This window comes from Nostoc sp. NOS(2021), from assembly GCF_017115025.1.
GTDB lineage: Bacteria > Cyanobacteriota > Cyanobacteriia > Cyanobacteriales > Nostocaceae > Nostoc.
Genome location: NZ_JABXKM010000293.1, coordinates 1 through 57671 on the forward strand (window position 1 = coordinate 1; position 57671 = coordinate 57671).

Genomic DNA, 57671 nt, shown 5'->3' on the forward strand with positions numbered 1-57671 from the left:
GGACTGGGAGAATAAACAATGCCCAATGCCCAATGCCCCCTGCCCAATGCCCATTTACCGTTTGTCAATGGGGGTATAAGTAACTTCGTGCAGACCGTTGTAAACCTGGGTAGGACGGAAAATCCGGTTTTCTGCTAGTTGTTCTTTCCAGTGGGCTAACCAACCGGCAACACGGGCGATCGCAAATATTGGCGTAAACAAGTCTGTAGGAATCCCCATCTTCCTATACACCAAACCAGAGTAAAAGTCAATATTAGGATAAATCCCTTTACTACCAAGTTTTTCCTCTACTACTCGTTCCATCTCTTGAGCAATGTCATAGAACTTGTCATGCCCAAACTTTTCAAACAGCTGTTCTGCTAGACCTTGTAAAATTGTGGCTCGTGGGTCTTTCACTTTATAAACACGATGTCCAAAGCCCATAATCTTCGCTTTGCGTTGCAGACAATCCTCTATGTAGGGACGGACATTTTCCACAGAGCCAATTTTTTCCAACATCTGAATTACTTCTTCATTCGCTCCACCATGCAGGGGACCTCCCAAAGTTCCCACGGCACTAGCAACCACAGCGTAAGGATCAGTCAGGGTGGAAGCTGTCACCCTAGCACTGAAGGTAGAAGCATTCATTGTATGCTCCACTTGAAGTATCAAGCAGATATCAAAAACTCGCGCCATCAGAGGATCGGGTTCTTTTTCATCGAGCATGTATAGAAAGTTGGCGGAATAGTCTAAGTCATCACGGGGACGTACCGGATCATTGCCTTTTCGCATCAGTTGGAACGCCGCCACCATCGTGGGAATGGTTGCTATCAGGCGCACCACCGAATCTCGAATGTAGACAGGATTATGTAAATCGCGGAGCGAATAAAACAAGCCTAAAGCAGCAGCAGAGGCTTGCAAGGCATCCATTGGGTGACCGCTTTCTGGAAAGCATTTCATCATGTCCCGAATGCGGTATTTTATTCGCCTGTGGTAACGAACTTCATGCTCAAATGCTTTCAGTTCTTCCTTGGTTGGAAGTTCGCCCCAGATTAAGAGATAAGCAGTTTCCAAGAATGTACTTTTTTCTGCTAGTTCTTCAATCCGGATGCCACGATATTCTAGTATTCCCTTTTGCCCATCAACATAGCTGATACTTGATTGGGCGGCGGGAATGCCTTCTAAACCAGGCTTGTATTCGCACACCATCATGGCAACACCATTCGCTTTTTGAAATATCTGATCAAGCTAACTTACCAGAAATTATTGTCACCATAACAGTAGCCATTCTAACAACAATTGGAAATGTTGAAAAACTGTTATAGCAGGTACTTGGGTGGTGTCAACCAAAACATCTGACTACGACCCAGAGGAGAACCTGTTTCTGGTAGTTTTATCCCAATCATACCTGCTTTTTTCAAGACTAAGCTGGCTTTGACTTCCCCCCAGAGGAGATTTTCTGCCCAATTGGTCAAACCAGGTTCATGTCCAACCAGCGCCAGTTGGGTATTTTGGGAATAATTTCTTGGCTTTAACCAGTCTTTGAGCCAACTAGAAATTTCACCATCGGGGGCGAGGTGGCTAGATTCCTCTAACTGGGAGCTTAGTTTTTCTTCTATAAGGATTTCAGCCGTTTGGCGGGCACGCACTAAGGGACTGGTGAGAATAAAATCAAAGTTTAAACCTAATTTAACAAGTTTCTGGGCAACTTTCTCAGTTTTTTGCCGTCCTTCTTTGGTAAGGTTGCGCTCCTCATCCTTGATGCCTAATCCCTTGTCTTCGGCGATGCCATGACGAATTAAATATAGTTCCATACTTTTAGTTTTATTAGCGTAGTGGGGCGTAGCCCGTGCTTAGTTAGGAGTTACGCTTGGTGTGAATTAACCTATCCTAATCTTAATCATTTAAATCTTGGCGATCGCTCCACATACCAATAAAGTTATCATTTATCAAGTCAATATCTGGCGACTGGGAGGCAGGTTCAATTACTGCATATCTTTGTCGCAAAAAAGCAATAAAGTCGATTACTTGACGCTGTGCTTCAGCAGGAAGGGATAAAAACTCATTTAACAATTCTTGCTGTGTCATTTTATATCCACCCTTCAAAGCATAACTACTGTTATAACCCTATTTACCACTGAGCAATTTGTCGTATTCTGGATGTGATCCAATCCAAAACCAGACAAAATTACCATCTTCTTCTATAGCAAGCGCCCGATAATGTATACCAATACGCACTGACCAAAACTGACCGACTTTTTTGAAATGCAATGATGGATACTTAGGATTTTCCCGAAGCAACTCATAACATCGGTCAGCAAGCTGTTGGATATCAATTGGTAACTGGCGATAGTAATACCAAAAATCAGGGGTTGCTCGATGTTTCACAGGTCAGTACAACGCCCTTCTCGCAGATGTTTGAGTGCTTTCTGTGCTAATGCATCTAACCGACCTTCAGCTACATCTTTTTCAATCTGTTTATCCCAAGCTGCTGCATCGAATTCTGCAAACCAGGTACGAAATGCGGCGAGATCCTCTGGTGAAAGTTGACTAACAGCGAATTCGACGTTTATAACCTGTTCGTCGTTTACGTTTAATTCCTTCTTTAGTTTCTCATTTCTTAAATCTCCATTTAATTCTAGTGCTAAAAGAAGGCTTGTCTTATTCTTTAAATCTGTCATTAATTCTTGTTGTTTATCCAAGGTTGCTGCATCGAATTCGGCAAACCAGGCACGAAAAGCAGCTAGATTCTCTGATGAAAGTTGACTAATATCAAGTTTGACTTTCCATTCCGCTAATAATTCACGAACCAAATTGTCAAAATTATGTACAACTGGCAAAGTTAGGTTTTCAATGTATCCGTGAGCAAGACGGTTCCGAACTTTAAAACAAGCTTGAGCAAGGTCAAATTGAGAGATTGATAACTCTCCCAAAGAGTACAGATGTCTTAGTAATCCTATGACTGGGAAACGTTCAATAGGAATTGACACATCGATTGCTCTCTTTCTTAACGCCCCCTCAAAAGTACTCCACAGCAAAAGAAAGGCTGCTTTAAAGGCTTGTATTTCATCATTCTCAATCAGCCTATGAGCTTCGTGAAAACGATCAGTTAGCTCTTGCCATGAAGGAAGTTGTTCGGATGTTCCATGTAACGAGTTGGCTTCTATGTCTTCAAGTGTTAGCAATAAAAAACGCCAGCCAGGATGTTTACTCACTTCCTCTGCTAAAGCCTGTAAACGATCAACTGACACTCGTTTGATGCTGGTTTTTACTTCAATTACCAAACCTGAGCCATCTTTAATAGCAATCATATCTGGCTGGTAGTTACCCAAGTCGAATGGTAATTCATCTGTTTTGGGTTCACTGAAAACACGAAATCCTTGACTTTCGTACTTCTCTGCCAAAGATTTTAACTTTTCATCATATAGAGTTTTAGCATTGTTAATCATAAGTATTTTTCCAGTGGTTGAGATTCACTTACTTTTACATAAACACACTCTTTACCAGTGATGACAGCACGCTGTAATAAGGAAGGTAGACTTTTAATCTCAATCGGGTCAGACATAAACCGACGATGACTATCTACATCTGATACTAAACTATCATCTTCAAAAACTAAGTCTACAAGTGCATCCTGAATTGGCTTGATAATGTTATCGATGTCAGCCGGAAACTCATCACAAAGATAAACTAGCGTCAGTTGTAGCTCGCTATCTTTAATTGGATTATTCTCTTTCCAAACCTTTTGGGCTTCAACGCGCACAAAATTCTTCCATGCCTGAAGATTTTCTTTTTTCTTTGTCTGTAACGAAACAGGCCGTCTGGGAATGAGAAATTCAAAAGATATTACTCGCATTCCAAGTACATATCTTGATAATTAGTTAACAAACTTACAGCAATTTTCACAACTGACTCCTGATAATATTGGGCATATCTACACTTATACAAAAATTCTACATAGTTATTCGTCAGCGTTAGGATAAAAGTCTAAGTCTAAAATCTAATCGACAGAAAACGGACAGCCGATCGCAAAGTCATCCTCTGATAAACCAGTCTCCACCATTGCCTCTCGCCGCGATCGCTGATAAGTAATATTAATCCACTCGGCATCATTTAAAAAACGGCGCAAGCTGGGACTTTCTTGTAGCAATTCATCTATATTCAGTCGCTCACGGGTAATGGTCACTTGCCAACTGCGGCTGCGGCGTTCGGGTTGATACTTCCACTTCAGCAAATCCGACAACACCAACCGCAACGCACTCTGCAAGGCACGCTGTTGACTCTTACCCAAGTCCACCACTTCCTCAACTAAGTGTTCTAAATCCAGCGTGTCCCAGTGGTGCGTAGGCGTAGCCCGTCGTAGACATCGTAAAAGCTCTGCTGTCTGCTCTACCCAAGCATGAAAATCTTGCTCATACAGAGTTTGTAACATTTGGAGTTCTATAGACTTCATGGCGCTTCTTCTTCGCAAATAAAATAGGTACGCGCAAGTTAATTTTATTTGTGCCTATCTACTTAACATTAGGTACGAACTACATCCTCAATCAGTTCAGCCTCTGTGAGAAGACAAAGATTCCCGACTTTTCTAAAAAGTCGGGAATCTGTTGATCACGAATGACTTAGGGATGCTATCTGACCAAACACTTTGACTGCTGCATGAGTTAGGAGTTATCCTCATCTCCTTAATCTCCCTCTATTCTGACTGAATCGGATGATCTCTAGGGTTGACTAACCTCAGCAGCTTTTGCTTAATTTGAGCGTCGAATACTTCCCATTTCATTTTTGCATAGGCGGAATTTTCGTTGCTGCCAGATAAGAAGCCCATCGGAATTTCAAAGCCGCCTGCGCTTGTCCTTCCACCACCGAAAAAGCGCCCTGCACTATCTTGTCCAAAGGCTTCTTTGATAAATTCATCGGGGTCAAGGGTGAGTTTGCTGGTTCTCAGGGAACCAATGACTATTTCCAGTTCTTCGTCTTCGTCATGAACAATGCCATAAACTACGGCGGTGTGAACGTTTTCTTCGGTGACGAGAAAATCAGCCGCTTGGGGGATGGCGTCACGGTCTTCGTAGCGTAAGTAACCGACACCAGCAATGGAAAAGTTATTTTGCACGATGCGGTTTTTGAGCGATCGCTCGATCACATCCATTACCCGCTTGGAACGGTTCGCCTGTAAAATGGCGTTTAGCAGTTGGGCATCATAAAATCGGCTTAAATATGCCGCTGCCATAAAGTCTTCTTCTTGGGCTTGCATGAGCCGATTTGTATCCGATCGCAAGCCATGCATCAAGGCAGTAGCGCATTTGACGTGTTGATTTATGCTGCTATCTAATGCCAATAATCCCGTTTGGAGGTATTGAGTAAAAATTGTTGCCGTCGCTCTTACATAAGGACGGATATCCTCAAATTCTGATTGGAGATCACCTTGTATACTGTGATGGTCGATGAGTACCACTAGGGGAATTCTAGCCTGCTGCACTGATGATAGTAGCTGCGAAGTCGTTCCCTGGTTATCAATGAGTACAAAACCTTGATAAGATGACAAATCTTTGGTTTTCAAGGTTTGCGGCGTCCAGCGTTGGATAGGTAAGTTAGTTAGCCTCACCAAGGCAATATTCTCTTGATGGCTCAATGCGCCAGCATAAATGATTTCACATTTGATATCATATTGCTGGGCAATCAACTGGTAAGCCCAGGCACAGGAAAGGGCATCAGGGTCAGGAAAATCTTGTAGAATTACCAGCTGGCGATCGTGTCGGTGTGCCAAAAGGGTTTTTTGCAGTTCTTCTGACTTTTGTTGTGCCAGAGAATTACCACGGTGACTGAGATATATAGCTCCGTCACCTACCGATGGCGGTAATGACGGACTCTTAAATGCAACTTCCACTGGCGCTTTCTCGATTTCAGGTTCCTCTGGGTTTCGCTCTGTGGTCAATGACAAACTCTCAAACTGAGTAACGGGAGAATTCAAGTACATAGGGAACTTTTTTAAAGTGTAAGGCTCCTTTAATTCAGAAATACTACGAGCAGCAATTCACTGAATTTAGCCACATTATTATGATCTTCGCAAAAATATCAAAACATTGCACTATACATCTAAGTATATTTTTTGTCAGTAACAGCGCTTAACATCAACTAAATTCCACTAGAGGGCGTATAACTCCTGGAAACGAGGAAGTTTAGTATATGGGCTGTAAGTAAGTCGGCATAAATCTCTTTTAGGAGCTTTTTTTGTCTTACGTAAATTGAATCAGCAGCATTTTTATCTTACTTAGGGTATACCTTCTATCTTAGACTTTCGGGTTATTCCTTGATATTTGAAATATTCTTATGCTTAATACTCTCATTATTGGGGATTATTGAGCAATTAACAATTATTTTTAATGAAGAACGTGTGTTTCCTGTCCCCTTTGAAAATTCTGATTATTCTCAGTAGCGTTGGCTGCTGTCTTTCTTACCTGGATTTATCCAGACTACTGTGTTGGTTTCTGCCGAAAAATGTGCATCACAAAGACTGGACAAACCTGCTCCTACAGACAATTTGTTACAGCAAATGTGTCCAACACATCTTTAGCCATACTTTAAAAGTAAGCACAAACGCAAACCTGTGACTATTTCTTTATGCTTTTAGGATTAGGTTACGTCATGTCAAAGACCTATAACATACTTTTGCCATTCTGTGTGCAGTCCACTCTTAAGATGTTTGCTAACCTCGAAATAGAGACTGCTATAAGGTTGGCGGGGGGGATGACGTAAAGGCATATGGGCTTCGTGAGGAGTCCGACTGCCTTTTTTGACATTGCAACGGACACAAGCGGTAACAATGTTCTCCCAGGTATCGCCGCCGCCGCGCGATCGCGGTATTACATGGTCTAGGGTCAACTCATCCCCTGTGTAACCACAGTATTGACAGGCATGACCGTCACGGTGCAATATATTTCGGCGAGTCAGAGGAATTTCTTTATAAGGAACGCGTACATAATGACGCAACCGGATCACGGTCGGCAGCGGGAAATCCGAGTAAAGGAATTTACCGTTGTGTTCCACGCGTTCTGCTTTGCCCTTGATTAACAGAACCGCAGCGCGACGCCAGCTCGTTATATTGAGAGGTTCGTAAGAGGCGTTTAAGACTAAAACCTTCCCCATTTATCTGCGCTCAGGGTATTAGCTTTACATAAATGTTAACACAAATACACCCTGCTAGGGAGATGAGAATAAATTATACTTTCGGGATAATTTGGAAATTAAGTTATGAGTTGAGAGTTAGAAGTTAGGAGTGAGGAGTTAGGAGTTTGGAAGTAAAACTTCTAACCTGACGCAAAAAAACTTACCGTAGGCTAACGCAATCGCGCAGCGTCTCGTAGAGAAGAATGCAGCGAAAAGTCGAGGCAGTCGCTGGGGTTGTGTTAGGCGCATGTTTCGATATGATTTATAACGAAATACATGGCTTTAGCCTAACGCACCATACCATATATAGCGGTGCGTTAGGCTAAAGCCGTAACACACCCTACTTAAGAGGTTGTTTGAAAAGTGTTTCACTGTGACTTTAAGCACTTTTAGATCCCCCCTAACCCCCCTTAAAAAGCTACGGTGTACACACAAGTCGAAAAAAGCTCGATTTTCTATTGTTCCCTCGTTCCCATGCAGAGCATGGGAATGGCTGATTAGGGGCTGCTGCCTCCAGTTAAATATTGAGTCAGAGACTCAATGAATGCATTCCCATACGGAGTATGGGAACGAGTCAAACCTCATCAAGCTAGGTTTTTAGGACTTGTGTGTACACCGTAGCCTTAAAAAGGGGGAACCGGAGTCAAAGTCCCCCACTTTATCGGGGAGCCACTGCGTTGGGCGGGTTTCCCGACTTGAAGCACGTGGCGTGGATTTAGGGGGATCTAGAACGTTTTGCTACCGACAAGAGGACTTTTCAAACATCCTCTAAGATTTACTCCTAATTCATAACTCTTAACTTTTACTCTAGTACCGCAACATCTTGTATCAATTCCAATATGAAGGTTAAACTTCCTATTTAATCTGATCTCGCTTTTAGGAGCGTGTATAGATAGATAATTTGGAAGTTTAGCTGTGGTGGGAGTCAGTACAAATGTTAAGTCGCAAGCAAATCCCTGGTGTAGTTCCTAATCAGCAGTGCGATACCTACGCGTGGTTTTCGCAACGAGCCTGGGTAGAAATTGATTTAGGGGCGTTGTCGTACAATGTACAGCAATTGGTGCAGTTTTTATCGCCGCGTACCCAGTTGATGGCAGTAGTAAAAGCTGATGCTTATGGACATGGAGCGGTAACAGTCGCCCAAACTGTAATCCAATCAGGAGCTAGTTGGCTGGGAGTCGCTACAGTTCCAGAAGCTATTCAATTGCGAGAAGGCGGGATTCAAGCGCCCATTTTGATTTTAGGGGCAACTCATACACCAGAGCAGATTTATGCGATCGCACACTGGAAACTTCAGCCCACACTCTGTAGCCCTAAACAAGCTTTGGTATTTTCCGACACTTTAGAATCCATGAACTATGGTTCCCCCATACCCGTACACATCAAATTAGACACGGGAATGTCTAGGTTGGGAACTAATTGGCAGCAAGCTGGCGAATTTGTGCAATTAGTGCAACGCTTACCACATCTTGACATTGCCAGTATTTATTCTCATTTGGCAACAGCAGATAGTCCTGATCCGACGACAATGAAAGAACAGCATAAACGATTTGAGTCAGCGATCGCTCAAATCAAAGCAATGGGAATCCAACCGCCCTGCTTGCACTTGGCAAACTCAGCAGCTGCACTCACAGATAGGGCATTGCACTACGACATTGTACGAGTAGGTTTAGCCGTTTACGGACTCTACCCAGCAACCCATTTACAAAATGCGATCGACCTCAAGCCCGTTTTGCAACTTAAAGCACGAGTCACCCAAGTTAAAACAATTGCCGCAGGAACAGCTGTTAGTTACGGCCATCAATTTATTGCCCCGCGTGAACTTCGCCTCGCCGTCGTGGGAATTGGCTATGCTGACGGTGTTCCTCGCAGTCTTTCCAACAAAATGCAGGCATTAATTCGCGGTCAGCGGGTGTCGCAAATCGGGACAATTACAATGGATCAGTTGATGCTAGATGTGAGTGCTATACCCAATATCCAAGAAGGAGAAGTAGTCACCTTGCTAGGGGAACAGGGAAAAGAACAAATTTCAGCAGACGATTGGGCAGAACAACTAAATACTATTTCTTGGGAAATTCTCTGCGGGTTCAAGCATCGTCTGCCTCGTGTTGCAGTCATGTAATGGGGCATGGGGCATGGGGCATTGGTTATTAATTCTTCTCCCTCATCTCCCCCTGTCTTTTTATTTTCTACCAGACGCTGCGCGTAGCTTGCTTCCCTGTAAGGGTACAATTTTGAATTTTGAATTGATTTCTCCCCCTTCCCATAAATAATTTCTTATGGTATGATAATAAACTGATGCGTGATGCGGATGTGGCGGAATTGGCAGACGCGCTAGATTTAGGTTCTAGTTCCGAAAGGAGTGAAGGTTCAAGTCCTTTCATCCGCACTTCTAATAAATTAAATTGCCTTATTTAGGCTGGTACTGATACTTGAGTTAAAACTTCAGGGATAGTTACCAGCCTATTTAAATATTGCCTAAATAAAAGTATGTTCAGCCAGCATAGTTTCAAATATAACAGGATGTTTGAAAAGTTGTTTGTGATGTATCAAAGACTTGCAGATCCTCCTAAATCCCCCTTAAAAAGGGGGACTTTGAGAAAGCTTTCCCCCCTTTTTAAGGGGGGTTGGGGGGATCAAAAGCTTGTGGGGCAACTATAGAAGACTTGTGTACACCACCGTAGCTTTTTAAGGGTGGTTAGGGGGGATCTTTGTACAACTTGATACTTTATAAACATTCTCTAAAAAAGGTGGATTTAATAACCTACAATTTTCGTAGGTAGGTGCGTTACGTGTCTAACCCACCATTCCGAGTGCTTTCGGTACGTTACGCTGTCGCTACAAAAGATAAGTTTTGCATTCTGTTTAATCTACGTTTTTAAGTGTAAATATTAAAAAATAAATTTATTATTGCCAATAAATCAGTATTATTGCTGTGGTCAAGTTGAAGTTACTCGACGCAAGGTGGCTTCATACTGTCCTTACCTGGTTCAAAAATAAATTTTACTTAAGTGTAAATACAGAAGTTCAAATATATTACTGTCAATAAAATCAGTATTATTCCTGTGGTCAGATCGGGGTTACTCAATGGAAAGTGGCTTCATCTACTCTTGGCATTTTTATGTCTTATTCTCGAAAGATGTTTATAAATCTCAGTAACAGTAAGTAAATTAATCACAATTTACGAATTTACTAAGATTTGCTCATCTGAAAATAACGCTACTGTCGTTGAGTTTCACCACAAAGCTAGATGCAAACTGATGTACTTTAAAATACAAAAGTTTGATGCTTTTTACTTGATTTCAATTGTGGAATAACTGTATTGAATTTAGCTGAAGTAAAAGCAAAATGAGCACAACTCCTATAGGTAGCTACAGGTTGTTCCAGAAACTACATCCGCTATCTCTGTTGGCACAATTAACCAGTCGGCACGCCACAGGTTGCTTAAGGGTATTTACTGGGATAGTTTCTTGGTCAATCTATCTAGAGGACGGTAAACTTACTTATGCCTCCTATTCAGATAAACTATTTGAGCGCCTTGACAGTCATTTGCGCCGCTTGAGTCAGCAAATTCCTGCTCTCAACAGCGCCACTCGCGTGCAGATGCGGCTGATGTTTGAAACGAATAATGAACATCAATCAATAGCAAATGCGGATTACCAAGCTATTTGTTGGTTAGTAAATCAGGACTATATCACCTCTGTGCAAGCAGCAAGCCTGATAGACGAATTGGCAAAAGAAGTGCTGGAATCATTTCTATGTTTAAAAGAAGGTAGCTATGAATTCAGTCCAGAAAACTCTTTGGGTGAACTACCAAAGTTCTGTCGCCTAGATTTGCGGTTACTTGTTGAACACTGTCAAAAGCAGTTACGAAATCGGCAAAATATCCAGTCATCAATTCCGGCTGGTAGGGGTTCCCAAATTTTGTCTACAACACAACCGTCTCAAGTTCAGCCACAACTGCAAATAAAACTTGGGCAAAAATTGCCGAAACCAATCAATTTTGATATTCCTGAGAATAATAAAACTACTCAGCCACCTGTTGGCAAAAAACTATATACAATTGCCTGTATAGATGATAGCCAAACAGTTTTGAATTCCATCAAACACTTTTTGGATGAAAACACATTTTCAGTTGTGACGATCAACGATCCGGTAAAAGCTTTAATGCAAATTCTTCGGAGTAAGCCCGATCTGATTTTGCTAGATGTTGAAATGCCAAGTTTAGATGGTTATGAGCTATGTTCCTTATTACGGAAACATTCAGCTTTTAAAAATACACCGATCATTATGGTAACAGGTAGAACAGGATTTATCGACAGGGCAAAGGCTAAGATGGTCAGGTCATCAGGATATTTGACAAAGCCTTTTACACAATCAGAATTACTAAAAATGGTTTTTAAACATCTTGGTTAATTTAAACAAGAGAAATAAAAATAACAAAGTTAATATGTTTAATTTATTTTTTTAGGAGATTTAATAGTGAGCCTGACTTTGCTTGGCACAATTATGATTGTAGAAGATTCTCCCAGTGAATTGGAATTAATGAGCCATTATCTTAAAGAGAGTGGTTACAACGTAATTAAAACTTCTGGTGGAAAAGAAGCTTTAGAAAAAGCTGTGTTAGAAAAACCAGATGCGATCGTTACTGATGTAGTAATGCCAGAAATGAGTGGATTTGAATTGTGTCGTTCTCTGAGAAGAAATCCGATAACGGCAAAAGTGCCGATTGTGATTTGTAGTTCAAAAAATCAAGAAATTGACCGTTTGTGGGCGATGAGACAAGGCGCAGATGCCTATATAACTAAACCTTACACCCGTGAACATCTCTTACGTACTATTAAATCAGTGGTAATTTGAATCAATGACTAATACAAACATTACTCTTTCTTCAAAACCAACCCAAAATAACTTAGCAGATGGTTATCTTAAGTTTCAATTAAATCAACAAACTACTGCTGTTTTATCAATGAGGCATACGCAAGAAGCAATTATTGTGCCTGTTGAATCTATCACCTCGATGCCCAATATGCCCCCCTGCATATTAGGCTTAATGAATTGGCGGAGTCGGATAATTTGGGTAGTTGATTTGCCAAGAATGCTCAATTTAGAATCTCTAGATTATCGACTGCGACAGTACAATGCGATCATTATTCGAGTGGAATCATTGGTGTTAGGCTTAGTTGTGCAAGAAATCAAAGGTACAACCAAGTTTGTAGCTGATGCTATTCATTCTCCTATAGGACAAGTAGCATCCAGTTTAGTTCCTTATTTATGTGGGTGCGTTGTGCAACAGCAAGAAATATTACTGGTATTAGATGCCCAGGCGATTGTGCAGTCTTCTATTCTCCGCAGTGATTAGGGTGTACTACTAAAAAAAAGATTTTTAGTATTCTTATTCACATACTTAGGAGAACTACTTTTATGTTTAATAAAACCAACACGAATCAAGGTAGTGGCGCTCAAAATCGAGCATCACTGGTTTCATCCCAAAAAGCGATTGGGACTGTCGTAAAGCTACCAAATAAGGCGACTACTGGAACTGCTAATAATTTTTCTTTGAATCAGGCTATTGCCTATTTTACCAGGCTGGGATTGGTTAAGAAAGCGACTATTTTGGCGATCGCAATCGGTACAATACCAGTATTGGGCATAGGCGCGATCGCTTTTAGTTTTGCCAACAAATCAATTACTAAGCAAATTACCCAGTCTCAACAAGCCGAAGCCACTGGCTTAAGTGATAAAGTTAACCGTTTCATGTTGGAACGTTACGGTGATATTCAGGTAATATCAAGTTTGCCATTTTTGACAAACTCCCAAGCTAGTGTCAGTATAACTACCCAAGAAAAGCAAGTAGTTTTAGATCGGGTTGTTGAAGCTTATAAAGCTTATGACAGTGTTGCTGTTTTTGATCGCCAAGGTAACTTGATTGTGCAATCCACAGGCGAACCCCTAGACAATCAAAAAGACCGTAAGTATTTTCAAGAAGTTTTGCAAAAAGATACTCCTGTGATCAGTAAACCGGAAGCAGCAAAAAATACAGGTGTAGTGAGTATTTATATAGCTGCACCCGTTCAAGAGACAAGGACGGGCCAAACTATTGGTGTGGTACAAGCACGTATGCCCGTAAAATCTTTAGAGGAAGTAATCAAAAACTACGTAGCCAATGGACAACAATACCATTTGCTCGATGGTGCGGGAACAGTTTTCTTAAGTCCACAAAAGGGATTATTGGGGAAATCGGCAAAGGGAGAGTATTCTAGTTTACCTAAACTGCTGGCAGCCAAGAAGGTAGATAGTTTTATAGAAGTACCCAAAACTGACAAAAAAGAAGAACTAGTCAGCTACGTACCAGCCAGTAAGCTAGATGGCTTGCCTGATTTAAACTGGCAGGTACTTTTATCCACAGACACCGCAATTGTATTTGAGCCGCAAAGACAATTATTGTGGACTATAGCCATCGGTACAGCACTGACAGCATTTATTGTGGGTGCGATCGCATCTCGGTTAGCTAAACTGACTACACAGCCAATTCTGAATGCAAGTGCCGCATTAGCCAAGCTAGGTCAAGGTAAATTCAATACCCGTCTGGAAATCGAAACAGAAGACGAATTAGGGTTATTGAGTGCAAATATCAACCACATGGCCGAACAATTGCAGGTCTTAGTTAAGGAACAAGAACTGGACGTTGAAGGGGCAAAATTACTAGCAGATATTACCCTACGGATTCGGAGAATTCTCAAAACTGAAGATATTTATCACGCAGCAGTCAGGGAAGTTCACCGAGCGCTAAAAACAGACCGGGTAATCATTTATAGTCTGAATCCAGATACTTGGGATGGTGTTGTCGTTGCTGAATCGGTAACTGATAATTGGCCAAAAATGCTCGGTGTGCAAATTAACGACCCCTATTTTCGGGAACATTATATAGAAACTTATCACGATGGACAGGTGCAAGCGATCGGCGGAGTCCTTGCAGAACGCATCACCAATATTTATCAAGAGCAAAGCCTGAAAAATGCGGACGGTTACATCCAACTGTTAGAAAAATTTGCTGTCAAAGCTAATTTGATCGTACCGATTTTTGCCCAAGAGCAACTTTTAGGCTTATTAATTGCTCATCATTGCGAAACTCCTCGTGTTTGGCAACAGCCAGAAATTGACTTGTTTGAACAGATAGCAACTCAAATTGGCTATGCCTTAGAACAAGCCAAGTTATTAGAAGAGATAGAACAAGCCAGAAATGTTGCCGTAATCGGGTCAGATGACGAACGGCAACAAAAAGAAACACTGCAACAGCAACTTTTAGAACTGCTCAGTGATGTAGAAGGTGCAGCCAGAGGCGACTTGACAGTGCGTGCAGACGTGACCGCTGGGGAAATAGGCACTGTTGCCGACTTTTTCAACTCCATTGTGGAAAGCCTCCGAGATATTGTTACCCAAGTTAAACAAGCTGCTACCCAGGTGAATACTGCCATTGGCTCTAATGAAGGAGCGATCCGCGACTTAGCAGAGGAAGCACTCACACAAGCTGCCGAAATCAACCGCACCCTCGATGCTGTTGACCAAATGACCCAATCCATGCAAGCTGTAGCCGAAAGCGCCGAAAAAGCTGCCTTCATTGCCAACCATGCTGCTCACACCGCTACTAAGAGTGGACACGCGATGGATTTGACAGTCCAAAATATCCTGTCTTTGCGGGAAACCGTTGGTGAAACTGCTAAAAAAGTGAAACGCCTTGGAGAGTCTTCTCAACAAATTTCCCGCGTGGTGTCCTTGATTAACCAAATCGCTATTCAAACCAACTTACTCGCCATTAACGCCGGCATTGAAGCAGCGCGTGCAGGTGAAGAAGGTCAAGGTTTTGCCGTAGTTGCTGAAGAAGTCGGCGAATTAGCAATACGAAGTGCCGCCGCAACCCAAGAAATTGAACACATTGTTGAAAATATCCAACGAGAAACCAGTGAAGTGGTGCAGGCGATGGAAATAGGAACCACCCAAGTTGTGGAAGGTACTCGCATTGTGGAGGAGGCTAAACAAAGTCTGAGTCAAATTTTGGATGTATCGCGTCAAATTGACTCCTTAGTACAGTCGATTTCCACTGCAACTGCATCTCAGGTAGAAACATCGCAAAGTGTCAGCCAATTGATGAAAGATATCGCTGCTGTATCACAACGCACCAGCGATTCTTCTCGCCAAGTTTCCGAATCTCTGCAACAAACTGTGGAGATTTCCCAACAGTTGCAAGAGACTGTCGAGACTTTCAAAGTTAGTTAGTGGTCATCTGTCAGCTGTTTGTTTTTCACCACTTACTACTGACAAATGACAAATGACAAACGACAAATGACTATTAACAAAAACCATGCTACAAGACAAAGAATTAGAAATCCAGATGCAGTTTCTGGAAGAAGCAACTGATTACTTAAATACTCTAGAAGGAGTATTGCTGGAAATCGATACTACTAACCGCATCGATTTGGATAAAATCAATGCTGCACTCCGGGCCACTCATTCTATTAAAGGTGGCGCGGGGATGATGGGATTTAGATCGCTAAGTGATTTAGCTCACCGTCTGGAAGATTCCTTTAAAGTTTTAAAAACTAAAAAAAATTCTCTAGAAATTGATACTCAGTTGCAAAGTTTATTGCTATCTGGAGTTGACTGGCTGCGTCAGATTGTCGAATTGCTTGCAGAAGGAAATGTTGTCGAAGATCAGTGGTTAGAAACCTTTTGTTACCCAATTTTTGATGAGTTGCACGATCGCTTGGGTGACCCCAGCCCTGAAGATGCCTCAAGTATGCTATCCCCAGAAGATGGACAAGACGTTATCCCCTTACTATTTGGCACAGAAGTAGAAGAGTGTTTGCAGCGTCTAGAATCTATATTGGCAGATAGCGAACAGCCCGGATTGCATGAAGAAGTTGTGATCATGGCAGCTGAATTGGGCGGTTTAGGGGAAATGCTTCAGTTGGCAGCTTTTACCAAGCTTTGTGAGTCAGTGACGCAGCAATTGGAAACAGTTAGCAGCGATCGCATTCCCGAAATTGCCCAGTTAGCATTGCAAGCATGGCGGCGATCGCAAGCTTTGGTGCTGACAAATCAACTAGATAACTTGCCTACAGAAATTGACTTGGGTAGTTATACGCAATCGCAGCCACTATTACAAGCAGAAGTAATACCACAGGTTCTGGACACAGATACAGAAGTAGAAGTAGTGTCAATATCTGTTTCGCAACCAGAAATAACTAAAGATGAAGCGTTGGCGCAGCCCACCGCAGGTATCGCTGCCAATTTTACATTTTTGGATGCAGAATTTGCCGATGACGTTAATGCTGTCAATGTCACAGAGCAAAATACAATATTTACTAAAGAAAATAATCCTCCAGATGCCAGATTTGGCGAAAGCATAGGAGAGCCAGTTGGCGTTGCTAAAGAGCGGGAAATTCATGAAAATAGCGTTCGAGTTCCTAGCAAACAACTAGAGCAAATTAATGATTTATTTGGTGAACTGATTGTTCAGCGGAATGGGTTGAACTCGCAACTAGAAAAATTACGCAAACTCGTTCGTAACCTCAACCAGCGAGTACAAGTTCTTGACCGAGAAAACCAGGATTTACATACAGCCTACGACAAAATTTCTACTCAAGCCGCTATATCTGCTGGTGTGCGTAGACACGAAGTGGCTTTTCAACAGACATCGCAAGCTGAAAATGGCCACCAAACACAAGGCACAGAAAGGGAATTTGATGCCTTAGAAATGGATCGCTATAACGAATTAAACCTGCGATCGCAGGGAGTTATGGAAACCATTGTTCAGGTACAAGAAGTCACAACTGATGTGCAACTCAGTGTAGATGATACAGACCAAATTGCTCGGAAATTAAACAAAACATCGAAACAGTTACAGACCAAACTAAATCACATTCGGATGCGGCCGCTGTCCGATTTAGTCGAACGTTTTCCTAGAGCTTTACGCGATTTAAATGTAGAGTATGGGAAAAATGTCCAGTTAAAAATTGAAGGTGGCAACACTTTAATTGAACGCAGCATTTTAGAAGCTTTAAACGAACCTTTAATGCATCTGTTAAGGAATGCCTTCGATCATGGTATCGAAGACCATACCACCCGCCGCCTTCTGGGTAAACCAGAACAAGGATTAATTGAAATTAAAGCTACCCACCGCAGTAATCGCACCCTGATTACCATACGTGATGATGGTTGGGGCATTTCTCTGGAGAAAATTCGCACCCGCGCCCTAGCTATGGGATTGGATGCTTCTCTACTCGCTAATGCTAGTGATGAAGAACTGTTATCACTAATTTTTGAAGCAGGTTTTACCACCTCCGAGCAAGTGACAGCATTATCTGGTCGCGGTGTCGGTATGGATGTGGTTCGCAACAACCTCAAACTGATTCGAGGAGATGTCAAAGTTGATACGGAACCTGGAGTTGGTACTACCTTCACCCTATCAGTACCGTTTACACTTTCCGTTGCCCGAGTTCTGCTAGTAGAAATCAACAAAATGGTATTGGCATTTCCCACAGATGTCATTTCAGAAATATCTTTACTCCAAGACGAGCGAATTTTCCAAATGGCAGGTAGCGAAGTTCTAAATTGGCAAGGAACGATGCTGCCACTGATTCGCCTGACTCATTATTTAGAGTTTAATTGCCTGCGCTACGATAACCCAGAATTGGAAACACCGCCAGCAATTAATACTAGCAGTGTGTTAGTAGTCCAAGGTAATAATCAGCCAGTCGCAATCCAAATAGACCGTTGCTGGGGTGAACAGGAAGTTGCTATTCGCCAAGTCGAGGGAAATATACCTTTACCTGAAGGTTTCAGCAACTGCACAATTCTCGGTGATGGTCGAGTAGTGCCACTAATTAATGTCAATGAGTTGCTGTATTGGATTGCTACGAATCGGCAGACTTCCAGAGGCACTCAATTACCATCAGCAAGGTTAAAGACACCGTTCCTCATATTTGATGAAGAGAAAATATCAGCAGCATCTGTTAAGCAGAAAGGCACAATTTTGATCGTAGATGACTCGATTAATGTTCGCCGCTTTTTAGCCCTGACTCTTGAGAAAGGAGGGTATCAAGTAGAACAAGCTAAAGATGGTCAAGATGCCTTAGAAAAACTCCATAGTGGATTGAGAGTTGAGGCAGTAATTTGCGATATTGAAATGCCTCGCCTTGATGGTTATGGCTTTTTAGGTAAGGTAAATTCAGACGTGGATACAAAAAATATTCCAGTTGCGATGCTGACTTCTCGTAGCAGCAATAAACATCGCCAACTGGCTATGCAATTGGGGGCGCGGGCTTACTTTTCTAAACCTTATAACGAGCAAGAGTTACTTCAAACGCTGGAAGAAATAATTTGTAGCGTAGCAGGAAAGGCAGCTTCTAATTAAAAATTGATAATTGATAACTCATAATCGGGTTTCAGATATTTTCGTAGGTGCGTTAGCAAGTGCCTTGGCGACTAGAAGTCGCGGCTATACAGACAAAACCCGCCTGCGCGGGTTAAAACGACTGAGTTATATTCAGTAATAATCGCCGAGCTTTTGCGTCATACTATTTGTGTCAATTGAAATAATTTCTACATAAACTCAATTTGTAGTGAATTTATGGTAACTGTAACACTGACGGCTGTTGCTACTGCGATCGCAACTACACTTTGGACTAAAGCACAGGAAAAAATCGGCGAAAACATTGGTGGTGCTTTATGGACGGCTCCTGGTAAGTTAATAGGATTACTCCGCCAGAAGCATCAAGCACCATCTCTCACCAGTGCTGTTGAGGGAAATGAACCGCAACGATTAGATTATGGTGAAGCAGTGTTGGAACTTCAAGCAGCAGCAGCACAAGACCCAGAAATTGCTCAAGCAGTTGTGGAAGTGGAAGCAGCAGTCAACAAAGATCAATCTGAGACTGCTAAGGAAATTCAAAAATTAGCAGCAGAAATCAAGTCACAGCCGTCAGTTGTCAATAACTTTGCGAAGTTAGCAGAAGAGATAAAAGCAGAGAAAGGTGCAATGGTTGCCCAACAAATCACAATTGGGGAACAGACCAATACTTATAACTGACTACAGACGTCTCAAGGGGAGGATGAGACAAAGTTAACTCCTGATGACTGGCGCAAAGTCTGCCGTGAATTGTTGGCAGAACGGCGAAAGCTTACTACAAATCCCCTGACATCAACAGAAGGAGTCGCGCTGCAAGTTGATGATGTTTACGTACCACTGGGATTAGTTGAGCGTAAAAAACAATCTAAGCGTCAAGGCGATATTTCTCCAGAACAGGGTTCAGAACTGTACAAAGAGACAGAAATCACCAAAACGTTTGAGCATGATGCTTTTCTTGAAGAAGTTCTCAAACAGAAGAACACGCCTAAAAGTCAAGGTAAGCGAATTGCAATTATTGGCGAACCAGGAGCAGGAAAGACAACACTTTTACAGCAGATTGCTGATTGGGTATCTCGTGAGATTGACCAGTCAATTGTGATTTGGGTATCTTTGGCAGATTTGCGAGAGAAGGAACTAAAATCTTATCTGTTCGAGACTTGGTTAACTCAGGTGGCGGAGAAAAGAGGTAAAGCTGAAGCCACTAAGCAACTGAAGGATGATTTTGTTGCTCTATTTAATCAAAATAATGTGTGGCTGCTGCTAGATGGGTTAGATGAAATGTCCGCATCTTCAGGTAATCCTCTAACAGAAATTGCACGGCAATTCCGTGAAGCAGGGTTAATTTCTCAAGCGCGGATTGTGCTGACCTGTCGGGTTAATCTGTGGGATGGCAGCAGTAATGCACTTGATGATTTTGATACCTATCGCAGTTTAGATTTTTCTTATCCAGAACAAGTAGAGAGATTTATTCACAAATGGTTCGCTGCTATTCCCGAAACTGGGAAGCAGTTATGCACTGCTTTGAAAGAATCAGGTAAGGAACGAATTCAAGATTTAGTGAAAAATCCTCTGCGGTTGACGCTGCTGTGCTTGAATTGGCAATCAGGAGATGGCAAGCTACCGGATACTCAAGCGGGACTCTATCAGCAATTTGTTGATGACTTCTACAAGTGGAAAAAAGAGGAATTTGCTACAAACTATGACCAGCGTCAGCAACTTAATATTAAATTGGGGGAATTAGCTAGAGAAGCAATAGACAAAGAAGCAACCCCTTTTCGCTTACGGCAGGATTTTGTTAATCGCTTTTTGGGTAATCCTGATGATGAAAATTCGCTGCTGAAACTGGCAATAAATCGCGGCTGGCTGAACTGTGTAGGGATAGATACAAATAGAAAACCTGTTTACGCTTTCTTTCATGCCTCATTTCAAGAGTACTTTGCTGCTAAAGCAATTGATGACTGGCATTTCTTTCTCAACTACGTTCCCAAAAATCCCAGTCAAGGAACTTATCGCATCTTTGAACCGCAATGGAAGCAAACAATATTACTTTGGTTAGGGCGAGAAGAAGAAAACCTCAAACAGCAAAAGCAACAGTTTATCGATGCTTTAGTGAACTTTAAAGACGGATGTGGTAAGTGGAATAGAGAAGATGTAGATAAAGGATTTTATGAATATCGCGCCTATTTTTTAGCAGCCGCAGGAATTGCCGAGTTTAGGGATGATTCTAGAGCCGATGAAATAGTTAAGCAAATTGTCAAATGGGGCTTTGGTTATTTCAATAGCAAAAAACAGAACTGGATAAAATTTTCCAGTCTAATTGAAGAAAAAGCTAGATTAACACTGCAACACACAGACCGTATAAAAGCGATCACTGCATTAGTGCAACTGCTTCAATCTAAAGATGTTGATGACTATACCCGTTACCAAGTAGCAGATAGCTTAGGGAAAATCGGCACAGGCAATGAATTTGCGATCACTGGCTTAGTGCAACTGCTGCAATCAACTAATGTGTCTGACTCCACCCGTTGGCAGGCAGCATATAGCTTAGGGAAAATCGACCCAGGCAATGAAATTGCGATCGCTGCCTTGATGCAACTGTTGCAATCAACTGATGTGGTCACCCGTATACAGGCAGCAGAAAGCTTAGGGGAAATTGACCCAGACAATAAAATTGCGATTGCTGCCTTGGTGCAACTGCTGCAATTAAATGATGTATATGACAAGACCCGTATGCTGGCAGCATCTAGCTTAGGGAAAATCGGTACAGGCAATGAATTTGCGATCGCTGCCTTAGTGCAACTGCTGCAATCAACTAATGTGGATAACTACACTCGTAGGCAGGCAGCAAAAAGCTTAGGGGAAATCGGCACAGGCAATGAATTTGCGATCACTGCCTTAGTGCAACTGCTGCAATCAACTAATGTGGATAACTACACCCGTAGGCAGGCAGCAGAAAGCTTAGGAAAAATCGGCATAGGTAATAAAATTGCGATCGCTGCCTTGGTGCAACTGCTGCAATCAACTGATGTAAATCACTCCACCCGTTGGCAGGCAGCAAAAAGCTTAGGGGAAATCGGCACAGGCAATGAATTTGTGATTGCTGCCTTGGTGCAACTGCTGCAATCAAATGATGTACATGACAACACCCGTATGCAGGCAGCATCTAGCTTAGGCAAAATCGGCACAGGCAATGAAATTGCGATCGCTACCTTGGCGCAACTACTGCAATCAAATGATGTATATGAAAACATACGTATGCAGCCAGCAGAAAGCTTAGGAAAATTTGACCCAGACAATGAAATTGCGATCACAGCCTTGGTGCAACTGCTGCAATCAACTGATGTGGATAACTTCACCCGTAGGGAGGCAGCATATAGGTTAGGGGAAATCCGCACAGGCAATGAAATTGCGATCACTGTCTTAGTGCAACTGCTGCAATCAAGAAATCTGGATGACAACACGCGTAGGCAGGCAGCATCTAGCTTAGGGAAAATCGGCACAGGCAATGAAATTGCGATCGCAGCCTTGGTGCAACTGCTGCAATCAACTAATATGGATGACTACACCCGTTGGCTGGCAGTATTTAACTTAGGGAAAATTCTACAGCATAATCAGCATCGCTTTGCGGTAGTCAAAGCTTTAAGTAGTTATCAGCTATTTGATAATAATTGCTCCAGTGTCATCTGGAATTGCGCCCAGAATATGCCTTACACCGATTTCTATCAAGCTTGGCATCAGCATAATGTTACTACTCGTGCGATGCGAAGCTTAAAGAAAATCCTCTTCACAAGAATAATTTAAGTCCTTTTGCAGCAGCAACGTTACAAATAAAGTTGCCGCGATAACAACAGCTTGTCCACTCGTTACAAAGACAGACGCGGACGTTACGAATGTTTGTCTGTTAGCAACAACAGCTTAAGCATTTATTATAAATGGATACTCATTTGCTGCGATTGCGTACTCATTTGTAGCGATCGCTGTCTCATTCATAACTAATGCTTAAAATTTAATCTAATAAATTAAGCATTAATTATAAATGGCTACTCATTTGTAGCAATTGCGTACTCAGTTATAGCGATCGCTGTCTCATTCATAACTAATGCTTAAAATTTAAGCTAACAAATTAAGCATTAATTATAAATGGCTACTCATTTCTAGCGATCGCTGTCTCATTTGCAGCAATTGCTTATGCATTTGTTATAAATGCTTGCATCTTAGTAACAATAGTTTGTTCATTTCTAGCAAATGCTTAAGCAAACCTGATTAATATAGAAGCATTTCTAGCAAATCCTTCTATCTTTTTTGCAAATACTTAAGTAAAACTTATCAAAACAGAAGTTATCGTCACAAATAGCTCCGCTTGGTTTTTTTACGTCATGCCTTTTGCTTGTTAGCCTTAATTATAAAGTTATATCAGTGGCAGTAAACCGCACATCAAGCGATCGCGCAATTCTAGCTATTTGCTGCTTTTGTATTGCACTTAGATCATTAGAATTCAAGATAAAACCATAGTCTAGAAACGCAGGTTTTCCCAAAGCTACCGATGATATGAGTTAAAATCCTGTTATATTCATTACTACTCATGCAGAACGCCCTAAAAAAATGCGTTGGCAAAGCCCAAGGTAGGTATCGCTACATCAGTCCACCAACCAAATCTAGAGAAATTCCTAAGAAATCTTATTAATCTTCAATTTTCTCACTGTTTCAAGTCAAGAGCCGTTAGAGGATGTTTGAAAAGTCGTAAAGTATACTAGAAACCCCTCTCCAAACCTCTCCCCGAAAGGTCAAGAGGCTTTGAAACCCCCATTCCCTCGTAAGGAAGGGGGGCTAGGGGGGTTACGTTTCCGAGGCTTTGATGTTACGAAAAATACTTTTCAAACACCTTCTTAGGGAAAGCCTAGAATAATGGTCATTGTCATGTCTAAGATATTATAAAGAATATATAGATTTACTGTGTAATTTAACGTGAGTTAGACAAAGCTAAAAAAGCGGTGATAGTAAGACTTTTAAGCTTATAGATTCCCACAAATAATTAAGAGGATGAAGCAATTGAGTAACCTAGATAGAGTTTTAGATGCAGCAATGGATTTTCCTTTAGAGCAGCAAGAAATGCTGGTAAAAATTCTCAAAAACCGAATTATTGAAAGTCGCCGAGATGAAATTGCGTCAGATGCAGCAACTTCCATTGCTGAATTCCAAGCAGGTAGGCTCAAAGTCCAGACTGCTGCTGAAGCAATTCAAGAATTACGGGAATATCTCAATAAGCCAAGTGCAGCCGATGTATAGGTTGGTTATCACTAGCAAATTTAAAAGTAGCTCTCCGAAAATTTGCTCGTCGTAATGCTGACTTGCAAGCCGGAATAGAAGAAACTATTGCTGCTATGGAGAATGATATATTTGCAGCTAACTTGGGCACTCACAAGCTAGAGGGAAAGCTATCAGGCTTGCTTTCATGCTCTTGTGGATATGATTGTCGCATTGTTTTCTCAATGAAAACCGATGACGAGAGTGGGGAACAAGTTATTCTTTTGCTAGACATTGGTACTCATGACGATGTTTATTAGCTCAGTACAAGTGCGATCGCCGATTTTGTAGCAACCATCTTAAAATCCTGTTATCTTCATAACTACCCACCTAGAACGCCCCAAAAAAGTGCGATGTACAAGTGAATTTTTTTATTTTTTGACAAATTAATCCGAGGAGTTTTAGGTGATAAAAAACAATAGAAAAAAGGCTGTTGCTCAAGCTATTTCCACAGCCGTTGCTCTGGGCTGGGCAATAATGCAAGTAGAATCAGCACAAGCTGCTACTTTGACGGTTAACAATCTCAATGACAGTGGCGTTGGCTCATTACGAGATACTATCAACATTGCAAATAGCAATGACGTGGTAGAGTTCTTATTGGGAAGTCATCCTAGTACAATTGCCTTGACAAGTGGGACACTTGCGATGCCTGCGGCGGGCTACGCCTACGCTAAGGATCTGACTATCAATGGCCCAGGTACTAACTTACTTACCATCAGTAGTAATAATCAATTCCCCGTGCTTGACATTAGCGCTGCGAATGTTACACTTTCTGGGCTAGCGATCGCTGGTGATTTCAATGCTTACGATTCTGGTAATCTAACGTTTACCAATAGCACCATCAGCGGCGACAATGTGAATATAGATAGTAACCTAACGCTTATCAATAGCACTATCAGCGCCGACAATGTGAAGATAGATAACGCTACTGATAACTTAGAACTTATCAATAGCACTATCAGCAGCAACAATAATATTGAGATTAATACTAATGATCTGACCCTCACTGATTATAGTCACATAGTTAGCAGCAATAATACTGAGATTAATGCTAAACGACTGAATGTCCAAGACTATAGTAACATCGGGACTTCCAACGGCATCACTAACGGCGGCAATTTAAGTATCTCTACTAATAATGTTGACTTAAATAATGACGGCGAAATTAACGCTGGTAGCAATAATTTGGGAGCAGGAGGTGAGATAACTATTACAACCAATAGCCTTTTCATAAGAGATGGTGCCACCCTCAACGTCAATTCTGGGTCAATCAGCGATGGTTTAGGAGGTAACATCAGTCTCAAAGTAGTACCCCAAACAAGCGCGATCGCTGCTGGTAGCAATAATTCAGGAGTAGCAGGTAACATAACTATCAACACTGGTTTTTTACTCGCACCACCCACCGAACCAAGCGCGATCGCTGGTGGTAACATTAATTCAGGAGCAGGAGGTAGTATAACTGTTACAGCCAGTGACGTTGTTTTCCTGACCAGAGTACCCGAACCAAGTGCGATCGCTGGTAGTATACTTGCTGGTAGTCTGGCTTGGCTGGCAAAGAGAAAGCAAGCAGCATTTCGCAAGGCGAAGGCATAATTACCTCTCAAAATAAAGTTTTACTTGGAGTGCATTGGTTGAGATAGTGTAGCCAAATCATCCCTTGTATGCTTTTGAGATTAGAGTTGATAATAGCGATCGCTTCAGTAGATTACACTCCCAAATCCTTGTCTATAGTCGTCAAACGAGTGATGACAAGAACAGTTAAAATAAATTCGCAAATAGTTTAAATAATTAGCCCACTCAGACTTATCTCTGCGCGGGCTAATTATTTTATGGGCAATTAGCCGGACATAATATCAATGTCCCTGAAACTAAAATACTTCCAGGAACCTTTATTAAGCCTCAACTTTTACACCTTTCCAGAAGGCCACATAACCTTCAATATTCTTAGCTTTCTCCTTAGCGCTGGGATAGTACCAAGCAGCATCTTTATTGATTTGCCCATCAACGTCGATACTGTAGTAGCTGGCGACACCTTTCCAAGGACAAGTGCTGTGGGTGTTACTTTCTGTGAAGTACTGCTTGTTAATGGTGTCAACAGGGAAATAATGGTTGCCTTCCACAACTACGGTATTATCACTCTCGGCTAAAACTGCTCCATTCCAAATTGCTTTCGGCATAAATGACTTTGGCTCTAAACTATACACATAACATTTTGACACTATCAGCTTATTTGTAGTGAATTTATGGAACCTGTGACGCTGATCGGTGTGTTCACCATCTAAGAGTGCTAAGGAAATTCAAAAATTAGCAGTACAAATCAAGTCGCATTTAGCACAAAAAGAGAGTTTTTTCTCAATCTTCTGGGCGTATCTTCTCTAAATAACATGGGTACTTTTGTTCTATAACTCCCAATACGGTTCGGTTAATACCATTTATTTTTGAAGATGCGCCTATAGAACTTACCCAAAACCGCGCTGTAGGGGCAATTCATGAATTGCCCCTACGTGAATAAAGCGCAGCCTCACATAGAATTGGTATAAGGTGCATAGTCCTTAAAGATCCCCCTTAATCCCCCTTAAAAAGGGGGAAATAGAGCCATTCTTAGTCCCCCTTTTTAAGGGGGGTTGGGGGAATAAAGTCTTATCCGAAGCGTATTGCCATGACTCCTAATTTATCAAGAAAGAATTCAGAAGTCAGTAAGAGGCAACACTTTGGCGAGGTTTCCCTCCAGTATTAATTACAATCACTTTTATTTATGTATTTAAGAAACAAAAACATTTGTTTCTATCAGAAATATTTCCTAGCATATTGGTATGCAAACTTAATTAGCCAAAAAAAAAGTTGGATTTCGGTTTATAGCCTCAAGCAAAAAATATCTATAAGGAAATACGACAATTACATATATGTAGGCGATCGCACTTTATATAAATGCTTGTCACTAAAGGATTTTATGTAGCGTACCTTTGCCTTTTATCAGTTCTTATTTCCTTGCTAAATATTCTGCAAATTCCCTATTTCTCATATTTGGGTTAATTTGACTCAGCCGTTTGTGTAATTTACAAATAAAGCTATCAGATAAACTGAGTATAGGATGTTGATATTTATAAAACAGTGGACTCTATTACTAGAGAACACTGACTGATTGTATTTTGTTCTAGTTGAGGATAACTCTATGAAACTTACAAACTTGATAAATTCTGCACATATTGTTGCTTGGATTAATTGTATGGCTAAAATCACTAGCCTTTATACAGCCAACAATAACAAAAGTGGCGCATCAATAAATACAGCCGTCAACTCTGACGTTTTACCTAGCCATTCCACGAATGTTAATTGCCTCAAACCCTTTGATACTGCTTTTCTTGCGTATCACATGATGGGTCTTAATAATTTTGAATGATCCAAGTTACCTCAATGAGGTCAAGTCACAGTTGACATCATTCAGTAATACTAATGATTTCAGTTACTAAGTACAAGTTGCTCAAGATTCGTAACGGCTTTATAGCGTTTCCTGGTCTAGTGAACTATGTTGTCGGTTTTTACTCAGATAAAGATGAAAGCATACTTGCTTGACTTAAGTCAGAAAATTATCTTCTTTCACACCAGAAAAATTATTTTCATCCTTAGTGGGTCGATAGTGTTTGGATTCATGCCTCTTTCTTAGCCTGCTTGGCTTTGAAGGAGGTTTTTGGTTTTTCTGGAAATTCGTTGCCTTCTTTAGCCTGCCTAATACCTATCTCAATCAAAAAAGCTGCGAGGTTGGCTGTCGGTCTGCCTTGTGCATCTGCCAACACCTCTAAATCTTCAAATACCGAGTCTGGAAGAGTTACAGTAAATCGTTTCCTCGGCGACAAGCCGAAGAAGCGTCTACGTCTTTCTGAAGTTTAGTGGCAGAATAAATAATTACATCAACAAGCATGACAGCAGAGGCATATTCTGTGTATGAAGATACTTATTGTTGAACTTTTGGTATCATTTTTAGAGTAGTTCAACTTTGTTTTCATGCCCTGTATTCAAGTCGATGTTAAAATTCCACCTCATCTTCACAAAAAGCTAGCTATTCATGTTGCTAAGACTGAGGCATTTAAATCTGAGGTAATTATTAACGCTCTTAATCATTACTGAGAGTGTACTGAGGATGTGTCAAATCCTTGTTATTAGAGGCAGAACCAGCCATCATCTCTGACATCAAACGAGCCAAACTATTTATATTTCTACGCCACAACAGTTATTACCTGTTTGATGAGGAGTTTAAATCAGAAATGGTCACATTTGTCAATACTTTTCTCTTTTATCTACGAATGTAGGTAAATAAACCAGGCTGTGATTGGTTTATTATTCTCAGATTAATTTAGTTCTAATCATGATCAAAAATACTATTCTAGATCCTCTCGTAACCGATGTTCGGTGTGAAGAAATTTGTCAGATTTTGGGAGAGACTTACAACCAGGAACGCTGGAACGATTGGCGCTGGCAAATGCGGCATAGGTTGACTAAGCTGGAACACTTTCAGAGGTTATTAAGGCTTAGTGCTACTGAAGAGAAGGGACTGTTAATCGCACCAGAGAAGTTTGCTGTAGCCGTAACCCCATACTTTGCATCACTGCTTGATCCAGAAGATCCGCTTTGCCCACTACGGTTACAAGTGATACCACGGGAAGAAGAACTAATAGTTAGTACAGCAGACATGGTAGATCCATGCGGTGAAGATAACGACACTCCAGTGCCAGGACTCGTACACCGCTACCCTGACCGTGTGTTACTGCTTGCCCTAGACACTTGTGCTGCTTATTGCCGTTACTGCACCCGCTCTCGTTTGGTGAGCCAAGGTGAGATGTACCCAGTAACGCGGCGCTTGGATGCGATCGCCACTTACCTAGAGGAACACACCGAGATCCGTGATGTGCTAATTTCTGGTGGCGATCCGCTGTTGATGGCTGATGAACCTTTAGACAACTTGCTGGGGCGGCTGCGTGCCATTAAGCATATTGAATTTATCCGAATTGGTTCTCGCGTGCCGAGTTTCTTGCCGCAGCGAATTACACCGGAACTGGTTGCCTTGCTTCGTAAACATCGCGTGTGGCTATCTTTGCACTTTTGTCATGTGCGGGAACTTACCCCGGAAGTAGCACAAGCTTGCGATCGCCTAGCTGATGGTGGTATTCCTCTAGGCAGTCAAACCGTGCTGTTAAAAGGTGTGAATGATTCTGAAAAAGCCCTCAAGCAGTTGTTTCACGGTCTTCTCAAGTTGCGTGTGCGACCTTATTACCTTTACCAATGCGACCCAGTTGTTGGCACCGCACATCTGCGAACGAGTGTTCAAACTGGGCTTGATCTAATTTCTAAATTGCGTGGTCATACCACTGGCTACGCTGTACCAACCTATGTGATTGATGCCCCTGGCGGTGGTGGCAAAGTCCCAATTCAAGCCGAGACTCTACTTGCATACGAGAAGGGCACAGCTACAGTGCGAAATTGGGCAGGTAAGACATACACCTATGTAGATCCAGTGGAGTAGGGCTAACACTATATATGAGTTGATCGCCATCATCTAAAAGAGCCAATTGGAAAAGTTCTGTTAAGTTTTTGGCAAACCAAAAAACTAAGTAATCGCAGGAGATTAGTTGGAATGTTGATTGTTGGTAATACAAACCTAAAAGGTCGAGGTGTCTTCGCACAGAAGCGCTTTTTGAAAGGAGAACTCATTGAGAGAGTGCCAGTTGTTGTTATACCCGCAGAACAGGTTGAATTCCTAGATAAAACAATTTTGGGCAACTATTACTACGATTGGGAAGATAAAGCTGCGGCGATCGCTCTAGGTTTATCTTCCTTGATCAACCATTCTTACCATCCCAATGCTTATTATGTGAAAAAGTTTGCCGACCGAGAGTTACATCTGATTGCCTACCGAGAGATAGAAGTGGGAGAAGAAATTACTGCCAACTACAACGGTTCTCCTGACGAGAAATCTCCTATATGGTTTGATGTCGTTGATGAGCTATCTTCGACTCCATTGAGGATTTAGTAATTGGAATTCCTTAATGAAGACACCTGATTTGGACATTAAAACTAACAGCGAAAGCTTTCTCACTAAGATTCATAGGGTTATGGGGTTATTTATTGGTCTGTGTTATGACCTGAAGGCAGACTACCTTAAGGCTGGTTTTAGCGCTTCTGAGGTGATGGAGTTCGACGATGAAGAAACTATCATCGGGCTGGAAGATGCGTTATTTCAGTTAGGTCATCAGGTTGAACGTGTCGGCAATGGTAGAGAACTAGCTCTCAGGTTAGCAAATGGCGATCGCTGGGATTTGATTTTCAATATTGCTGAGGGTTTGAAGGGTCGCTCTCGTGAAGCCCAAGTCCCGGCAGTCTGTGAATTATTCGCTCAACCTTACACCTTTTCCGATCCGCTCACCTGCGCCTTAACGCTAGACAAGGCGCTTGCTAAGAGGGTAGTACGCGATCGCGGTTTGCCGACAGCTTCCTTTGAGGTAGTGAGTACTACCGCAGAAGCCGCCGCCGTGTCACTGCCAATGCCAGTTTTCCTCAAGCCTGTGGCGGAGGGCAGTTCTAAAGGGGTAACTGGGCATTCTCTTGTCAAAGAACGCGAGGAGCTAGTAAATACTTATCAATTGTTACGCGAACTTTTTCAGCAACCAGTACTCGTGGAAACCTTTCTTCCCGGTAGAGAACTAACAGTGGGCATTCTTGGTAACGGCAGCAGATCACGGGTAGTAGGTGTGATGGAAGTAATTTTTACAGACCAAGCAGAAACCTCCGCCTATACTACCCTCAACAAGGATGAGTATTTGAAACGGGTATCTTATCGTTTACTCATAGATCCCGAAGCACTGGCAGCACAGGCAAGGCAGCTGGCGTTGGATGCTTACCATACTCTTGGTTGCCGTGACGCTGCCCGCGTCGATCTGCGCTGCGATGCTCATGGAGTGTTGCAGTTTATGGAGGTTAACCCATTGCCAGGGCTACATCATATCCGCTCAGACTTGCCAATTATGGGACGTTTGGGTAGTGTGACATACACAGAAATCATTGCTGAAATAGTCGAGTCTGCATGGCAAAGATACAAATGCTGAAGCTAGTTGCGATAGTTTGTAGTAAGCACTTTAGTGCTTAAAAAATAAGGACTAAAGTCCTTACTACGAGCCAATTTAATTTATTTTACATTACGTAAGATATAGCAGTCCGAAATGATTCGTAAACTTCTTTGCTTCTTCCTTGGCGCTCTTCTCTACGAGACGCTGCGCGTTGGCGGCTTGGCGGTTCGATAATTTTTACAACTCAAATAGGATTGCTATAGTTTGATTTATTCTTGCCCACTTACTTAGTACACGTCACTGTAAAAGGGGTTCGGAAATATTGAGACTTGATGTTGGGTTTCACTAAAGTTCTACCCAACCTACGAATGATTAAATTCCATACCCTTTTTGTGGTGTTCTGTACTTAGTGCGGCAGAAACAATCCCTAATCACTCTAATATCTTTTGAGTTGAAATCGGATACCACTCAAAGCCACGGTGAAAATTGTTTTGCTCGCTTGGACATTGGCTCCAAACGCACATCTATCGTTATTTCCTCATTGGGTTGAATATCTATCAAAGCAAATACTTTGCGTTTCTCAAGGTCAACCAGGGTATTGGGATTTCGAGAATGATTGACTGCCGCAAACTTAGTTGAACCCTCAGCTGTTAAACAAATTTCCTCACTAATTCCAATAAATTTACCCTCCCTCAGAAATTCATCAGTTTGCTCGGCATATCTAACCTCTTGGTAAAAATTGGAAAAGCTAAAGTCTATTATTTGCTCTTCTTCTAATATCAACTCCTTGGCAAAAAGCCCGTAACCGTTAATTATACTCTGACGAACTTCACATTTTGGCGCATTGTCAATCAAGTTTTCTATCTCTTGAGGAGTCAGCATAATTACAAGTTGCTATATCTTCAATTGTTTAGTTTTTCTAATTTAAAATTTATTTTAGCTGAAGTTTTTAGAGCTGTTCAACCAGACTCTCAGAAGTCAAAAGATAAAAACGCCAAGTTAAAAGCACTGCACCCATGAGTAGCCCTACTACTAAACCCAACCATAAACCTATAGCACCCCAGCCGAAAGTGAATGTCATCAGATAGCCGCCACCTAGACCTACCCCCCAGTAAGCGAACATAGTGATTAACACTGGCACTTTAGTATCTTTCAACCCGATCAATGCACCAGCAGCAATAGTCTGAATAGAATAAAATATCTGGACTATTGCCCCCACGGCTAGGAAAGAAATTGCGGTTTTAACTATCTCGATATTATCCAGATTACTGGTGTCCAAATACATTGCGACAATATAGTTGGGAAACAGCCAAAAAATTAGTGCCACAATGCTCACAAAGGGAGTAACAAGCGCAATGCAGACAAATCCTGCTCTGCTTGCACCCTTAAGATCATTTTGTCCCCTCAGCTGTCCTACTCTCATGGTGATGGCATAGGAAATACCTATAGATACTGTTTCGACAAAACTTTCTGTCTCAACGGTAATTTCATGAGCTGCTAACGTGTCTGTCCCAAACCACCCCATCATTAAAGCAGTAGCTGTGAATACTCCAATTTCTGCTCCATACTGCAATCCCAAGAACCACCCAGTTTGGAAGATATCTATAAACATATCTTTATCGAACTGGTGCAGAGCGCAATCAAGTTGGTAGTCTTTAAAGTAGTCGTCGAAGTAAACCCACCCGGCGACGGCAATAAAATTCAGCCAAAAAATGAGTGCGCTTCCCCAACCGATACCGGCTAAACCAAGGGCTGGTAAACCAAATTTACCGAACATTAGTATGTAATTAGCAGCCGCATTCAATAATAGTCCAGCCACCGTAATTACTGTTAGGAATTGGGGGCGATTCAGGGCAGAGCTAACTTCTTTTAAGATACAAAAACCGAGCGCAGCCGGAAAACCCCAAACAATAGACCGCAAATATGTTTGAGCTAATAACACATTGCTTTCTTCTTGACCAGTCAGCAGTAGAATATAGTCAAAGTGCCAAATGACAAACATCACAGGTAAGCACATGGTCATAGCTAACCAAATTCCTTGACCGGTAGCACGGCTAACTTGGTCTACTTTTCCAGCACCAAAAGCATTGGCGACACTTGCACCTACTGCTGAAAGAATAGAACGACAAACGGAAGCTAGAGTAGAAAAGGCCACTGCACCTAAAGCACCCGCAGCTAAAGCTTGGCTATTAAGTAAGCCCATCATCACGCCATCTAATAAAGGAATGCCCGCTTCTAATATTTGAGTAATTACCAGAGGAACTGCCAATTGTAGGCAGGCTTGGACTTCTAATATCAGTTCTGACTTAAATTCTTTTGAAGTTAACTCCATTGGGCACAAAAATTAAGGAGGGTGCGAAAAAAATAAAATTTAATATATTTAAGATATGTTACCACTTACAGATGCGCTCAACTCAAGCTATTAGCGATCGCTTCACCCTCTCAACAGAAAAAACAGCGTAGGCGCAGCCCGCCACAGGTATCGCTCTTTGGAGAAAAAGTTTTTGGTTTACTGTTCATCCACGTCCACAACCATCATTGCTAATTCTTCCATTTGGCAAAATGGTATTGCAGAGAATGGCATCACGAACGTTCCCGATAATGGCATTTCTGAGATTGGCATTACTGAGGTCAGCATTCTCAAAGCCGGTGCCGTCCAAATCAGCACCACTGAGGTCAGCCCCTATCAAAATAACGTATTCCAAGTTGGCATTCAGCAAAATAGCACCACTCAGGTTAGCACCCGTCAAGTTGACACGAGCCAAATCTACATCAGTCAGGTCGGCATTTCTCAGGTCAACTCCACTAAGGTTGATATCTCTCAGGTCGGATCTGATCAAGCAAACACCTCTCAAGTCAACACCGGCAAAGTTAGTCTCTCCAGCATTCAACCGACTGAAAAATTCTTCAAGATCCATACCCAGTAAACCACAAACTTTTGAAACCGCAAGTAATAATGGGGGTTTTAGCCCTTGTGAATCAGGAAGCAAACACTGTCAATGTGTAAGTACTAGAGTTGTGAACTTTGAATTAAAAAATTGCTTTAACTCAACATTCACAACTCATAACTTTCTCAGATTATCGCGCCGGTAGTTGTGGGTGTGTAGCCGAGTACTTGGCGACGATGCCAGAAATCTCAGGGTTGTAAAGCCTCAGATAATTCCAGTAGTTGCCAAATACTTGCCGCACATAATTTTTAGTTTCATCAAAGGGAATTTGTTCAACAAACTCATCTGGATCTTGTGTAGTTTGAGTTTGCAGCCATTTGGAGACATTGCCAGGGCCAGCATTGTAACTGGCGATCGCGAGCAGGGAGTTATTGTTATATTGCTGATGGGTATGATCCAAATACCATGTACCCAGCATGATGTTATCGTTGGGATTTTCTAAGTTTATGGTTTTGATATCCACCTTGATTTGTGGGGCAATCCATTGAGCTGTACTCGGCAACAGCTGCATTAAACCAGTAGCGTTAGCAACGGATTTAATTTTTGGCTCAAACCGTGACTCCTGACGGATTAAGGCAGTGACTAACAGGGGATTGAGTTTACGCTCAGTAGACCACTTTTCAATCTCCCGGAGATAGGGAAATGGATAACGGGCTTGCCAATAGGTGATTTGCTTGCTTAAAGTTTGATATTGGGCAAGTTCAGCTGGTGTTTCCCGGTCTTCCAATTTAGAAATTTTGTCAATTCCGATGAGATTTTCTCCCTTAGCCTGTCGCATCAACCCTTCAGTAAATTGCTCTGCTACCGTTGGCTGAATTTTGTTCTGAAATTCTGTTTCCCATTGTAACCAAGCATCGCGGTCTTGACCCAGCAGATATAATTCTTTGAAAGTTTCAGAACCAGCAGGCGGTAATGGACGCTGGGGTGTGATTACTTCCGGGTTCATGACGCGCACGTTGTCAAAGTTGCCAACATTTAGCCCCAGCATCGTCGCGGCTCGCCATGCATAGTAAGAGTAGGGAAACTGGCTAATCACATACTCATAAGCTGTTTGAGATTGCTGCTGTTTCCCTAGCGAAGCTGCCCATTTTCCTACCCAAAAGCCTGCTCTCGGAGCCAAAATACTGTTGGGGTTGTTGGTGACAATTGGTTCTGCCCATTGCCAAGCACCGATGTAATCTTTGGTTTTGGCTTTATCTTGGGCGATTTTCCAGCGATACTCTGCCGCCTCATCAGAATTGCCGTATTTGGCTATGAGTAATTGCCATGCTTGGCTAGCTGACTTTTGATTATTGAGGGCTTGGAGAGTTTTGGCTTTTTGTGCCAATGCAGTACCAGCTTGTTTCGGAAATTTACTAATTACCTGCTCAAGATAGGGTAAGCCGTCTTTAGGTGTTTTTGCCATTTCTGCTAACCGCAGTAGTGCATTCCCAGTGTCTTCAGTATTTGGAAATTGCTGCACTAATTGTTTATAGGTGGCGATCGCTTTTTCTTTATCTTTGCCTCCTACCTGTAACCCCCGTGCGGTGCGGTAGAGGTTGCGCGATGTTTTGGGTGCTTGGGCATAAGCATTCGCCGCTTTGAGAAATTGATTATTTTCCCAATAGCTTGTACCAATGAGTTCCCAGTCTTCGGGTTTCAGGGTAGGCTGTTTTACTAACTGATCCAAAACGCCCACTATCCCTGGTTGGTCATAGGCATATTTAGCCAAAATCAACTCTAATTGTGGCTGATTGGGATTTTCTTGCAAGCGTTTGCGGATAATTTCCCAAGTCAGAGGATTAGAAGGAAATTGAGCGATCGCGGTTTCTTGTTGCTTGGGTTGAGCAATCAGATATAGCGCTTTCACTGTCGCCGCTTCTTTGGGATACTGTTTCAGCACGCTTTGCCTGAGATCCGAGGCTTTGCCGTCATTGCCCAGTATATCCTGTGCCTGCGCCTGTTTCAGCAAAATGTAGGGCGCGAGGATGGCATAGTCTTTCTCTAGTCCTTGGAGTAAAAGCAGGGCTTTTTGGGCTTGGGTTCTTTCAATGTAATCACTCGCCAAAAGATAACGAGCGCGATTTCGGTCTGGCGAACTGGATTGTCCGGCGATCGCTGCTAGTTTTGCCGCCCGTTCTGGCAGCGATTCTGATATCAGTGGAAAGACGGCTGATTGGGCAATGCTACCCTCTGATGTTGGCTGTGCTTTATTCTGACTCAGTTTGAGCCATTGCCCCACAGACTTGCCAATCTGAGGTGCTGATACCATTGCCCCAGCTAAAAAGGCAAATAGTGCTGCACCCGCAATTATCGAAATTTGTTTTTTCTGTAGTTTCTTCAGCATGAATACCCGCTGAAAAGTTCCGGTGAATTTCTTGAAACTCTAGCACTCCTAACCATCAGTGTTACCAATTTTTAATTTTAGATTTTTAATTTTATGTAGAAAAATCCTAATTTTCAATCCTACGTTTAGCAGTATTGAGTAGATAGCACATTTTAGATACTATTACATCTATCTTGGGTACTTGATTAATTCGTAATTCGTAATTCGTAATTAAGCTTTGCAACCGGGATAAAGACAAGAGCCACAAAACTTGCGTGATTTTTGAACCGTGGGACTTAAATTCACCGAATTTGGTTAAAGAAAATTTGGCCGATTTTAACCCACTTCTCACAGGGTTCGCACCGATGTTATGCTGCGATCGCCTCCAATGAATGCATTTACCCCACAGCCAGCAATTCATTCAGCTTGCTCTTCAAGTCTGGCGATGCCATTAGCGGTTTATAGACTTCACCTTCATAGAGTTTCCAAACATATCTAGAACTGAATGGTCTAAACGCTGAAGATGAGCCAACTGCTTGCCAAACTGTTTCAGCTAAAACCAATCCCGGAAACGCCAAAGTAGAAGACTCTTCAATCAATTCGCTATAAGTTCTAAACTCATCTACTTCCACGCCCACCAAGGCATACCGAAAAAGTGGAGCAGACTGTAAACGTTGATACAGCAAAATACCCAGTTCCGTCATCAGATAAGCACTTTCTGGTGTATCAGTTCCAATCTCACTAATACCACTCGGACAAACTCGACACCACCAGTTCTCCTCAATGTCCTGAAAAATTGATGTCCGACATTGGGACTGTTTACCGTTTGAGAGAACCCAGGAAATTTGATCAAAATGCTGGGCAAATCGCTCTGCTCCGGCTTGCTCTACTCCACATTCAGCCGATAAGGTAAACGTCCACGCCATCACCGTTCTCCCGTTGAATGAATTAGACTGTTAAACTTTGTCCCAATCATTCTGAGTATTTGCCAGCGCTGCTTCGTATTTCTCTAAAAGCATTGTAGCTCTTGGCAAAATACTGACGTGAGTGGGGCTATCTTGGACAGCTTTAATATCTCCGGTAATTTTGCTGTCGTCAATTTGCCAAAGAGGATCTTTTCCCGTTCCTCCAAATGTTGCAGGTCTGCGGAATATTGGCAAACTTTCAATTGACAGCGAAACAGACATTCCTTTCGTAAATACGTTTTGCTTACCACATCTGAGTAAAGCGATCGCTTCCAAAATGCTACTATGCGATCGCCGATATAGCAAATGCGATCGCCGATATAGCAAATGCGATCGCCGATATAGCAAATGCGATCACCGATATAGCAAACGGCATCACGGAAGCAACAAACGGCATCACCGATATAGCAAACGGCATCACGGAAGCAACAAACCGCATCACAGAAGCAACAAACGGCCTCACAGAAGTAACAAACGGCATCACAGAAGCAACAAACGACTTCACGGAAGTAATAAATGCGTAGGCGAAGCCCGCACTTTGACCCTTCTCTACGAGACGCTACACGTAGCTTGCTTCCCGTTCGCCCCTGGCGTCCCGTAGGGAAGGGTACGGCAAAGCTCAGGGCAGGTGTTATACCCTGAGCTTTGCCGAAGGGCAAACTCTGTTACCAACGTAGGCATCGCTTCTCGAAATTCTCCTTATAATGCCCAATGCCCAATGCCCTATTCATCATTCGTGCTGATATTGTGCTTACTCAAGCAATCTTCTGAGCTTTTACAGGAATCTCAATCACAAACTTTGTGCCTTGCCCAAGTGTGGACTCACACCAAAGATTACCGCCATGCTTCTCAGTTACAATTTGATAGCTGATATACAAACCCAAACCAGTGCCTTTGCCAACGGGCTTGGTGCTGAAAAAAGGATCAAATAGTTTAGAGCGAATCTCTTTTGAAATACCTATTCCATTGTCAGAAATCATAATCATCACTTGGTTTGTATCGATTTGACGAGTCTGAATCCAGATGGCATTGGGGTTGGCTGAAATGTCTTGGAACAAACGCCCCTGATTAGATTCTTCTAATGCATCAACAGCATTGCTCAAAAGATTCATAAACACTTGATTAAGGGAGCCAGGATCACATTCAATCAGTGGTAACTGACCATACTCTTTAATAAGCTGGATCTGTGGGCGATCGGCTGTCGCTTGCAATCGATGTTGCAAAATCACCAAGGTACTATCAATCCCTTGATGAATGTCTACCGCTTTCAATCCTGCTTCATCCAAGCGCGAGAAGTTCCGCAGCGATAACACAATAGTACAGATACGCTCGGTACCAATTTCCATCGACTGAAGAATGTTGGTCAAATCTTCCTGTAAAAAGTCCAGTTCAAGCTTATCCAATTCTGTGTCCAGGGCTTGAGGTGGATTGGGATAGTGCTGTTGGTAAGCTTGCAATGCTCTCAACAAACCTTGGATATACTCAGAAACATAAGTCAAGTTGGCATGAATGAAATTAACCGGGTTATTGATTTCATGGGCAACCCCTGCCACCATCTGTCCCAATGCAGACATTTTTTCACTCTGAATCATCTGCAATTGAGTGCGTTTGAGTGTTTGTAGGGCTTGCTTCAGAGTCGTATTCTTTTGATTCAATTCTTCAGTTCTCTGCTGAACTCGAACTTCCAGAGTTTCATTGGTTCTGGCTAATTCGGCAAAAGCTAAACGCAGCTTGCTTTCTGCTTGTGTTCGTTCGGCGATCGTTGCTGTCAGTACAAGAATGGTGAGTGTAATCACGCCAATAAACGATTGCAGTTGCATCAAAGATTCGTTGAGATCCGCAGTCACAAAACCACCTTTGCCATTAACGGTTGCGATCACTGCGATCGCAGCCACAATAAAAGTTAACAGCGTTGCACCCGGTTGCCCTAGTCGAAAGGCAGACCAGATCAAAATCGGAATTAACATATACTCCAGGTGATATCCCTTACCAAAAGCAACTTTGGCGATGAGAATGACCAACCCCATCAGGATAACTGGCTCTACAATTAACCAGAATATTAAACGGTGTGAGTTTGCTCTTGAGTGTCGAAAATGAGGGAGATTTTCAGAATCCTCTGAAGTTGAACTGAGAGATAACCATTGCCAGATTGGATGTCGTTTTTTTTGAATGAATTGCCCCCAACTAAGCAGAATCGGGGTGACGATAAAAATTCCCGAAACATTAGAAATCCACCAGGTTAACCAGACTGTCCCATACGCTGTCCAGGGAACTTTACCACTCAACGCCAAGCAAGCGACTCCCACAGTTGCATTGATCATCGGCCCCACCATGCCGGTTAAGATCAAAAATTTGAACACGTCGCGGACACGTTCTAAGGGATAGTGAAGGTTGGTAGTTTTCCGCAGCAGGAAGGCACCCAACAGAGTCCCCAGAGTTGTTCCGATCGCAATTCCCAGAACTGGTAGCGTTGAAATCACTAGGGATAAGAAACTTGTTGGATCTCGGAACGCCCAGAAGTTGGCGAGAAATGAACCCAGCAAAACACCGTACCCGATCCAATTACCAAACAACAGAACAGCCCCAGCAGCAATTCCATCCGGGGGCCAAACTGGAGTCACATTCTGGGGTGTGGAGGCAAGGTGCCGTGAAATTTCAGCCATTTCATAATAGGCGATCGCCAAAACAAAGGTGCCTCCGATTTGCCTTAGCGCATGAGGGAATATAGAGGATTTTTGTTGAATCATCTGTTTAGTGGCTGCTTGATATCAACGTTGCTTGTCTTTACATAGAATGCCCTTTTTCCTTAGAGAATGTTTGAAAAGTATTTGGCTGTGATTTTAGGCACTTCTTGATTCCGGTTCCCCCATTAAAAAGGGGGGAACCGGAATCAAAGTCCCCGAATTTATCGGGGTATTTAGGAGGATCTAGAACGTTTTGATACCTACAATAGGACTTTTCAAACAACCTCTTAAGGTCGGAACATAAAGCAGCCATGAAAGTAATTTACAAAAAGCATTAAAACAAGCGGTTCGTCAAGCTGGTATTCAAAAAAAGGTGGGTTGTCATACCTTTGGTCATAGTTTCGCCACCCATTTACTGCAAAATGGCTATGACATCCGCACTATACAGAAATTACTCGGACACAAATATCTGAAAACTACGATGATTTATACCCTGGCAGCGATGCCTGCGGCGGTAAACTACGCATTGTTTCCCAAACTTTTCCCGAATTGAATCTCACCCCAAATCAGATTTTTCAAGCTGGTATCGTGTAGCGTTTATCGTTTTGCTAATTCTGGAGTCCGCCCCTTCAAACCGATCATCAACTTCAGCATAAACACCTTTAATACAGGTACTCGCTGCAAAAGCCATAAACCCAGGCGACGCACCACCACCACAGGTAAGAAATTATTAGAAAACATCCGATCTAACAAATCGGTGAAACCTAAAATCGTCAGGTTTTCCAGCTTGCGCCAGCGTTCATAACCTTTAAGAATCTGAATGTCGCCAATATCTTTACCCGCTTGGTGCGCTGCTTGAATTACTTGCGCCAAAGCGGCTGCATCCCGAATACCCAGATTTAAACCTTGTCCGCCGACAGGATGGCAATTGTGCGCCGCATCACCAATTAATGCCAGTCGCGGGAGAACATAGCGATCGCTTTGCATGAGTTGTACCTGAAATACAAAGCGATCGCCCAGTAATTCCAATTTCCCCATTTGATCACCATAGCGACGGGTTAATTCTCTTAAAAATTGCTCGTCATCTAAAGCACATAAAGCTTTCGCTTCTTCGTGGGGGGCTGTCCAGACAATGCGGCAACGGTTCCCCGGTAAAGGTAAAATCGCAAAGGGCCCGCTAGACCAAAATCTTTCGTAAGCGGTGTTGTTGTGCGGTTTTTCGGGTTTGACAAATGCAACTATGCAAGACTGCCAATATTTCCAGCCCAGAGTTTTGATCCCAGCAGCTTGACGAATCGGCGATCGCGCCCCATCTGCTGCTATCAGTAATTTGCTTTTGACTGTCCGTAACTGATCGCCAATTTTAATCTCTATCGCTACTATATCCTTCTGATATTGCGTATTTACCACTTCCGCCGGACACAGATAAGTCACATTTGGACAATTTTGGACAAACTCCTGCAAAGGCTGCAACAGCGCTTGGTGTTCCGCCACATAACCCAACTCTGCTGTACCTAGATCATCTGTGGCAAATTCCACCACATGGGGAGAATCGGCATCAGAAAGATGAACCCGACAATATTTGGCGATTTGAGGCAACATTTTGTCCCAAACTCCAATTCCTTGATAAATTAGCGACGAAAGCATGTGAACTGCATAGGCTTGTCCCTTAGCTACCGCCGCTGATACAAATGTTGCCTCAATCAGCAAGACACTCAAGCCAGAATCTTTTAAAGCAGAGGCTAGAGTTAACCCAATAATCCCACCGCCGACAATTACCAAATCATATTCATATCCCCGCTCATTTGGCGGTGTTGGTTGGGGGGAAAGAGATTGTTCAAGCTGCATTAGGGTCATTGTTAAGTTAGGTTACAGCGTCTTAACTCTTATTTTGACGCGATCGCGCTCCTTAGAGCAAGTTGAAAAGCTAAAGAATGCTAGCGATGCCTGCGGCGGGCGTAGATGCAGCATCTTTTTCACGTAGAACCTCACTTTCTGTATTAAAATCTTCCCTTATACCAATTCTGTATGAAGATGCGCTAAAGCATATTTAAGTACAAGAAAGAAAAACGAACCGCGAAGGACGCGTTCACGAAGTGTCTCGAAGAGAAGGACGCAAAGGAAGAAAGAAGTTAAAAGGGTTTGGCGCAGCCTCACAAAGAAATGGTATTAGTTTGTTGAAAGAAATGTGATTTCAGCAAATTGTGAAAACTGATACCACTCATAGAAATCTGAATAAAGCTACCCAAAAATTGGCACTTGAACACTATTTGGCATAAGAGGTATAGTAAAACCAGTTTTTTTGTTTTGATTTCATATCAAATCTTTTTAGGCGAGCGCGCCCTTTTGAGCAAATTAATAAAAGCAAATATTGAAAAACCCCACTGATGACTGAGGACAACAGCGAGGTTACACAGCTTTACTTATTTTGCAGATAAATAAAGTATAATTTTTTTTGCCGAGCTACTACTAATTATTACTAGTAAGAGTAAGTCATTATTAAATATGCTGTGTTTGACAGCAGGAGATTATTGATGATGTTTGTTAACGTAATGTCGATGTATTCTTTTGTGATGATGTCTATGATGTCTAATAGCAGCTGAAGCCGGTGTAGCTTGAAAGATTGGTGCAGCAATAGCTATTGGAGTAGCAATTACTAGAGCTAAAACTAAACCTTTAGCAAACTTGTTCATGTGATTTTATTCATTCTATTTCTTCAGTGAATCTATGAATTAAATATGACAAAGACATATGTCGATATCTTGTTATTTATATGAAGTTTTCGTGGATATTTTTGCCAAAACTAGCATCTATATACACCGGAAAATTTATTAGTCTACAGAGAAAAAATTACGGGAGTTTTTCGGCAAGTAGCTAGAATTAAGTAGATGGATGTGAACTACCTACACCCCCGCAAAGCTAGAGTGTAGGCTTCCGGCTTCATTGACAACAGCCTTTCGGTAGGGTCGAGGTGAGCATTACTGCTCAACCCCTCCCATTCGGAACCGTGCTTGCATCTTTCAGCGCACACGGCTACTCAGTGTTTTTTCCATATTATCAGGATTCCCAATTATTTTTTTAATCACTCTTCTGCTTTTAAAGAAGGCTGCCGTTGTGTCAACTCTAGTAACTCTCAACTCAATTCTCAGTTTATTTTTATGTATCTATTATTACTAGAATCGACAATTTGCTGAAAGTTAATTTTTTGAGTGCGATCGCTTTGCCCGCCGCAGACATCGCATGGAACTATAATCAGCCGATAGTACAGTTCTGCCACCTGATCAAATCGCTGTGCTAGCTGCAAAGCCTCATTTACATATTCTTTTGGCAAACTAACGTCAAATCCTGCTAGTGTTTCTAAGTCGCGGATATCCTGTTCCAAAGCCAAGTGTGCCAAAGTTCCCACTCGCCTTGCCCTTCCAACGCCTAGTGTCTACGTTGAGGCGACTGAAATACTATACCCCTTAATGACAACAAATTCCCTGTTAATCGACATTAGTTGCAAAAAATTAACAATTAGTAATTATTGTTTAATAACTGTCTTAAATCTTTTAACTATCCGCTTAACTGTCTTAACTGTCTTCTAATTCTTCAATTTTTGATTTAACTATCTGCTTAACTGTCTTAACTGTCCTCTAATTCTTCAATTAATTATTCGACTGTTTATTTAACTGCTTTAGTCTACGTATTGCTTTTTTTCTACAACTATGAAAAATTATGAGAGCACCATAATAAATCGCTAAAAATTCATCTGCCAGCATCGGAAATTAGTAATGACTTAAACAGCTTTTTCAAATGCCCGATCTTTGGGTATAGGGAACTTCAAATAAAACGTACATAGCTCGTTATTTGGAGTAGGAGCATCTTGTATTATCGCCTTGACACGAGCCACCACGAGCAAACCAGATGTGGAAACCTAGCCCGGTTGGCGAGGGAGGATACTCTTGAAGCGCAAAGGTGCTGAGATCAGCCACGAAATAAAGACAGCAAGATGACCCCACAGGAGGTTTAGCGCAGATCATGCAACCCTTTGAACTGCCAGATTTTTATATGCCTTGGCCCGCGCGGCTGAACCCAAACCTGGAAGCGGCGCGAGTGCATTCCAAGGCGTGGGCCTACCAGATAGGGATACTTGGCTCAGAAAAGGAAGCGCAAAGCTCGGCTATCTGGGACGAGCGCACGTTCGATGCCCACGACTACGCCTTGCTTTGCTCGTATACCCATCCAGATGCGCCAGGGACAGAGCTTGACCTCGTGACCGACTGGTATGTTTGGGTGTTTTTCTTCGACGATCACTTCCTTGAGACTTATAAGCGTAGCCGAGACATGGCTGGGGCAAAGGAGTACCTCGACCGACTACCAGCGTTTATGCCGGTGTACCCCACCGACACCCCCCCCGTTTCCACCAACCCAGTAGAGCGCGGCTTGTCCGACCTATGGTCTCGCACCGCGTTCACCAAGTCTGCGGACTGGCGACTCCGGTTCTCCGAGAGTACCAAGAACCTCCTGGAAGAGTCTCTGTGGGAACTCTCCAATATCAGCCAGGATCGAGTCGCCAACCCCATCGAGTACATCGAGATGCGCCGCAAGGTTGGCGGCGCCCCCTGGTCAGCGGATCTCATCGAGCACGCCGTGTTTGTAGAGATCCCGGCTGAAATCGCCACAACTCGGCCGATGCGTGTACTGAAAGACACATTTGCCGATGGGGTGCATCTACGCAACGACCTGTTCTCCTACCAGAGAGAAGTAGAGGATGAAGGCGAAAATGCCAACTGCGTATTGGTCTTTGAGCGATTCCTGAATGTGGGTACGCAGGAGGCAGCCAACCTCACCAATGAACTGCTGACTTCGCGGCTACAGCAGTTCGATAACACCGCCATCACCGAGCTGCTCCCCCTTTTCGAGGAGTACGGACTGGACCCAGTGGCTCGCGTGAACGTTCTGTTATACATCAAAGGACTTCAGGATTGGCAGTCGGGCGGTCACGAGTGGCACATGCGATCGAGCCGCTACATGAACAAGGGAGGGGACAATTCTTCGACACCCACGTTACTTCTGGGCGGACCTACAGGGCTGGGCACATCGGCTGCGCGTATTGGAGCGTTACACGCCGCCTTTGGTTTAAGAAGGTTCAAGAGCTTCACTCATGTTCCATACCAGGCTGTGGGGCCAGTAACACTGCCGAAGTTTTACATGCCGTTCTCTACAGGTTTGAATCGCCATCTGGATGCCGCGCGGCAGCATTCCAAGGAATGGGCGCGTCAGATGGGGATGCTGGACTCACTACCTGGCATCAGGAATGCCGTGATCTGGGATGACCATAAGTTCGATGTTGCCGACGTGGCCTTATGCGGTGCGTTGATCCATCCAAATGCGTCCGGTACTGAGCTTAATCTGACGGCGGGCTGGCTTGTCTGGGGAACCTATGCCGACGATTACTTCCCGGCGCTCTACGGGCACACCCGCGATATGGCTGGTGCGAAAGTGTTCAACGCCCGACTGTCGGCGTTTATGCCTCTCGACTCCACCCCCATCCCGTTACCAACTAACCCGGTGGAACGCGGCTTGGCTGACCTGTGGTCTCGCACAGCTGCCCCCATGTCTGCAAACGCGCGGCGTCAGTTCCGCCGTGCTGTCGAGGACATGACCGAAAGCTGGTTGTGGGAGCTCGCCAACCAGATCCAAAATCGGATTCCAGACCCGGTAGACTATGTTGAGATGCGCCGTAAGACGTTTGGCTCGGATCTCACAATGAGCCTGTCCCGACTAGCTCAGGGCGATGAGATTCCGCCGAAGATATACCGCACCCGACCGATGCGCGGACTGGACAATTCGGCCGCCGACTTCGCCTGTTTAACCAACGACATCTTCTCCTACCAGAAAGAAATAGAATTCGAGGGCGAACTCAATAACGGCGTGCTGGTCGTTCAGCAATTCCTCAACTGCGATCTGCCGCAGGCCGTCGAGGTCGTCAACGACCTGATGACCTCTCGGATGCGCCAGTTTGAACACATCGTCGCCACCGAACTGCCTGCCCTTTTCGACGATTTCGACCTGGACGCAAGTGCCCGCGAGAAACTGCACGGATACGTCGAGAAACTACAGCAGTGGATGTGCGGCGTGCTCAAGTGGCATATAGCGGTGGACCGCTATAAGGAATTTGAATTGCGTAATAATTCGGCAGCAGGGCGGCTGTTCGGCGGCCCCACAGGGTTAGGCACCTCGGCTGCGCGTATCGGTTCGTTGGCCGGTGCAGGGAGTCCAAGGTCAGTATTCGGTCGATGAGGTTCAGTTCCTTTTGTCGCTGAATAGATTTTGATGATGTGAGTCCCTAAAGTCAGTATTCGATCAAGTGAGGTCGGGTCTTTTTGTTAGTAACTGTTAGTAACTATAGAATGGAGGGTTAGGTTGTGACTGAATCTATCGAGTCGAATTTGGATGTTGAGAGTGGACAACCTCAACTGAGTTTGAGTACCGCAGCGGCGCGTAACTTGGCGACAACGACTAAATCTGTGCCGCAGATGCAGGGCATTACCTCGCGGTGGTTGTTGAAGCTGTTACCGTGGGTGGAGACAAAAGGTGGCACCTATCGAGTGAACCGACGGTTGAGCTATGCGGTGGGTGATGGGCGGTTCAGTTTCTCCAACACCGGAGCCGAGGTGCAGGTGATTCCCCAGGAACTTGGTGAGTTGCCATTACTGCGAGGGTTTGACGAGGTTGAAGTCTTGAGCGCGTTGGCGGGTCGGTTTGTTCAGCAGGAGTTCGCACCCGGTCAGGTGATCGTAGAGTCAGGTCAGCCAGCCAATCAGCTTTTCCTGATTGCTCATGGCAAGGTGAACAAGATTGGCGTTGGCAAGTATGATGAGCAGACCATATTGGGTGTGTTAGCTGACGGCGACTATTTTGGTGGTCAGGTGTTGGAAGAGTCCCAGAGCAATTGGGATTTCACAGTCCAGGCGATCACCCGCTGCACGATATTGACACTACCACAACAGGCGTTTCGGGAGTTGCTCAACCAGTCACAGGCGTTGCAGGCTCATGTTGATCGCTTCAGAACCCGCCCAGAAGGAGCACAGAACGAGTACGGGGAAGCTTCTATTGAGGTGACTTCAGGGCATGTTGGGGAGCCTGAGTTGCCAGGAACCTTCGTAGATTACGAACTCTCACCTCGGGAATATGAGTTGAGCGTCGCCCAAACGGTGTTGCGGGTGCGTACTCGGGTAGCGGATCTGTACAACGAACCGATGAACCAGACCGAACAACAACTGCGGCTGACTATTGAGGCATTGCGAGAACGTCAAGAACACGAATTGATCAACAACAGTCAATTCGGGTTGCTGCACAACGCCGACCTCAAACAGCGCATCTACACCCGCAGCGGACCACCTACCCCCGACGACTTCGATGAACTGCTGGCCACGGTATGGAAGGAGCCGGGATTCTTCCTAGCTCACCCCCGCAGCATTGCCGCCTTCGCTCGGGAGTGCAACCGTCTTGGCATCTATCCACAAAGCATCGACCTGGGCGGCCACATGGTGCCTGCTTGGCGTGGTATACCCATCTTTCCCTGCAACAAGATCCCCATTAGCAATACTCGCACCAGTTCTATCCTCTTGCTCCGCACTGGTGTGGAAAAACAAGGGGTGATCGGCCTACACCAAACTGGTATCCCCGACGAATACCAACCTAGTTTGTCTGTCCGATTTATGGGCATAAGCGAAAAGGCCATTATCTCTTACCTCGTCACCGCCTACTACTCCGCAGCTGTCCTAGTCCCTGACGCACTCGGCATCCTCGAAGATGTCGAAATCGGGCGCTAAGTATTCGTCAAAGATTAGGGCAAAATGGCTTTTGTCAATGAGAAATTACGCTTAAAATCCAGTATTAAAATCAGCTTTAATGAGGCTCGTTCCCACGGTTTTAGGAATATTTTTAAGCAACATTACTTGTTGACAAAAGCGTTATAACCTTAACTTCTTACCTATTGGATCGGGCACTTTTTTTAGTAACTAGAGAGTGGAGGGTTAGGTTATGACGGATTCTATTGAATCGAATTTGGATGTTGAGAGTGGACAACCTCAACTGAGTTTGAGTACCGCAGCTGCACGCAATTTGGCGACAACGACCAAATCTGCACCGCAGATGCAGGGCATTACCTCTCGGTGGTTGTTGAAGATGTTACCGTGGGTGGAGACGAAAGGTGGCACCTATCGAGTGAACCGACGGTTGAGCTATGCAGTGGGTGATGGGCGGTTAAGTTTCTCCAACACCGGAGCCGAGGTGCAGGTGATTCCCCAGGAACTTGGTGAGTTGCCATTACTGCGAGGGTTTGACGAGGTTGAAGTCTTGAGCGCGTTGGCGGGTCGGTTTGTTCAGCAGGAGTTCGCACCCGGTCAGGTGATCGTAGAGTCAGGTCAGCCAGCCAATCAGCTTTTCCTGATTGCTCATGGCAAGGTGAACAAGATTGGCGTTGGCAAGTATGATGAGCAGACCATATTGGGTGTGTTAGCTGACGGCGACTATTTTGGTGGTCAGGTGTTGGAAGAGTCCCAGAGCAATTGGGATTTCACAGTCCAGGCGATCACCCGCTGCACGATATTGACACTACCACAACAGGCGTTTCGGGAGTTGCTCAACCAGTCACAGGCGTTGCAGGCTCATGTTGATCGCTTCAGAACCCGCCCAGAAGGAGCACAGAACGAGTACGGGGAAGCTTCTATTGAGGTGACTTCAGGGCATGTTGGGGAGCCTGAGTTGCCAGGAACCTTCGTAGATTACGAACTCTCACCTCGGGAATATGAGTTGAGCGTCGCCCAAACGGTGTTGCGGGTGCGTACTCGGGTAGCGGATCTGTACAACCAACCGATGAACCAGACCGAACAACAACTGCGGCTGACCATTGAGGCATTACGGGAACGTCAAGAACACGAATTGATTAACAACCGTGAATTCGGGTTGCTGCACAACGCCGACCTCAAACAGCGTATCTACACCCGCAACGGATCACCCACCCCCGACGACCTCGACGAACTGCTCAGTCGACGCAGGAAGTCGAAGTTCTTCCTGGCTCACCCCCGCACCATTGCCGCCTTCGGTCGAGAGTGTAACCGCCTCGGCATCTATCCACAAAACATCGATCTGGATGGCAGCATGGTACTTGCTTGGCGCGGTGTACCGATCTTTCCCTGCAACAAGATCCCCATCACTGATACCCAGACCAGCTCCATTCTGGTACTCCGTACCGGTGAAGAAGACCAAGGCGTAATTGGCCTACACCAAACTGGTATCCCGGACGAATACCAACCGAGCTTGTCCGTCCGATTCATGGGTATAAGCGAAAAGGCAATCATTTCTTACCTCGTCACAGCCTACTACTCGGCAGCCGTCCTCGTCCCCGACGCACTCGGTATCCTCGAAGACGTCGAAATCGGGCGCTGAGGCAAGTGTACAGTGACTAATTAATGCCGTCGTGACAAATTGCTGTCCTTGAAATAAGCTTGAAGACAGTAATATATCACTGATGACAAATAGTAAGTCACTAGACCTCTTGCATAAATGCTTAAATTGTCATGTTGAGCGGAGCCAAACATCTGTGAGATTCTTCTCTCCACTACGTTTGGCTCAGAATGACATTGATGATTTTTTGACTTTTGCAAGAGGTCTACTGTATACAAAGGTCAGCGTCAAATGAGAAAGTCTTTCGTCACAACCACTGACTGAAAAAAGTATTGAGGAGAATTATTGATGCTGAATACTCAAATTATAAGATTTGATTTAAAAGCCTATCTATCACAACGGCGCAACCTTGTTGAAGCAACGCTTGAACGTTCAATTACTGTTGTCTATCCAGAAATACTCTATGAGTCTATGCGGTATTCTCTATTGGCTGGGGGAAAACGCCTGCGCCCAATTCTATGTCTAGCTAGCTGTGAGTTTGCAGGAGGCACAGTAGATATGGCAATGCCCACTGCCTGTGCCCTGGAAATGGTTCATACCTTTTCTCTGATCCATGATGACTTACCTGCAATGGATAACGATGACTATCGACGCGGAAAATTAACCAATCATAAGGTTTATGGTGAACCAATCGCTATTCTTGCAGGGGATGCACTTTTAGCCTATGCCTTTGAGTTTATTGCGGTTCAAACTAAAGGAGTTCCGGCTTCCCGATTAGTGCAAGTGATTTCCAAGTTGGCTCATGCGATCGCCGCAACGGGTTTAGTCGGTGGTCAAGTTGTCGATCTGCAATCTGAAGGATTACAGAATATTAATATAGAAACCCTTAACTTTATTCATTCCCACAAAACAGGAGCTTTGTTAGAAATTTCCGTTCTCTCAGGTGCAATACTGGCGGGCGCTGACAACGAAGTGCTGCAAAAGCTTTCTCGCTATGCTTCATACATTGGTCTAGCTTTTCAAATTATTGATGATGTTTTGGATGTAATTGGCACACAAGAAGAACTCGGTAAAACTCCAGGCAAAGACCAAAAGGCACAGAAAGTGACATATCCCAGTTTATGGGGTATTGAGGAATCAAAACGCAAGAGCCAAGAATTAGTTGACTTAGCGAAAGCTGAACTTGTTGATTTTGGAGATCAGGCACAACCTCTAATGGCGATCGCAGACTATATTACAGCCAGAAGAAAATAGCTGTTGGGTTGTCGTAAAATAGTGGAGATTTAGTATGCTTAATAGCTTAATAAATGCCATGATCAAAATAAAATCAGAGACCATTTATAAAGTCAATCTTTAGGTGGCTAGACGACTAAAAATACTAAAAACAAAGATGCTTACCGAATTAACTCTCGGTTTCTCGGATTACATAGTAATTCTCTGTATTTAGTGATGTAATACCATTTTTTTTTGAAGATGCGCCTATAGAACTTACCCAAAACCGCGCTGTAGGGGCAATTCATGAATTGCCCCTACGTGAATAAAGCGCAGCCTCACATAGAATTGGTATAAGACGCGGGTGCGATCATCTGTGAAATATGGAAATAAATTGTCACTTAAGCATTACTTGATTATTGATACTTAAGTCTAATAAGTAAATGGGCGTGAGAATAATTAAAGGTTTGTAGTAAGCGGTTCTAGCCCTTAAAATCGGGCTGGAACCGCTATACCACGAGCCAATTTAATTAATGTTATATTGTGTACTAGCATCTACTGGGTTAAGAACGCCGTACATTCAAGCAACACCATTCTTTTCGTTTCCACAGGGTAGCAACGACCCAACCATTTTCTTCTAAAGCGTCAGCAACAGCTTTAGATTGTTCCAGTAAAATACCACTGAAGATAGCCCAAGTTTCAGGTTTAGCGATCGCACTCATTTCTGGAACCAATTCAATAATTACATTAGCCAAAATATTGCAGACGATACCATCCACTGGGTTTTCAACTAGTTTCGTCAAAACGTCTACACTTCCCAGTGCAGGTAGTAAACGTTCTGGACTAATGTCGTTCAGGGCACCATTACTGATAGTTGATTGCACCGCCAAAGGGTCAGTATCCACTGCATAGACTTTCTCGGCTCCCAGTAGCAGCGCCCCAATGGAAAGGATACCAGAACCACAGCCAATATCCGCAATTACTAGATGTTCATGTTTGCCACTATTACCCACAAACGACTGAGAAACTCCACTCAGCCGCATTTCCAGGGATTCCAAACATAGCTGAGTGGTGGCATGGTTGCCCGTACCAAATGCTACACCAGGGTCTAGACGAATCACTAACCGTTCCGTTGTTTCTGGTAATGGTAGCCAAGCGGGGTTGATGAGGAAGCGATCGCCTATTTCCTGCGGATGCCAATATTGTTTCCAGCTAGTCGCCCAATCTTCCTCATCAATTAACTGCCATTGCAGGGAGGGAGATGAAAGTCCTACACAGAGGGCATCTTGACGCAGCCACAGCGACAGCGCTGCCAAATCTAGTAGCTGTGTTTGAATTGTCGGCAAGTAAGCTCTTACTAAAGATGAATTTCCTTTGTTTTCACTAGCTGTACCACGACAGCCAAAATCTTCCAGTCGCCAAAAGATCGAATCTTCTAGGTCTGGCTCACATAAAATCTGTAGTTCCCACCAGGTGTTTGCCATATAATTTTAGATTTTAGATTTTAGATTTTAGATTGGGGACTTGGTAATGGTTAATGACCAATGCGAAAAACAATGAGCAATTAGCCATTACCAATCCAAAATCCAAAATCCGAAATCCAAAATTAAAGTGTTACCGTATACGCGTCCCGAATACCAGGGACTTTTATAATCTCATCCAAAATGCCCTCAGGTAAGGGGTCATCTATACTCAGAGCCATTACCGCATCACCACGGACGATTTTACGACCTACTTGCATACTGGCAATATTCACATTAAAGCTGCCGAGTAGGGAACCAAGTTTGCCGATAATCCCTGGCATATCGCGGTGCAGGGTAAACAACATATATTTAGTGGGTGGGACGTTAATCGGGAAACCGTCAACGTCAGTTAGATGGATTTCCCGCTCACCCAACAAAGCGCCTGTGACAGAATGAGTACCTAAAGTACCCGTAGCTTCTAGATGCAGTGTGCCGGCATAGTCTCGAATGGAAGCATCGCGGGTTTCAATCACCCGAATTCCGCGTTCTTTAGCTTCTATGCTGGCATTTACGTAATTTACCCGTTCCCGCAAAGCTTGGTAAAGTAATCCTTTCAGGGCAGCTACAACCAAAGGCTGACTTTTGTTGGTTGCTAGTTCGCCTTGTAGTCGAACAGTGAGTGTTTCCACCCGTCCGCCAGCTAGTTGTCCCACCAGATTACCTAGAGTTTCTGCTAGTTCCATGTAGGGTTTGAGTTCTTCCAACACATCGGGGCCGAGTCCGGGAATGTTGACGGCTGAACGTGCTGGTAGTCCTAAAAGTACATCCCGAATTTGTTCGGCAACATCAATGGCCACATTCACTTGAGCTTCCGTAGTGGAGGCTCCCAAATGGGGGGTGAGGATAACTTCCTTACCTAGCGATCGCAACTCAGATTCACCCAGTGGTTCTGACTCGAACACATCCAAGGCTGCGCCCCCTATTGTACCCGCTTTCAGAGCTGCTGCTAAAGCTACTTCATCAATGATCCCACCACGAGCGCAGTTGATAATCCGGGCTGTGGGTTTCATTTTTGCCAGGGTTGTGGCATTGATTAAGTGGGTGGTTTCTGGGGTTTTAGGGATGTGTAGCGTAATATAATCTGCTTGCTGGAAGAGTAAATCTAGCTCCACTAACTGACAGCCAAGTTGTTCGGCTCGGTCTGTAGAAATAAAAGGGTCATAAGCTAGGAGTTTCATCCCCATTGTCTTAGCTACAGAGGCAACATGGGAGCCAATTTTACCCAAACCGACAACGCCGAGAGTTTTTTTGTAGACTTCCGCGCCGATAAAGCTATTGCGATCCCACGCACCGCGTTTCACCGAAGCGTTAGCATCGGGGATGTGGCGAGACAAAGCCAAAATCATCGCTAGCGCATGTTCGGCGGCGGCAATTGTATTTCCCTCTGGAGAATTGACTACCACAATTCCCCGGCGTGTGGCAGCAGGAACATCCACATTATCCACACCCACACCAGCACGGCCGATGATTTTTAGTTGAGTGCCGGCTTCAATGATTTCTTGGGTGACGCGCGTACCAGACCGAATCATCAGCGCGTCATACTCACCAATAATTTCGATCAGTTCTGCTGGTTTTAGACCTAGTTTGACATCGACGGTAGCAACTTGCGAAAGAATGTCAATTCCAGCTTGGTCAATGGAATCAGAGACAAGAACCTTAGACATGATTACTTCATTTAAAGCTACAGGTTTTGCTGCACAGGACTTTTTAGTTTAGTCTTTATCTGTCACAATTCAGCAAAAATTATTCGTTTGAATATCAACTTAACCTTTACTTACGCTGCGTGCTGATGGTATCGAAGCATGAGTGGCTTCTGGTGGGTACTGCCTCCTCAGTATTTGAACATGAGTGGCTGTTTGTACCACCCTGTCGCTAAATATAAAGCATGAATAGCACTAAGCACCTATATATTTATTAATAGTTAAGAGTTACCAAAATTTTATCGGCTTAAGCAACTTCCTTGGTGGGGTAGAAACGCCTGCATTCTTGACTGGGCTGCAACTTTCGCTGAGGCAATACTCTGCACAACCACCAAACGAGCTAGTAACTATTATATCTGTCGAATCTTGACTGTTTCTCAATACCACAAGTAGTATCCCTTAGTCAAAGTAAAACATTGCATCATCAAGAGAATCGGATTGTGACAGTTAGAATTTAGGCATCAAATAAATTTTATTGCTCATGATTCCGGCAGATTTAAGATTGCTTATGTAGTTAAAAGCTGGCAATTTGTGCAAGTAGAGTACTTAAGTATATAGTAGTAAGCTCATGACATAGTTAATGCACGTGCATCACCGATAGCGTTAGCGTTCGCGCAGCGTCTCGTAGACATCGCTAGCCCAGAAATCGCTATAATTCTGGTGAGCCAAATAGAGCCAAATATCCTTTGAGTTTTGGGGAAACCAGTCTATGTTAGAGTACAACTTACCAAGGTACTTGCCCTCAGCCGAGGAACTACCAGACTCTGATGAAACGCCTGTGGATAATGAACTGCAAGAATTGATACCAGGCTTGCTGAAGGCGATCCTGCTGATACTTTGGGCAGAACGCATGGACTGGTTGTTTGCGATAGATATGGGTATTTATTATCACCCCGATAAACCACCCATTGTGCCAGATGGGTTTTTGAGCTTAGGGGTAGAGCGGTTTTATGATGAGGAACTGCGTCCCAGTTATGTGCTGTGGGATGAAAATGTTGTACCGATTTTCGTGCTAGAAGTAGTTTCCCAAAATTATCGCAAGGAATACACTACTAAATTGGATGAATATGAGGCTTTAGGTGTACTTTATTACGTGATTTATTCCTCTCGTCGCCGCCGCAAACCGCATTTGGAAGTACATAAGTTAGTTAATGGTAAATATGAATTGCAACAGGGAAACCCCGTTTGGCTAACAGAAATTGGCTTAGGAATTGGTTGCGAAAGAGGAAATTATTGCGGCGTAACGCGGGAATGGATGTATTGGTATGATCAGCAAGGACAACGGTATCTCACGCCCGCAGAACAAATAAAACAAGAAGCACAACGCGCTCAACAAGAAACACAACGCGCTCAACAAGAAACACAACGCGCTCAACAAGAAGCACAACGCGCTCAACAAGAAACACAACGCGCTGAAGTTGCAGAACAACGGGTACAACAATTGACAGAACAATTAAGAGCGCTGGGAATAGATCCAGATAATCTGGGTTAACTGAATATTTTGCAATATTTTCAACAAGATCGAAAAAACTGGGTTTTTCAGATTTATGTATTTGCTATAAATCCGAGTTTGGTAGTGGAAGCTGTCAGTAAAAAAAACTATTGCCTTTTAGGAATAACGTTCCTGATTCCACTTTTAGCGCCAACAGTATCACCTTTGTAACGAGGGATGATATGAATACTGGCGTGCATAATATTTTGACCAGCGGCTCGATTGATATTCATTCCTATATTAAAGCCATCAGGTTCAAATTCTGCTCTGAGAATTTCTTGTACTTTGTTCACCATAAACCAGCAAGCAGATTGCTCTTTCAATGGTAGTTCAAAATAACTGCTGACATGACGTTTGGGAATAATCAGAGTATGTCCTTTACTTATAGGATAGCCATCAAAAATAGCATAAGCAGTTGCTGATTCAGTTAATAGTTTGAGAGTTTTATTGGGATTACAGAATATACAATAATTAGATGAATTTCGCTGATGATTATAGTGAACATACTCATATAATTCACGATGTTCATCTAAGCAAACTGAAGTAAATGGAAGTTTGACAATACATTGATAGGTAGGTTTTTTATGAACATAATGTTCTCGAAAACCTTCTTTTTTGATATCCCTTCTTACAGCATAATAAGCTTTGCCTCCTGGTTTTAATAAGTGTGATACTTCCATAAGAACATTAGTTTGTTCTTCAGTAAACAAAACATTTAAAACATAAAAGCAAATTATTGTATCAAATTTATTATCAGGATATTCTGGAAAATAATAAGGGTCATAACCTGTAATATCACAACCTTTTTGGCGCAATATTTTCACATCATTACCAAATCCACAACCAAAGTCTAGTATTTTGCCTTGTAACAAGTTTTGATTTAATAAAAACTGTGCCGGAAATGATAGATAACTTCTTTCGATCGCAGTAAGATGGCTGAACTGATTTTTTTGCTGTTTCATGGAATTTTGGTGCTGATGTCCCAAATTTATTATTCCCAGCATCCCTTGAGGTTATGCGATGTCTACGACGGGCTATGACGCTCTCTACGAGACGCTAAAAGCGAACGCGGACTCGCTACCGCTACGCTATCGGCGTCGCATCAGGGTCAAAACCTAGCTCACGTAATTTAGCTGCTAATATATCAGCACGTTGGCGTTCTTGTTCAGCGCGTTGGCGTTCTTGTTCAGCGCGTTGGCGTTCTTGTTCAGCGCGTTGGTGTTCTTGTTCAGCGCGTTGGCGTTCTTGTTGGGCTTGTTCGCTGCTCCACAACAGCAAATTTCCTTCTCTATCCCACCAGCGCAGCCAATTCATGGTTTGACATAATCTTTCACCTTGCCAAATTCCGAGAAATAACTCTAACTCAGGAATCCAAAAGCGTCCATTGGCGTCTGCTTGCTGCAAAGTATATTGTCCATTTTGCAAGCACCTTAGTTCTATGCTTGGTTCGTAGGGGTCGTAGGTTACGTAGGTTGGAACTTGGAGAATCTTTTCGTAATAATAGAGTTTACCGTATGGTGGAGTTGAGCGGACTGATAGTTCTCCCCCTTCTGTGTCTGAGAGAAATTCCATCACTACAGCCACAGCAGCGCCTTCTAAATTCGGGGTATAGCTGCGACGAACCACATTTGCGGCTACAGACTGCACTTGAGGTACGTAAAACCAATCAGGGGCTTTAACGACAATTTTTTTGTTGACTGTGGCTACAAGTCCAAAATTAGAGCCAATCAACATCTGGGGTTGGATGCGTCCTGTGCTTCCCAAAGCATCGGTAAGCGCAGCAGCGATCGCAGGTTGTTGAATATTTTCCACTGGATCGTCAGGTAAAATGAAGTCGGCTGGAAGTGCTTCCCAAGTAACAGTTGGTTCTTTTTGGATGGGGTTAACTTGGAGAACCATAAAACTACTCCTAAATGCACAGTATATTAATTATTCTAAAGAAATCTTCAGTCGGGATCGCTTGTAACTTAGAAGACTCAGATGGAGACTGGGGATTTTATTGTTGGTGTTAAGCATATTTTTGTGCGATCGCTTGTCATAAATCCAAATAATCTTAAGTTTTGGATGAATATAGCGGTTCTCGCTTGGATGTAATACACTTTGACCTCTCTCCAAACCTCTCTCCTCTGAGGAGAGAGGCTTTGATCTTACTCCCCTTCCCTTGTAGGGAAGGGGTAGGGGGTTAGGTCTGTATTGAACTCAACCCAGAAGCGCCATAGATTAGCACTCCCTAAAAACCCAGTAATCTGATTTCTCAAGCTAGTGTATATACTCGTAGTCAAGCACTTCGCAGGCGTGAGTATTATGCTGGAATGGTTGATTGGCTGGATAGCAAGCAATGCCTTTCTGCATCGGAAATTTTTAGAATATTTCTGTGCTTGGGAGTTTGTCTGGCAGTTTGAGAAGGAAGGCAGTATTTCAATTGAGGATCTCAAAACTGAAGTTTTTGGCAAACACTGGCAAGATGAAACTTGGCATGAGGTATTGCGGCTAATTGCCGGAATGATTGATGCGAAATTTGTTGGTGA

The 57671-nt window shown here is 43.4% G+C and carries 46 protein-coding genes, 1 tRNA gene and 1 pseudogene (1 of these 48 running past the window's edge); 22 read left to right on the top strand and 26 right to left on the bottom strand.

All coding sequences use genetic code 11. The features are described from left to right. Nucleotides 1–54: 54 nt before the first annotated feature. The 9 genes from HWQ41_RS28640 to HWQ41_RS28680 all read right to left on the bottom strand — a co-directional run bounded on the left by HWQ41_RS28640 (nucleotide 55) and on the right by HWQ41_RS28680 (nucleotide 7125). Complete coding sequence (locus HWQ41_RS28640) at nucleotides 55–1191, bottom strand: citrate synthase (RefSeq protein ID WP_292770613.1); 1137 nt, start codon at nucleotides 1189–1191, stop codon at nucleotides 55–57. 107 nt (nucleotides 1192–1298) lie between these two features. Beyond that, nucleotides 1299–1793, bottom strand: a complete 495-nt coding sequence (gene sixA, locus HWQ41_RS28645; RefSeq protein ID WP_292770615.1) for a phosphohistidine phosphatase SixA — start codon at nucleotides 1791–1793, stop codon at nucleotides 1299–1301. Nucleotides 1794–1875: 82 nt separating this feature from the next. Continuing rightward, on the bottom strand, nucleotides 1876–2067 hold the full coding sequence (locus HWQ41_RS28650; protein ID WP_292770617.1) for a hypothetical protein: 192 nt from the start codon (nucleotides 2065–2067) through the stop codon (nucleotides 1876–1878). 39 nt (nucleotides 2068–2106) lie between these two features. Beyond that, nucleotides 2107–2367: a hypothetical protein gene (locus HWQ41_RS28655; RefSeq protein ID WP_292770619.1), complete on the bottom strand. Its 261-nt coding sequence runs from the start codon at nucleotides 2365–2367 to the stop codon at nucleotides 2107–2109. After that, nucleotides 2364–3428: a hypothetical protein gene (locus HWQ41_RS28660; protein WP_292770621.1), complete on the bottom strand. Its 1065-nt coding sequence runs from the start codon at nucleotides 3426–3428 to the stop codon at nucleotides 2364–2366. The genes HWQ41_RS28655 and HWQ41_RS28660 overlap by 4 nt, the downstream gene beginning before the upstream one ends. Continuing rightward, nucleotides 3425–3835 carry a RusA family crossover junction endodeoxyribonuclease gene (locus HWQ41_RS28665; RefSeq protein WP_292770623.1) on the bottom strand — a complete coding sequence of 137 codons (411 nt, stop codon included), beginning with the start codon at nucleotides 3833–3835 and terminating at the stop codon, nucleotides 3425–3427. Before HWQ41_RS28665 ends, HWQ41_RS28660 begins: the two co-directional genes overlap by 4 nt. Nucleotides 3836–3979: 144 nt before the next feature. After that, a complete protein-coding gene (locus HWQ41_RS28670) occupies nucleotides 3980–4432 on the bottom strand; it encodes a DUF29 domain-containing protein (protein WP_292770625.1) in 453 nt (150 codons plus the stop codon). Nucleotides 4433–4672: 240 nt separating this feature from the next. Then, nucleotides 4673–5956, bottom strand: coding sequence for a bifunctional oligoribonuclease/PAP phosphatase NrnA (locus tag HWQ41_RS28675; RefSeq protein WP_292770627.1), 1284 nt, complete (start codon nucleotides 5954–5956; stop codon nucleotides 4673–4675). A 671-nt stretch (nucleotides 5957–6627) separates the two neighbouring features. Beyond that, the gene (locus tag HWQ41_RS28680) at nucleotides 6628–7125 is read right to left on the bottom strand and encodes an HNH endonuclease (protein ID WP_181928621.1); all 498 of its coding nucleotides are present in this window, start codon (nucleotides 7123–7125) and stop codon (nucleotides 6628–6630) included. A 955-nt stretch (nucleotides 7126–8080) separates the two neighbouring features. On the opposite strand from HWQ41_RS28680, the gene alr reads away from it, so the two are divergent. From alr to HWQ41_RS28725, 9 genes are all read left to right on the top strand, one after another. Then, the gene (gene alr / locus HWQ41_RS28685) at nucleotides 8081–9268 is read left to right on the top strand and encodes an alanine racemase (protein ID WP_292770629.1); all 1188 of its coding nucleotides are present in this window, start codon (nucleotides 8081–8083) and stop codon (nucleotides 9266–9268) included. 185 nt (nucleotides 9269–9453) lie between these two features. Continuing rightward, a tRNA-Leu gene (locus HWQ41_RS28690) sits at nucleotides 9454–9535 on the top strand. Between the two features lie 959 nt (nucleotides 9536–10494). Then, on the top strand, nucleotides 10495–11562 hold the full coding sequence (locus HWQ41_RS28695) for a response regulator (protein ID WP_292770631.1): 1068 nt from the start codon (nucleotides 10495–10497) through the stop codon (nucleotides 11560–11562). Between the two features lie 66 nt (nucleotides 11563–11628). Next, a complete protein-coding gene (locus HWQ41_RS28700) occupies nucleotides 11629–12006 on the top strand; it encodes a response regulator (protein WP_292770633.1) in 378 nt (125 codons plus the stop codon). Between the two features lie 4 nt (nucleotides 12007–12010). Next, nucleotides 12011–12508 (top strand): chemotaxis protein CheW, encoded by a 498-nt coding sequence (locus HWQ41_RS28705; RefSeq protein WP_292770635.1) that lies wholly within the window; start codon nucleotides 12011–12013, stop codon nucleotides 12506–12508. A 62-nt stretch (nucleotides 12509–12570) separates the two neighbouring features. After that, the gene (locus HWQ41_RS28710) at nucleotides 12571–15423 is read left to right on the top strand and encodes a methyl-accepting chemotaxis protein (protein ID WP_292770636.1); all 2853 of its coding nucleotides are present in this window, start codon (nucleotides 12571–12573) and stop codon (nucleotides 15421–15423) included. Between the two features lie 85 nt (nucleotides 15424–15508). Further along, nucleotides 15509–18562 carry a hybrid sensor histidine kinase/response regulator gene (locus HWQ41_RS28715; RefSeq protein WP_292770638.1) on the top strand — a complete coding sequence of 1018 codons (3054 nt, stop codon included), beginning with the start codon at nucleotides 15509–15511 and terminating at the stop codon, nucleotides 18560–18562. A gap of 216 nt (nucleotides 18563–18778) precedes the next feature. After that, entirely contained in the window at nucleotides 18779–19237 is a 459-nt protein-coding gene (locus tag HWQ41_RS28720) for a hypothetical protein (protein WP_292770640.1), read from the top strand. Between the two features lie 72 nt (nucleotides 19238–19309). Continuing rightward, entirely contained in the window at nucleotides 19310–22357 is a 3048-nt protein-coding gene (locus HWQ41_RS28725) for a HEAT repeat domain-containing protein (protein WP_292770641.1), read from the top strand. Nucleotides 22358–22956: 599 nt separating this feature from the next. Here the strand turns inward: HWQ41_RS28725 and HWQ41_RS28730 are convergent. Then, the gene (locus HWQ41_RS28730) at nucleotides 22957–23091 is read right to left on the bottom strand and encodes a hypothetical protein (protein ID WP_292770643.1); all 135 of its coding nucleotides are present in this window, start codon (nucleotides 23089–23091) and stop codon (nucleotides 22957–22959) included. 505 nt (nucleotides 23092–23596) lie between these two features. Between HWQ41_RS28730 and HWQ41_RS28735 the strand changes: the two genes are divergently transcribed. The 3 genes from HWQ41_RS28735 to HWQ41_RS28745 all read left to right on the top strand — a co-directional run bounded on the left by HWQ41_RS28735 (nucleotide 23597) and on the right by HWQ41_RS28745 (nucleotide 25453). Beyond that, the gene (locus HWQ41_RS28735; RefSeq protein ID WP_292770645.1) at nucleotides 23597–23842 is read left to right on the top strand and encodes a hypothetical protein; all 246 of its coding nucleotides are present in this window, start codon (nucleotides 23597–23599) and stop codon (nucleotides 23840–23842) included. A gap of 62 nt (nucleotides 23843–23904) precedes the next feature. Further along, entirely contained in the window at nucleotides 23905–24120 is a 216-nt protein-coding gene (locus HWQ41_RS28740) for a type II toxin-antitoxin system mRNA interferase toxin, RelE/StbE family (RefSeq protein WP_292770647.1), read from the top strand. Nucleotides 24121–24265: 145 nt separating this feature from the next. Next, complete coding sequence (locus tag HWQ41_RS28745; protein ID WP_292770649.1) at nucleotides 24266–25453, top strand: PEP-CTERM sorting domain-containing protein; 1188 nt, start codon at nucleotides 24266–24268, stop codon at nucleotides 25451–25453. Between the two features lie 299 nt (nucleotides 25454–25752). Here the strand turns inward: HWQ41_RS28745 and HWQ41_RS28750 are convergent, their stop codons facing one another. Beyond that, on the bottom strand, nucleotides 25753–26037 hold the full coding sequence (locus HWQ41_RS28750) for a DUF427 domain-containing protein (RefSeq protein ID WP_292770651.1): 285 nt from the start codon (nucleotides 26035–26037) through the stop codon (nucleotides 25753–25755). A gap of 1470 nt (nucleotides 26038–27507) precedes the next feature. Then, a complete protein-coding gene (locus HWQ41_RS28755; RefSeq protein ID WP_292770653.1) occupies nucleotides 27508–27714 on the bottom strand; it encodes a hypothetical protein in 207 nt (68 codons plus the stop codon). Nucleotides 27715–28223: 509 nt separating this feature from the next. Between HWQ41_RS28755 and HWQ41_RS28760 the strand changes: the two genes are divergently transcribed. From HWQ41_RS28760 to HWQ41_RS28770, 3 genes are all read left to right on the top strand, one after another. Further along, nucleotides 28224–29378 (top strand): KamA family radical SAM protein, encoded by a 1155-nt coding sequence (locus tag HWQ41_RS28760; protein ID WP_292770655.1) that lies wholly within the window; start codon nucleotides 28224–28226, stop codon nucleotides 29376–29378. A 111-nt stretch (nucleotides 29379–29489) separates the two neighbouring features. Beyond that, the gene (locus tag HWQ41_RS28765) at nucleotides 29490–29885 is read left to right on the top strand and encodes an SET domain-containing protein (protein WP_292770657.1); all 396 of its coding nucleotides are present in this window, start codon (nucleotides 29490–29492) and stop codon (nucleotides 29883–29885) included. A gap of 16 nt (nucleotides 29886–29901) precedes the next feature. Continuing rightward, on the top strand, nucleotides 29902–30957 hold the full coding sequence (locus HWQ41_RS28770; protein WP_292770659.1) for a D-alanine--D-alanine ligase: 1056 nt from the start codon (nucleotides 29902–29904) through the stop codon (nucleotides 30955–30957). A gap of 429 nt (nucleotides 30958–31386) precedes the next feature. On the opposite strand, the gene HWQ41_RS28775 is transcribed toward HWQ41_RS28770, so the two are convergent. The 8 genes from HWQ41_RS28775 to HWQ41_RS28810 all read right to left on the bottom strand — a co-directional run bounded on the left by HWQ41_RS28775 (nucleotide 31387) and on the right by HWQ41_RS28810 (nucleotide 39883). Further along, a complete protein-coding gene (locus HWQ41_RS28775; RefSeq protein ID WP_292770661.1) occupies nucleotides 31387–31773 on the bottom strand; it encodes an SET domain-containing protein in 387 nt (128 codons plus the stop codon). A gap of 94 nt (nucleotides 31774–31867) precedes the next feature. Beyond that, nucleotides 31868–33250, bottom strand: coding sequence for an MATE family efflux transporter (locus tag HWQ41_RS28780; protein WP_292770663.1), 1383 nt, complete (start codon nucleotides 33248–33250; stop codon nucleotides 31868–31870). Nucleotides 33251–33434: 184 nt separating this feature from the next. Continuing rightward, nucleotides 33435–33836, bottom strand: coding sequence for a pentapeptide repeat-containing protein (locus HWQ41_RS28785; protein WP_292770665.1), 402 nt, complete (start codon nucleotides 33834–33836; stop codon nucleotides 33435–33437). Between the two features lie 160 nt (nucleotides 33837–33996). Further along, nucleotides 33997–36192, bottom strand: a complete 2196-nt coding sequence (locus HWQ41_RS28790; RefSeq protein ID WP_292770667.1) for a transglycosylase SLT domain-containing protein — start codon at nucleotides 36190–36192, stop codon at nucleotides 33997–33999. Between the two features lie 377 nt (nucleotides 36193–36569). After that, nucleotides 36570–37097 carry a hypothetical protein gene (locus HWQ41_RS28795; RefSeq protein ID WP_292770669.1) on the bottom strand — a complete coding sequence of 176 codons (528 nt, stop codon included), beginning with the start codon at nucleotides 37095–37097 and terminating at the stop codon, nucleotides 36570–36572. A gap of 30 nt (nucleotides 37098–37127) precedes the next feature. Then, nucleotides 37128–37484 carry a hypothetical protein gene (locus HWQ41_RS28800; protein WP_292770671.1) on the bottom strand — a complete coding sequence of 119 codons (357 nt, stop codon included), beginning with the start codon at nucleotides 37482–37484 and terminating at the stop codon, nucleotides 37128–37130. Continuing rightward, the gene (locus HWQ41_RS28805; RefSeq protein ID WP_292770673.1) at nucleotides 37420–37641 is read right to left on the bottom strand and encodes a hypothetical protein; all 222 of its coding nucleotides are present in this window, start codon (nucleotides 37639–37641) and stop codon (nucleotides 37420–37422) included. Before HWQ41_RS28805 ends, HWQ41_RS28800 begins: the two co-directional genes overlap by 65 nt. 250 nt (nucleotides 37642–37891) lie before the next feature. Beyond that, nucleotides 37892–39883, bottom strand: a complete 1992-nt coding sequence (locus HWQ41_RS28810) for an MASE1 domain-containing protein (RefSeq protein WP_292770675.1) — start codon at nucleotides 39881–39883, stop codon at nucleotides 37892–37894. Nucleotides 39884–40145: 262 nt separating this feature from the next. Between HWQ41_RS28810 and HWQ41_RS28815 the strand changes: the two are divergent. Then, a pseudogene (locus HWQ41_RS28815) lies at nucleotides 40146–40313 on the top strand (tyrosine-type recombinase/integrase); the annotation flags it as partial. 104 nt (nucleotides 40314–40417) lie between these two features. On the opposite strand, the gene HWQ41_RS28820 reads toward HWQ41_RS28815, so the two are convergent. Together HWQ41_RS28820 and HWQ41_RS28825 are read right to left on the bottom strand one after the other, a co-directional pair. After that, nucleotides 40418–41677 (bottom strand): FAD-dependent hydroxylase, encoded by a 1260-nt coding sequence (locus HWQ41_RS28820; RefSeq protein ID WP_292770677.1) that lies wholly within the window; start codon nucleotides 41675–41677, stop codon nucleotides 40418–40420. Nucleotides 41678–42965: 1288 nt separating this feature from the next. Beyond that, nucleotides 42966–43226 carry a hypothetical protein gene (locus tag HWQ41_RS28825; RefSeq protein ID WP_292770679.1) on the bottom strand — a complete coding sequence of 87 codons (261 nt, stop codon included), beginning with the start codon at nucleotides 43224–43226 and terminating at the stop codon, nucleotides 42966–42968. A 614-nt stretch (nucleotides 43227–43840) separates the two neighbouring features. On the opposite strand from HWQ41_RS28825, the gene HWQ41_RS28830 reads away from it, so the two are divergent. The 4 genes from HWQ41_RS28830 (at nucleotide 43841) to crtE (ending at nucleotide 50470) form a co-directional block, all read left to right on the top strand. After that, a complete protein-coding gene (locus tag HWQ41_RS28830; protein WP_292770680.1) occupies nucleotides 43841–46105 on the top strand; it encodes a family 2 encapsulin nanocompartment cargo protein terpene cyclase in 2265 nt (754 codons plus the stop codon). Nucleotides 46106–46230: 125 nt separating this feature from the next. Next, nucleotides 46231–47640, top strand: coding sequence for a family 2B encapsulin nanocompartment shell protein (locus tag HWQ41_RS28835; RefSeq protein WP_292770681.1), 1410 nt, complete (start codon nucleotides 46231–46233; stop codon nucleotides 47638–47640). Nucleotides 47641–47851: 211 nt separating this feature from the next. Then, on the top strand, nucleotides 47852–49258 hold the full coding sequence (locus HWQ41_RS28840) for a family 2B encapsulin nanocompartment shell protein (protein WP_292770683.1): 1407 nt from the start codon (nucleotides 47852–47854) through the stop codon (nucleotides 49256–49258). 306 nt (nucleotides 49259–49564) lie between these two features. After that, nucleotides 49565–50470: a geranylgeranyl diphosphate synthase CrtE gene (gene crtE / locus HWQ41_RS28845; RefSeq protein WP_292770685.1), complete on the top strand. Its 906-nt coding sequence runs from the start codon at nucleotides 49565–49567 to the stop codon at nucleotides 50468–50470. A 521-nt stretch (nucleotides 50471–50991) separates the two neighbouring features. Here the strand turns inward: crtE and prmA are convergent. Together prmA and serA are read right to left on the bottom strand one after the other, a co-directional pair. Next, a complete protein-coding gene (gene prmA / locus HWQ41_RS28850) occupies nucleotides 50992–51912 on the bottom strand; it encodes a 50S ribosomal protein L11 methyltransferase (protein WP_292770687.1) in 921 nt (306 codons plus the stop codon). Nucleotides 51913–52034: 122 nt separating this feature from the next. Then, nucleotides 52035–53615 carry a phosphoglycerate dehydrogenase gene (serA, locus tag HWQ41_RS28855; RefSeq protein ID WP_292770689.1) on the bottom strand — a complete coding sequence of 527 codons (1581 nt, stop codon included), beginning with the start codon at nucleotides 53613–53615 and terminating at the stop codon, nucleotides 52035–52037. Nucleotides 53616–54360: 745 nt separating this feature from the next. Between serA and HWQ41_RS28860 the strand changes: the two genes are divergently transcribed. Next, nucleotides 54361–55143, top strand: coding sequence for a Uma2 family endonuclease (locus HWQ41_RS28860; RefSeq protein WP_292770691.1), 783 nt, complete (start codon nucleotides 54361–54363; stop codon nucleotides 55141–55143). Nucleotides 55144–55250: 107 nt separating this feature from the next. Here the strand turns inward: HWQ41_RS28860 and HWQ41_RS28865 are convergent, their stop codons facing one another. Both HWQ41_RS28865 and HWQ41_RS28870 read right to left on the bottom strand, forming a co-directional pair. Continuing rightward, nucleotides 55251–56105 (bottom strand): HIT family protein, encoded by an 855-nt coding sequence (locus HWQ41_RS28865; RefSeq protein WP_292770693.1) that lies wholly within the window; start codon nucleotides 56103–56105, stop codon nucleotides 55251–55253. A 121-nt stretch (nucleotides 56106–56226) separates the two neighbouring features. Then, entirely contained in the window at nucleotides 56227–57042 is an 816-nt protein-coding gene (locus HWQ41_RS28870) for a Uma2 family endonuclease (protein WP_292770695.1), read from the bottom strand. A 363-nt stretch (nucleotides 57043–57405) separates the two neighbouring features. On the opposite strand from HWQ41_RS28870, the gene HWQ41_RS28875 reads away from it, so the two are divergent. Further along, nucleotides 57406–57671: part of a HEAT repeat domain-containing protein coding region (locus HWQ41_RS28875; RefSeq protein ID WP_292770697.1), annotated on the top strand (this coding region is incomplete at its 3' end). The annotated region continues 830 nt past the right edge of the window; the window shows 266 of its 1096 annotated nt.

What these genes read in the sequence shown, in the direction of transcription:
- HWQ41_RS28640 (WP_292770613.1), bottom strand. Translation starts at nt 1,191, where the DNA reads ATGATGGTGTGCGAATACAAGCCTGGTTTAGAAGGCATTCCCGCCGCC.
- sixA (WP_292770615.1), bottom strand. Translation starts at nt 1,793, where the DNA reads ATGGAACTATATTTAATTCGTCATGGCATCGCCGAAGACAAGGGATTA.
- HWQ41_RS28650 (WP_292770617.1), bottom strand. Translation starts at nt 2,067, where the DNA reads ATGACACAGCAAGAATTGTTAAATGAGTTTTTATCCCTTCCTGCTGAA.
- HWQ41_RS28660 (WP_292770621.1), bottom strand. Translation starts at nt 3,428, where the DNA reads ATGATTAACAATGCTAAAACTCTATATGATGAAAAGTTAAAATCTTTG.
- HWQ41_RS28665 (WP_292770623.1), bottom strand. Translation starts at nt 3,835, where the DNA reads ATGCGAGTAATATCTTTTGAATTTCTCATTCCCAGACGGCCTGTTTCG.
- HWQ41_RS28670 (WP_292770625.1), bottom strand. Translation starts at nt 4,432, where the DNA reads ATGAAGTCTATAGAACTCCAAATGTTACAAACTCTGTATGAGCAAGAT.
- HWQ41_RS28675 (WP_292770627.1), bottom strand. Translation starts at nt 5,956, where the DNA reads ATGTACTTGAATTCTCCCGTTACTCAGTTTGAGAGTTTGTCATTGACC.
- HWQ41_RS28680 (WP_181928621.1), bottom strand. Translation starts at nt 7,125, where the DNA reads ATGGGGAAGGTTTTAGTCTTAAACGCCTCTTACGAACCTCTCAATATA.
- alr (WP_292770629.1), top strand. Translation starts at nt 8,081, where the DNA reads ATGTTAAGTCGCAAGCAAATCCCTGGTGTAGTTCCTAATCAGCAGTGC.
- HWQ41_RS28695 (WP_292770631.1), top strand. Translation starts at nt 10,495, where the DNA reads ATGAGCACAACTCCTATAGGTAGCTACAGGTTGTTCCAGAAACTACAT.
- HWQ41_RS28705 (WP_292770635.1), top strand. Translation starts at nt 12,011, where the DNA reads ATGACTAATACAAACATTACTCTTTCTTCAAAACCAACCCAAAATAAC.
- HWQ41_RS28710 (WP_292770636.1), top strand. Translation starts at nt 12,571, where the DNA reads ATGTTTAATAAAACCAACACGAATCAAGGTAGTGGCGCTCAAAATCGA.
- HWQ41_RS28715 (WP_292770638.1), top strand. Translation starts at nt 15,509, where the DNA reads ATGCTACAAGACAAAGAATTAGAAATCCAGATGCAGTTTCTGGAAGAA.
- HWQ41_RS28720 (WP_292770640.1), top strand. Translation starts at nt 18,779, where the DNA reads ATGGTAACTGTAACACTGACGGCTGTTGCTACTGCGATCGCAACTACA.
- HWQ41_RS28735 (WP_292770645.1), top strand. Translation starts at nt 23,597, where the DNA reads ATGAAGCAATTGAGTAACCTAGATAGAGTTTTAGATGCAGCAATGGAT.
- HWQ41_RS28750 (WP_292770651.1), bottom strand. Translation starts at nt 26,037, where the DNA reads ATGCCGAAAGCAATTTGGAATGGAGCAGTTTTAGCCGAGAGTGATAAT.
- HWQ41_RS28760 (WP_292770655.1), top strand. Translation starts at nt 28,224, where the DNA reads ATGATCAAAAATACTATTCTAGATCCTCTCGTAACCGATGTTCGGTGT.
- HWQ41_RS28765 (WP_292770657.1), top strand. Translation starts at nt 29,490, where the DNA reads ATGTTGATTGTTGGTAATACAAACCTAAAAGGTCGAGGTGTCTTCGCA.
- HWQ41_RS28770 (WP_292770659.1), top strand. Translation starts at nt 29,902, where the DNA reads ATGAAGACACCTGATTTGGACATTAAAACTAACAGCGAAAGCTTTCTC.
- HWQ41_RS28780 (WP_292770663.1), bottom strand. Translation starts at nt 33,250, where the DNA reads ATGGAGTTAACTTCAAAAGAATTTAAGTCAGAACTGATATTAGAAGTC.
- HWQ41_RS28785 (WP_292770665.1), bottom strand. Translation starts at nt 33,836, where the DNA reads ATGGATCTTGAAGAATTTTTCAGTCGGTTGAATGCTGGAGAGACTAAC.
- HWQ41_RS28790 (WP_292770667.1), bottom strand. Translation starts at nt 36,192, where the DNA reads ATGCTGAAGAAACTACAGAAAAAACAAATTTCGATAATTGCGGGTGCA.
- HWQ41_RS28795 (WP_292770669.1), bottom strand. Translation starts at nt 37,097, where the DNA reads ATGGCGTGGACGTTTACCTTATCGGCTGAATGTGGAGTAGAGCAAGCC.
- HWQ41_RS28810 (WP_292770675.1), bottom strand. Translation starts at nt 39,883, where the DNA reads ATGATTCAACAAAAATCCTCTATATTCCCTCATGCGCTAAGGCAAATC.
- HWQ41_RS28820 (WP_292770677.1), bottom strand. Translation starts at nt 41,677, where the DNA reads ATGACCCTAATGCAGCTTGAACAATCTCTTTCCCCCCAACCAACACCG.
- HWQ41_RS28830 (WP_292770680.1), top strand. Translation starts at nt 43,841, where the DNA reads ATGCAACCCTTTGAACTGCCAGATTTTTATATGCCTTGGCCCGCGCGG.
- HWQ41_RS28840 (WP_292770683.1), top strand. Translation starts at nt 47,852, where the DNA reads ATGACGGATTCTATTGAATCGAATTTGGATGTTGAGAGTGGACAACCT.
- crtE (WP_292770685.1), top strand. Translation starts at nt 49,565, where the DNA reads ATGCTGAATACTCAAATTATAAGATTTGATTTAAAAGCCTATCTATCA.
- prmA (WP_292770687.1), bottom strand. Translation starts at nt 51,912, where the DNA reads ATGGCAAACACCTGGTGGGAACTACAGATTTTATGTGAGCCAGACCTA.
- serA (WP_292770689.1), bottom strand. Translation starts at nt 53,615, where the DNA reads ATGTCTAAGGTTCTTGTCTCTGATTCCATTGACCAAGCTGGAATTGAC.
- HWQ41_RS28860 (WP_292770691.1), top strand. Translation starts at nt 54,361, where the DNA reads ATGTTAGAGTACAACTTACCAAGGTACTTGCCCTCAGCCGAGGAACTA.
- HWQ41_RS28865 (WP_292770693.1), bottom strand. Translation starts at nt 56,105, where the DNA reads ATGAAACAGCAAAAAAATCAGTTCAGCCATCTTACTGCGATCGAAAGA.
- HWQ41_RS28870 (WP_292770695.1), bottom strand. Translation starts at nt 57,042, where the DNA reads ATGGTTCTCCAAGTTAACCCCATCCAAAAAGAACCAACTGTTACTTGG.